The sequence below is a fragment of the Stenotrophomonas sp. YJH_SMC_16 genome (assembly GCF_059367875.1).
Window position 1 is genome coordinate 57,222 of record NZ_JCAFRH010000001.1, and the last position, 56,814, is coordinate 114,035.

Annotated in this window: 50 protein-coding genes (2 of these 50 running past the window's edge); 21 read left to right on the plus strand and 29 right to left on the minus strand. The window is 65.5% G+C overall.

Features of this window, described 5'->3' with window-relative positions:
* On the minus strand, positions 1-641 hold the 5' portion of the coding sequence (locus AC5P6E_RS00250; protein ID WP_237707052.1) for a hypothetical protein. It extends 388 nt beyond the left edge of the window; 641 of the gene's 1,029 nt are visible here — the first part of the coding sequence; its start codon is at positions 639-641; its stop codon lies off the left edge, out of view.
* Between the two features lie 44 nt (positions 642-685).
* Positions 686-1,201 carry a hypothetical protein gene (locus AC5P6E_RS00255; RefSeq protein WP_019338704.1) on the minus strand — a complete coding sequence of 172 codons (516 nt, stop codon included), beginning with the start codon at positions 1,199-1,201 and terminating at the stop codon, positions 686-688.
* A gap of 484 nt (positions 1,202-1,685) precedes the next feature.
* On the opposite strand from AC5P6E_RS00255, the gene ybaL reads away from it, so the two are divergent.
* On the plus strand, positions 1,686-3,383 hold the full coding sequence (ybaL, locus tag AC5P6E_RS00260) for a YbaL family putative K(+) efflux transporter (RefSeq protein ID WP_019338705.1): 1,698 nt from the start codon (positions 1,686-1,688) through the stop codon (positions 3,381-3,383).
* 449 nt (positions 3,384-3,832) lie between these two features.
* Here ybaL and AC5P6E_RS00265 read toward each other — a convergent pair whose 3' ends face one another.
* A complete protein-coding gene (locus tag AC5P6E_RS00265; RefSeq protein WP_019338707.1) occupies positions 3,833-5,119 on the minus strand; it encodes an aminotransferase class I/II-fold pyridoxal phosphate-dependent enzyme in 1,287 nt (428 codons plus the stop codon).
* Between the two features lie 182 nt (positions 5,120-5,301).
* Between AC5P6E_RS00265 and AC5P6E_RS00270 the strand changes: the two genes are divergently transcribed.
* The 3 genes from AC5P6E_RS00270 to AC5P6E_RS00280 all read left to right on the plus strand — a co-directional run bounded on the left by AC5P6E_RS00270 (position 5,302) and on the right by AC5P6E_RS00280 (position 8,266).
* The gene (locus AC5P6E_RS00270) at positions 5,302-6,039 is read left to right on the plus strand and encodes a winged helix-turn-helix domain-containing protein (protein ID WP_019338708.1); all 738 of its coding nucleotides are present in this window, start codon (positions 5,302-5,304) and stop codon (positions 6,037-6,039) included.
* The gene (locus AC5P6E_RS00275) at positions 6,036-7,325 is read left to right on the plus strand and encodes an ATP-binding protein (RefSeq protein ID WP_019338709.1); all 1,290 of its coding nucleotides are present in this window, start codon (positions 6,036-6,038) and stop codon (positions 7,323-7,325) included. The genes AC5P6E_RS00270 and AC5P6E_RS00275 overlap by 4 nt, the downstream gene beginning before the upstream one ends.
* A 140-nt stretch (positions 7,326-7,465) precedes the next feature.
* On the plus strand, positions 7,466-8,266 hold the full coding sequence (locus AC5P6E_RS00280) for a MipA/OmpV family protein (RefSeq protein ID WP_019338710.1): 801 nt from the start codon (positions 7,466-7,468) through the stop codon (positions 8,264-8,266).
* A gap of 72 nt (positions 8,267-8,338) precedes the next feature.
* Here the strand turns inward: AC5P6E_RS00280 and clpB are convergent, their stop codons facing one another.
* Both clpB and AC5P6E_RS00290 read right to left on the minus strand, forming a co-directional pair.
* Entirely contained in the window at positions 8,339-10,924 is a 2,586-nt protein-coding gene (gene clpB, locus AC5P6E_RS00285; protein ID WP_010481560.1) for an ATP-dependent chaperone ClpB, read from the minus strand.
* 181 nt (positions 10,925-11,105) lie between these two features.
* Positions 11,106-11,927, minus strand: a complete 822-nt coding sequence (locus tag AC5P6E_RS00290) for a DUF3014 domain-containing protein (RefSeq protein WP_019338711.1) — start codon at positions 11,925-11,927, stop codon at positions 11,106-11,108.
* A 170-nt stretch (positions 11,928-12,097) separates the two neighbouring features.
* Here AC5P6E_RS00290 and AC5P6E_RS00295 point away from each other — a divergent pair, with 170 nt between their 5' ends.
* Positions 12,098-12,808, plus strand: coding sequence for a glutathione S-transferase (locus AC5P6E_RS00295; RefSeq protein WP_019338712.1), 711 nt, complete (start codon positions 12,098-12,100; stop codon positions 12,806-12,808).
* A gap of 27 nt (positions 12,809-12,835) precedes the next feature.
* Here AC5P6E_RS00295 and AC5P6E_RS00300 read toward each other — a convergent pair whose 3' ends face one another.
* The 4 genes from AC5P6E_RS00300 to AC5P6E_RS00315 all read right to left on the minus strand — a co-directional run bounded on the left by AC5P6E_RS00300 (position 12,836) and on the right by AC5P6E_RS00315 (position 18,364).
* On the minus strand, positions 12,836-14,446 hold the full coding sequence (locus AC5P6E_RS00300; protein WP_010481556.1) for a SulP family inorganic anion transporter: 1,611 nt from the start codon (positions 14,444-14,446) through the stop codon (positions 12,836-12,838).
* A gap of 694 nt (positions 14,447-15,140) precedes the next feature.
* Positions 15,141-16,859, minus strand: a complete 1,719-nt coding sequence (locus AC5P6E_RS00305; protein ID WP_019338714.1) for a thiamine pyrophosphate-dependent enzyme — start codon at positions 16,857-16,859, stop codon at positions 15,141-15,143.
* Positions 16,860-16,987: 128 nt separating this feature from the next.
* On the minus strand, positions 16,988-17,845 hold the full coding sequence (locus tag AC5P6E_RS00310) for an XAC2610-related protein (RefSeq protein ID WP_029550880.1): 858 nt from the start codon (positions 17,843-17,845) through the stop codon (positions 16,988-16,990).
* A gap of 36 nt (positions 17,846-17,881) precedes the next feature.
* Entirely contained in the window at positions 17,882-18,364 is a 483-nt protein-coding gene (locus AC5P6E_RS00315; protein WP_010481551.1) for a DUF3574 domain-containing protein, read from the minus strand.
* Positions 18,365-18,579: 215 nt separating this feature from the next.
* On the opposite strand from AC5P6E_RS00315, the gene AC5P6E_RS00320 reads away from it, so the two are divergent.
* From AC5P6E_RS00320 to otsA, 4 genes are all read left to right on the plus strand, one after another.
* Positions 18,580-21,015, plus strand: a complete 2,436-nt coding sequence (locus tag AC5P6E_RS00320) for a TonB-dependent receptor domain-containing protein (protein WP_019338716.1) — start codon at positions 18,580-18,582, stop codon at positions 21,013-21,015.
* 166 nt (positions 21,016-21,181) lie between these two features.
* Positions 21,182-21,940 carry a trehalose-phosphatase gene (gene otsB / locus AC5P6E_RS00325; protein WP_010481547.1) on the plus strand — a complete coding sequence of 253 codons (759 nt, stop codon included), beginning with the start codon at positions 21,182-21,184 and terminating at the stop codon, positions 21,938-21,940.
* Positions 21,941-21,979: 39 nt separating this feature from the next.
* Positions 21,980-23,761, plus strand: a complete 1,782-nt coding sequence (locus AC5P6E_RS00330) for a glycoside hydrolase family 15 protein (RefSeq protein ID WP_029550881.1) — start codon at positions 21,980-21,982, stop codon at positions 23,759-23,761.
* Positions 23,758-25,122, plus strand: coding sequence for an alpha,alpha-trehalose-phosphate synthase (UDP-forming) (otsA, locus tag AC5P6E_RS00335; RefSeq protein ID WP_019338718.1), 1,365 nt, complete (start codon positions 23,758-23,760; stop codon positions 25,120-25,122). Before AC5P6E_RS00330 ends, otsA begins: the two co-directional genes overlap by 4 nt.
* Before the next feature lie 124 nt (positions 25,123-25,246).
* Here the strand turns inward: otsA and AC5P6E_RS00340 are convergent, their stop codons facing one another.
* Genes AC5P6E_RS00340 through rluD form a run of 4 tightly spaced genes read right to left on the minus strand, consistent with a single transcriptional unit; the run spans position 25,247 to position 27,945 of the window.
* Positions 25,247-25,684, minus strand: a complete 438-nt coding sequence (locus tag AC5P6E_RS00340; RefSeq protein WP_019338719.1) for a DCC1-like thiol-disulfide oxidoreductase family protein — start codon at positions 25,682-25,684, stop codon at positions 25,247-25,249.
* Entirely contained in the window at positions 25,659-26,165 is a 507-nt protein-coding gene (locus AC5P6E_RS00345; protein ID WP_019338720.1) for a DUF4166 domain-containing protein, read from the minus strand. The genes AC5P6E_RS00340 and AC5P6E_RS00345 overlap by 26 nt, the downstream gene beginning before the upstream one ends.
* A gap of 20 nt (positions 26,166-26,185) precedes the next feature.
* Positions 26,186-26,956, minus strand: a complete 771-nt coding sequence (gene pgeF / locus AC5P6E_RS00350) for a peptidoglycan editing factor PgeF (protein ID WP_329835924.1) — start codon at positions 26,954-26,956, stop codon at positions 26,186-26,188.
* Positions 26,956-27,945: a 23S rRNA pseudouridine(1911/1915/1917) synthase RluD gene (rluD, locus tag AC5P6E_RS00355; protein ID WP_010481528.1), complete on the minus strand. Its 990-nt coding sequence runs from the start codon at positions 27,943-27,945 to the stop codon at positions 26,956-26,958. The genes pgeF and rluD overlap by 1 nt, the downstream gene beginning before the upstream one ends.
* A gap of 114 nt (positions 27,946-28,059) precedes the next feature.
* On the opposite strand from rluD, the gene AC5P6E_RS00360 reads away from it, so the two are divergent.
* Entirely contained in the window at positions 28,060-28,947 is an 888-nt protein-coding gene (locus tag AC5P6E_RS00360; RefSeq protein ID WP_029379759.1) for an outer membrane protein assembly factor BamD, read from the plus strand.
* Between the two features lie 190 nt (positions 28,948-29,137).
* Complete coding sequence (locus tag AC5P6E_RS00365; protein WP_019336427.1) at positions 29,138-30,340, plus strand: lipase family protein; 1,203 nt, start codon at positions 29,138-29,140, stop codon at positions 30,338-30,340.
* 120 nt (positions 30,341-30,460) lie between these two features.
* On the opposite strand, the gene AC5P6E_RS00370 is transcribed toward AC5P6E_RS00365, so the two are convergent.
* From AC5P6E_RS00370 to sucC, 3 genes are all read right to left on the minus strand, one after another.
* The gene (locus AC5P6E_RS00370) at positions 30,461-32,095 is read right to left on the minus strand and encodes an NAD+ synthase (protein WP_019336428.1); all 1,635 of its coding nucleotides are present in this window, start codon (positions 32,093-32,095) and stop codon (positions 30,461-30,463) included.
* A 225-nt stretch (positions 32,096-32,320) separates the two neighbouring features.
* The gene (sucD, locus tag AC5P6E_RS00375) at positions 32,321-33,196 is read right to left on the minus strand and encodes a succinate--CoA ligase subunit alpha (protein WP_005410793.1); all 876 of its coding nucleotides are present in this window, start codon (positions 33,194-33,196) and stop codon (positions 32,321-32,323) included.
* 20 nt (positions 33,197-33,216) lie between these two features.
* Positions 33,217-34,386 (minus strand): ADP-forming succinate--CoA ligase subunit beta, encoded by a 1,170-nt coding sequence (gene sucC / locus AC5P6E_RS00380; protein WP_495230596.1) that lies wholly within the window; start codon positions 34,384-34,386, stop codon positions 33,217-33,219.
* A gap of 405 nt (positions 34,387-34,791) precedes the next feature.
* Here sucC and AC5P6E_RS00385 point away from each other — a divergent pair, with 405 nt between their 5' ends.
* Together AC5P6E_RS00385 and AC5P6E_RS00390 are read left to right on the plus strand one after the other, a co-directional pair.
* Positions 34,792-36,405: a sensor histidine kinase gene (locus tag AC5P6E_RS00385; RefSeq protein ID WP_019660167.1), complete on the plus strand. Its 1,614-nt coding sequence runs from the start codon at positions 34,792-34,794 to the stop codon at positions 36,403-36,405.
* Positions 36,406-36,465: 60 nt separating this feature from the next.
* Positions 36,466-37,839, plus strand: coding sequence for a sigma-54-dependent transcriptional regulator (locus AC5P6E_RS00390; protein ID WP_109814725.1), 1,374 nt, complete (start codon positions 36,466-36,468; stop codon positions 37,837-37,839).
* 228 nt (positions 37,840-38,067) lie between these two features.
* Here AC5P6E_RS00390 and pilB read toward each other — a convergent pair whose 3' ends face one another.
* Positions 38,068-39,795: a type IV-A pilus assembly ATPase PilB gene (gene pilB, locus AC5P6E_RS00395; protein WP_272774729.1), complete on the minus strand. Its 1,728-nt coding sequence runs from the start codon at positions 39,793-39,795 to the stop codon at positions 38,068-38,070.
* Between the two features lie 290 nt (positions 39,796-40,085).
* Positions 40,086-40,514: a pilin gene (locus tag AC5P6E_RS00400; protein ID WP_272774730.1), complete on the minus strand. Its 429-nt coding sequence runs from the start codon at positions 40,512-40,514 to the stop codon at positions 40,086-40,088.
* 359 nt (positions 40,515-40,873) lie between these two features.
* Here AC5P6E_RS00400 and AC5P6E_RS00405 point away from each other — a divergent pair, with 359 nt between their 5' ends.
* From AC5P6E_RS00405 to coaE, 3 genes are read left to right on the plus strand one after another with little or no spacing between them, the layout of a single operon-like run.
* Positions 40,874-42,133, plus strand: coding sequence for a type II secretion system F family protein (locus AC5P6E_RS00405; RefSeq protein WP_272774732.1), 1,260 nt, complete (start codon positions 40,874-40,876; stop codon positions 42,131-42,133).
* An 8-nt stretch (positions 42,134-42,141) separates the two neighbouring features.
* Entirely contained in the window at positions 42,142-43,005 is an 864-nt protein-coding gene (locus tag AC5P6E_RS00410) for a prepilin peptidase (protein ID WP_032128827.1), read from the plus strand.
* A gap of 11 nt (positions 43,006-43,016) precedes the next feature.
* Positions 43,017-43,628 (plus strand): dephospho-CoA kinase, encoded by a 612-nt coding sequence (gene coaE, locus AC5P6E_RS00415; RefSeq protein WP_043402827.1) that lies wholly within the window; start codon positions 43,017-43,019, stop codon positions 43,626-43,628.
* 58 nt (positions 43,629-43,686) lie between these two features.
* On the opposite strand, the gene AC5P6E_RS00420 is transcribed toward coaE, so the two are convergent.
* From AC5P6E_RS00420 to rimK, 6 genes are all read right to left on the minus strand, one after another.
* Positions 43,687-44,073: a hypothetical protein gene (locus AC5P6E_RS00420; protein ID WP_019336436.1), complete on the minus strand. Its 387-nt coding sequence runs from the start codon at positions 44,071-44,073 to the stop codon at positions 43,687-43,689.
* A 482-nt stretch (positions 44,074-44,555) separates the two neighbouring features.
* On the minus strand, positions 44,556-45,923 hold the full coding sequence (locus AC5P6E_RS00425) for a sensor histidine kinase (RefSeq protein WP_032952284.1): 1,368 nt from the start codon (positions 45,921-45,923) through the stop codon (positions 44,556-44,558).
* On the minus strand, positions 45,886-46,563 hold the full coding sequence (locus AC5P6E_RS00430) for a response regulator transcription factor (RefSeq protein WP_005410804.1): 678 nt from the start codon (positions 46,561-46,563) through the stop codon (positions 45,886-45,888). Before AC5P6E_RS00430 ends, AC5P6E_RS00425 begins: the two co-directional genes overlap by 38 nt.
* 8 nt (positions 46,564-46,571) lie before the next feature.
* Positions 46,572-47,045, minus strand: coding sequence for a hypothetical protein (locus AC5P6E_RS00435; RefSeq protein WP_010481496.1), 474 nt, complete (start codon positions 47,043-47,045; stop codon positions 46,572-46,574).
* 89 nt (positions 47,046-47,134) lie between these two features.
* A complete protein-coding gene (locus AC5P6E_RS00440) occupies positions 47,135-47,611 on the minus strand; it encodes a hypothetical protein (protein WP_010481495.1) in 477 nt (158 codons plus the stop codon).
* Positions 47,612-47,857: 246 nt separating this feature from the next.
* Positions 47,858-48,736 carry a 30S ribosomal protein S6--L-glutamate ligase gene (rimK, locus tag AC5P6E_RS00445; protein WP_005410807.1) on the minus strand — a complete coding sequence of 293 codons (879 nt, stop codon included), beginning with the start codon at positions 48,734-48,736 and terminating at the stop codon, positions 47,858-47,860.
* A gap of 167 nt (positions 48,737-48,903) precedes the next feature.
* Between rimK and AC5P6E_RS00450 the strand changes: the two genes are divergently transcribed.
* Positions 48,904-49,269, plus strand: coding sequence for a hypothetical protein (locus AC5P6E_RS00450; RefSeq protein WP_224328455.1), 366 nt, complete (start codon positions 48,904-48,906; stop codon positions 49,267-49,269).
* Between the two features lie 64 nt (positions 49,270-49,333).
* Here the strand turns inward: AC5P6E_RS00450 and AC5P6E_RS00455 are convergent, their stop codons facing one another.
* Positions 49,334-50,518: a hypothetical protein gene (locus AC5P6E_RS00455; protein ID WP_495230599.1), complete on the minus strand. Its 1,185-nt coding sequence runs from the start codon at positions 50,516-50,518 to the stop codon at positions 49,334-49,336.
* A gap of 106 nt (positions 50,519-50,624) precedes the next feature.
* Between AC5P6E_RS00455 and AC5P6E_RS00460 the strand changes: the two genes are divergently transcribed.
* Positions 50,625-51,491 carry a PoNe immunity protein domain-containing protein gene (locus tag AC5P6E_RS00460; RefSeq protein WP_483698139.1) on the plus strand — a complete coding sequence of 289 codons (867 nt, stop codon included), beginning with the start codon at positions 50,625-50,627 and terminating at the stop codon, positions 51,489-51,491.
* A gap of 1 nt (position 51,492) precedes the next feature.
* Here AC5P6E_RS00460 and AC5P6E_RS00465 read toward each other — a convergent pair whose 3' ends face one another.
* A complete protein-coding gene (locus AC5P6E_RS00465) occupies positions 51,493-51,897 on the minus strand; it encodes a DUF805 domain-containing protein (protein WP_019336442.1) in 405 nt (134 codons plus the stop codon).
* A gap of 294 nt (positions 51,898-52,191) precedes the next feature.
* Here AC5P6E_RS00465 and AC5P6E_RS00470 point away from each other — a divergent pair, with 294 nt between their 5' ends.
* Positions 52,192-52,929, plus strand: coding sequence for a hypothetical protein (locus AC5P6E_RS00470; RefSeq protein WP_483698141.1), 738 nt, complete (start codon positions 52,192-52,194; stop codon positions 52,927-52,929).
* Positions 52,930-53,234: 305 nt separating this feature from the next.
* Here AC5P6E_RS00470 and AC5P6E_RS00475 read toward each other — a convergent pair whose 3' ends face one another.
* Together AC5P6E_RS00475 and AC5P6E_RS00480 are read right to left on the minus strand one after the other, a co-directional pair.
* Positions 53,235-53,735 carry a hypothetical protein gene (locus AC5P6E_RS00475; RefSeq protein WP_049454776.1) on the minus strand — a complete coding sequence of 167 codons (501 nt, stop codon included), beginning with the start codon at positions 53,733-53,735 and terminating at the stop codon, positions 53,235-53,237.
* A 99-nt stretch (positions 53,736-53,834) separates the two neighbouring features.
* Complete coding sequence (locus tag AC5P6E_RS00480) at positions 53,835-54,308, minus strand: hypothetical protein (RefSeq protein ID WP_241885025.1); 474 nt, start codon at positions 54,306-54,308, stop codon at positions 53,835-53,837.
* Between the two features lie 211 nt (positions 54,309-54,519).
* On the opposite strand from AC5P6E_RS00480, the gene AC5P6E_RS00485 reads away from it, so the two are divergent.
* The gene (locus AC5P6E_RS00485) at positions 54,520-54,741 is read left to right on the plus strand and encodes a hypothetical protein (protein WP_049454774.1); all 222 of its coding nucleotides are present in this window, start codon (positions 54,520-54,522) and stop codon (positions 54,739-54,741) included.
* 989 nt (positions 54,742-55,730) lie between these two features.
* On the opposite strand, the gene AC5P6E_RS00490 is transcribed toward AC5P6E_RS00485, so the two are convergent.
* On the minus strand, positions 55,731-56,093 hold the full coding sequence (locus AC5P6E_RS00490; RefSeq protein ID WP_152906419.1) for a hypothetical protein: 363 nt from the start codon (positions 56,091-56,093) through the stop codon (positions 55,731-55,733).
* A 322-nt stretch (positions 56,094-56,415) separates the two neighbouring features.
* Here AC5P6E_RS00490 and AC5P6E_RS00495 point away from each other — a divergent pair, with 322 nt between their 5' ends.
* Positions 56,416-56,814: the start of a hypothetical protein gene (locus tag AC5P6E_RS00495; protein WP_495230603.1), read on the plus strand. Its footprint extends 414 nt past the window's final position; 399 of the gene's 813 nt are visible here — the first part of the coding sequence; the start codon lies at positions 56,416-56,418; its stop codon lies beyond the right edge, outside the window.

The following is a 56,814-nucleotide window of genomic DNA, read 5'->3' on the forward strand; positions in this document are numbered from 1 at the left end:
GCAAGACCAAACTCCCGGAACACTGCCCGGAAATCAGCATCCTCGGTCGATCTGCCGAGGACAGCGAGCACCTGCTCCGCTGAAGGGTACTCGCGCGTTGCCGGTGCGCAAGCCAATGGACGCATGGGAATTCCCAAGCTGATATCAAAGATCCCACACGCTCCTGCCTGCTTGATGCATCCAGCCTGATACGTCAGACGAATGCGGTAGTCAGGCAACCACCACGCGTCACGCCTGCCGGCGTGCAAGCTATCTCCGAAGCCCGCCGTGGCGAGCCTCTCGCGAGCTGTCGTCCTGTCGTCCTCCCATTGCAGGCCAAACGGCAGATCGCCTTCGTACCTGCGCATGACATCTGGAATGCCTGCCGTCACCGCAACGTTGGTGAAGATCAGCTCACCGCTCTTACCGTGCGAAGCAACGGATCGCCCGTTCCAGTAGTTGCGCTCGCTGAAGGAGAACAGCATGCCCTGCCCGCTCACACGCAGAATCGCCTCGTAAGGGCTTTTTGCAGGATGGGCCAGCTCTGGCCTTCGCCTGACGCCAAGCGATTGCAGCACCGTTGTGACGGCTGGGTCAGTGGCGTTTCTGCCAAACAGCGCTGTTACTGCCTGGATGTGCACCATATTTGTTGGAAGAATCATGGAAGCCCCACTGTCCATTCGAGCGGGTTGCGCATACGCCGCGATTACGCTTGGCTATGAGTACGGTCCACCGGAATGCCAACGGATACGCAGCGAATCGAATCTCCGGGACCGGAAAAATCCACCGTAAGCTCCAGACCGCTGACCCACCAGATATCCACTTCTCCAGAAAAGCCCATCTCGACAGCGTTCCCTGCACCCAGAACGGCAAGTCGCTCCCTGACATGTGGACGCAGCATGGAAAAGCTCACTCCGTGGGGTAAAGACCCAGCGTAGGCCCGCTTGTTTTTCCTGACTCCCCAGAAGATCGCGTCGGTCAGCACCCATGGGCCATCGTCCAGATCGTGATACGGAATGTCCTTCAGTAGTCCGATGTCCTTGAATTCCAACTGCAGCGAACCCTCGCTGTCGGTCCATATTCGCCTTCCGGCCAAGTTGAACGGATAGCGACGGAAGTCGACCTCGCCGATTTCCAGTTCAAGGAGCAACCGGGACATGGAAGCAGAACTCGTGTCCTGGCCTACCGCCTGAATCACTACGTCAATGTCGGGAAGCTTCATGCGGTCATCCACCCATGCAGTCTGAAGAGAGCAGGCCCCGCCTGGTTGGCAAGCAGAAGGGGCAATGAGCACATGGTGACGCGTGCGGGGCTCGGGAAAACTTCGGCCAGACCTCAGGCGTCCTGCCCAGAACGCGCGCCTCCAGAATGACTTCCCACCCTCGTATATCATTGGATGGACTGAAAAACCTTGGCGCACAGGGGCAAAGGGTCCTGCGATGGCACCGCCGCGTATCGAACCCATCCCCTTCCCGTGCCTTTCTCGGGTGGCGTCGGCCTGGCTGCGGTTCACGGTCCAGAGCCACTGGCCACCCCAAACAGGTCCGATTCCGACAGCGCCACCCTCGACCGCCCCGCACACGCCAGGTCGGACGCCGACCACTGATGGCTCCGCCCACGCAACGATCCGATACGCTGGCCCGGTTTGCCGTATCTGGCCGCATCGGTGAAAATCGGGGCATTCCCCCGATTTCCTGCGAGTGCCGATGCACCATGACACCGACCTGATCAACATCGTTGCCGTTGGCCTGGGGCTCGCCTTCATCTTCGGCGCGCTGGCCAACAAGCTCCGCTTGTCCCCTCTGGTCGGTTACCTGGTTGCTGGCATCTGCGTAGGCCCGTTCACCCCCGGCTTCGTCGCCGACCAGGCGCTGGCCAACCAGCTGGCCGAACTGGGCGTGATGCTGCTGATGTTCGGTGTCGGCCTGCACTTCTCGCTGAAGGACCTGATGGCGGTCAAGGCCATCGCCATTCCCGGTGCCGTCGGCCAGATCGCAGTGGCCACCCTGCTCGGCTGGGGCGTGGCCTCGCTGATGGGCTGGCCGGCCATCCATGGCGTCATCTTCGGTTTCTCGCTGGCCACCGCCAGTACCGTGGTGCTGCTGCGGGCGATGGAGGAGCGGCGCCTGCTGGAGACCATGCGCGGCAAGATCGCGGTCGGCTGGCTGATCGTCGAAGACCTGGCCTGTGTGCTGGCGCTGGTGATGATGCCGGTGATGGCCGGGGTGTTCGGCCCTGACGCGGCCAAGGAATCGCATTCGCTGGGCAGCGTGTTGGCCGACATCGGCTGGACCTTCGTGCAGCTGGGCCTGTTCGTGGCGGTGATGCTGGTGGTCGGGCGCCGGGTCATTCCGTGGATCCTGGAACGCATCGCCGGTACCGGTTCGCGCGAACTGTTCACCCTGTCAGTGCTGGCGATCGCGCTGGGCGTGGCGTTCGGCTCGGCCATGTTGTTCGGTGTCTCGTTCGCGCTGGGCGCGTTCTTCGCCGGCATGCTGCTCAACGAATCGGAGCTGAGCCACAAGGCCGCGACCGATTCGCTGCCGCTGCGCGATGCGTTCGCGGTGCTGTTCTTCGTCTCGGTCGGCATGCTGTTCGACCCCAACATCCTCGTCCAGCACCCGTGGCAGGTGCTGGCCACGGTGCTGATCATCATGTTCGGCAAGTCGGCCGCCGCATTCTTCATCGTGCGCGCGTTCGGTCACCCGACCAGCACCGCGCTGACCATCTCGGCCAGCCTGGCGCAGATCGGCGAGTTCGCCTTCATCATCGCCGGCCTGGGCGTGGCACTGCAGATCCTGCCGAAGGAAGGCCAGTCGCTGGTGCTGGCCGGTGCGTTGGTATCGATCATGCTCAACCCGCTGGTATTCGGGCTGCTGGACCGTTGGCAGGCCAAGCAGGAGCAGTCACCCCAGGCCGCCGAGCCCGAAGAGGCCACCGGTCCCTCACGTGACCTGCATGACCACGCCATCGTGATTGGTTATGGCCGCGTGGGCAGCGAACTGGCGCAGGTGCTGCGCGATCGCGGCGTGCCGGTGCTGGTGATCGATGACAACAAGGAACACGTCGAGGCGGCGCACGCCAAGGGCCTGGCGGCGATCCGCGGCAGTGCGGCGGCCGACCGGGTGCTGGCCGAGGCCCATCCTGAGCGGGCGAAGATTGCGGTGCTGGCGATTCCGCAGCCGCTGGAAGCCGGTGAGGCGCTGGCCAAGCTGCGGGCGATCAACCCGGACCTGACCCTGCTGGCGCGCGCACACAGCGATGCGGAAGTGAAGCATCTGCTGGAACACGGTGCCGATGGCACGGTGATGGCCGAACGTGAGCTGGCGTATTCGCTGGCGGAGATGATCATGTCCACGCCGCCGTACCGGAATCTGGGGCAGCACAGCATTCCGGTGGTGTGAGGGGTGTGGGTGCGGCAGGGCTTGCAGCCCTGCACCTGCCAAGGCAACAGCAAAGGCAAAGGCAAAAGCTGACTATCCGTAGGATGGCGGGGTGGGTCCGGTTGCAGGGGACGCCGTGAATCCGTCCATGGAGGCTCGGTCGCGCCATCCATGGCGCTCACGCCCCTGCAACCGGACCCACCCCGCCTTCGACAGATTCCTGCGATCTGTCGGAACGGCGTTCTGCTCTGGTAGGTGCCGCCCTGGGTCGACACGTCGGCGCATGGGTCAGATCCGTTTTCCACAGGAAAACGGATCTGACCCCGGAAACAAAGAAGATCCCCGGTCGACCCGCATCGACCGGGGATCTGGATCGCCACGTTGCCATGCCTTGGAGAGGCAGTTCCACCGTAGCGCATCGCGGTGCCGGTGGTGATCGCCTGTGGCGATGACGACCAAGCGCGTGGCTATCAGGCGCCGGCCAGGGCCTGTTCCAGGTCGGCGCGCAGGTCGCCGATGTGCTCGATGCCGATCGACAGCCGCACGGTGTCCTCGCTGACGCCAGCCTTGGCCAGTTCGGCGGCATCCAGCTGGCGATGGGTGGTCGAGGCCGGATGGGTGGCCAGCGACTTCGCATCGCCCAGGTTGACCAGGCGGGTGAACAGCTTCAGCGCATCGAGGAAACGTGCACCCGCCTCACGGCCGCCGGGCAGGCCGAAGGTCAGTACGCCCGAGCCGTGTCCCCCCAGGTAGCGCTGCGCGGCGGCGTGCTCCGGGTCGTCGGCCAACCCGGCGTAGCGTACCCAGGCCACCTTGTCGTGCGCCTTCAGGTACTGCGCGACGGCCAGTGCATTGGCATTGATGCGCTCCATGCGCAGGGCCAGGGTCTCGATGCCCTGCAGGATCAGGAACGCATTGAACGGCGACAACGCTGCGCCGGTATTCCGCAGCGGCACCACGCGCGCGCGGCCGATATAGGCCGCCGGCCCCAGCGCTTCGGTGTAGACCACGCCGTGGTAGCTGGGGTCGGGTTGGTTGAGGCGGGCGAAACGCTTCGGCTGCGCGACCCAGTCGAAGCGGCCGGAGTCGATGATCGCGCCGCCGAGGCTGTTGCCGTGGCCGCCCAGGTACTTGGTCAGCGAGTGCACGACGATGTCGGCACCGTGCTCGAACGGGCGCAGCAGGAACGGTGTGGCCACCGTGTTGTCCACGATCAGCGGCACGCCGGCGGCATGCGCGACCTCGGCGATGGCGGCAATGTCGGTGACGTTGCCACGCGGGTTGCCGATCGATTCGACGAACACCGCCTTGGTGCGCTCGTCGATCAGCGCGGCGAACGCGGTCGGATCGGCGGGGTCGGCGAAGCGCGCCTGGATGCCGTACTGCGGCAGCGTATGCGCCAGCAGGTTGAGGCTGCCGCCATACAGCGCGCTGGAGGCGACGATGTTGTCACCGGCCTCGGCGATGGTCTGGATGGCATAGGTGATCGCGGCCTGTCCCGAGGCCAGCGCCAGTGCGCCGATGCCACCTTCCAGGGCGGCCAGGCGCTGCTCCAGCACGTCGGTGGTGGGATTCATGATGCGCGTGTAGATGTTGCCCGGCACCTTCAGGTCGAACAGGTCGGCCCCGTGCTGGGTGTCATCGAAGGCGTACGCCACCGTCTGGTAGATCGGCACCGCCACCGCGCGGGTGGTCGGATCGGGCCGATAGCCGCCATGCACGGCCAGGGTTTCCAGTTGCCACTGCGGGTCGCTCATTGCACCAGGCTCCATCCGGGGAAACCGCCACCATAGGCCAGCCGGGGCGTGGCACTGAGAGCCGCTGGCGATGACGTCCGTACCGCCGGTTATCAGGTTGGCCGCGATTCAGGCAGCCGTCATGGGCCGTTGCTAGGCTTCGCCGCCGGGCGCTCCTGCCCGGGCACGGAGGCCCCACGCGCATGCAGCCATCCCCTTGGACACCCACCGCCAACGGCACGCCGACACCGGTCCTGCTGGTGGAGGATGATCGTCGCCTGGCCGAACTGATCAGCGACTACCTGCACGAGCATGGCTTTGCCGTGCAGCACATCGCACGCGGCGACCTCGCCGGCGCGGCCTGCCGCCAGCATGCGCCGGAACTGGTGGTGCTGGACCTGATGCTGCCCGGCCTCGGCGGCATCGACGTGTGCCGGCAGATCCGCAGCTTCTCCGACGTGCCGATCCTGATGCTGACCGCGTGCGAGGACGACATCGAGCAGGTACTGGGCCTGGAATCCGGCGCCGACGACTATGTGCACAAGCCGATCGAACCGCGCCTACTGCTGGCGCGCCTGCGCGCGCTGCTGCGCCGCCGCCACGGCAGCAGCAACACTGGCACGCCCTGCCGGCTGATGCATGGTGAACTGCTGATCGACCGCATGCAGCGCGAGGTGCATCTGCATGGCCAGCCGGTAGACATGGGCACCACCGAATTCGAGATCCTGTGGCTGCTGGCCAGCCAGCCGGGGCAGATCCTGTCGCGCGACCAGATCCTGCAGGCGGTGCGCGGCATCGGCTTCGACGGCCTGGACCGTAGTGTCGATGTCAGCATCGGCAAGCTGCGCCGCAAGCTGGGCGATGACGCGCGCGAACCGCGGCGGATCAAGACCGTGTGGGGCCGCGGCTACCAGTTCAACCCGTCGGCCTGGACCGCATGAAGCGGCTGTTCCTGTGGCTGTGGTTCGTCACTGGTGCCTGCTTCCTGGTGTCGGTGTTTTTCCTCAACCACATCCTGGACGGCATCTACACGCCTGTGCAGGATCGCGTGTTCGTCGAGCAGGTGCGCGGGCAGGTGTACGCCCTGCGCAGTGGCCTGGCCGGCCTGGACGCCGGTCAGCAGCGTGAGCGCCTGCAGCAGTGGCAGCCACACTACGGCATCGCGCTGACCCTGCTCGACAGTCCGCCCGCGCTCGCCCCCCAGGAACAGGCAGCCGTGAAGGCCGATGGCTTCATCGTGCGCGATCAATACCAGCAGGTCCTGCTGCCCATCGAAGGCATCGGAGGCCGCTGGCTGCACCTGCGCCTGCCTGGCGCGGTGCAGATGACGACGTACATGACAATCGCGGCATACCTCAGCATCCTGCTGCTGGTCGGCGCCAGCCTGTACGCCTGGGTGCGCCTGCTCTGGCGCGATCTTGAAGCGCTGCGCCTGCACGCCGACCGCATCGGTGCCGGTGATCTGCAAGCGCGCGCACAGGTCTCGCCGCGCTCGCAGATCCGGGTCATCGTCGAACATTCCAACCGCATGGCCGCGCGCGTAGCCGAACTGGTGCAGCGCCAACGCGACCTGACCCATGCGATCTCGCACGAACTGCGCACGCCGATCGCGCGCGTGGCCTTCGGCCTGGACCTGATGCAGGACAGCGATGACCGCGAGCGCCGCGAACGGCTGGCACAGGGCCTGCACGGCGACCTGGCCGAACTCAACCGGCTGGTCAGCGAACTACTGGCCTATGAGCGCCTGGAACATCCCAGCGAAGGCGAACCGCTACAGCGCATCGAAGCCAACGACTGGCTGCAGGCCTGCCTGGCCGATGTGCGTCGTGATGCCGAACGTGCCGGCGTGGTCCTGCGCGTGCAGCCCAGTGCATTGCCACGGGTGGATGCCGAGCCGCGCCTGCTGCAGCTGGCACTGAGCAATCTGGTGGGCAATGCGCTGCGCCACACGCATTCGCAGGTGGAAGTCTCGCTGGTCGGTGTCGGCGGCCGCGCCTGCCTGCGTGTGGATGACGACGGCCCCGGCATCGCCGAAGCCGATCGCGAGAAGGTGATGCGTCCATTCACCCGCCTGGACGACAGCCGCAGCCGCGACACCGGCGGCTTCGGACTAGGCCTGGCCATTGTCAGCCGCATCGCCGCCCGCCACGGTGGCGAGCTGCGCATCAGCCGCGCCACGCTGGGCGGCGCGCGCCTGGAAATGCACTGGCCGCTGGCTGCCAGCTGAACGCCCACGGGCGCCATTACAGTTGATTACAACTCCCGCACAACTGCGGACGGATCGGTCGCCGGCGTATCGCCACGCTGGCAACCCTGCAACACACGCCGGATGCGCGTGCTGCTTTCCTCCCATTGTCGAGAGTTTCCATGTCCCAGCTTCGCCGTTCCCCCGCCCTGCTCTGCCTGGCCCTGTCGCCGCTGTTCGCGGCCCCGATCGCCCACGCCAAGGATGACCACTGGACCTTCGAGCTCGCCGCTGGCGGTGGCGTGACGCCTCGCTACAGCGGCAGCGAGGAGTATCGTGCAACGCCTTCGCTGTCCTTCGATGTCACCTCGCCGGGGGGCTGGTTTCTGGGCACCAGTGGCATCGGCTGGGGCACGTCCATCGGCGAGCACACGCGCGTGCGTGCCTACGTCGGCGCCAGCGGCATCCGCAAGGAAAAGGACTCCCTGCTTGGCGGTTCGGACTTCCTGCGCGGCATGGGCGATATCGATACCCGTCCCCTGGTCGGCGTCTCGGCTGGTTATACGCTGGGCGAAGCCGTGCTGAGCGGTTCCTGGCAGTTCACCCGCAAGGATGAGGACAAGGCCGAGAACGGCCTGGCCACCCAGCAGGTGCACTTGAACCTGACCATGCCGCTGTTCGACCTGGCCGGTGGCGTGGTCAGCGGCAGTGTTTCCACCGACTACGGCAACCGGGGTTACATGCAGACCTGGTACGGCGTCAGTCCAGAACAGGCGGCGCGCACCGGCTTTGCCCAGCACAAGCCGAAGGCCGGCCTGGTCAGCGCCGGTCTCGGCCTGAAGTGGAGCCACCGCGTGGGCCGCAACGGCAACTGGTACATCTCGGCCGAAGGCACGCGCCTGCTTGGCGATGCCGCCGACAGCCCGATCGTGCAGAAGGCGAACCAGTTCGGCTTGATGAGCGGTTATACCCACCGCTTCTGAGTGAGCGCCGGGCATGGCCCGGCGTACTTCGCAGGAAACGGGGCGCTGCGATCAGGCAGCGCCCCGCATGATTCACGCCCTGGCGAACACCAGGTGACCGCCGTCGTTGCCGACTTCGATGGTGTCGCCGTTGACGAAGGCACCGGAGAGGATCTTCTGCGCCAGCGGATTTTCCAGCTGTGCCTGGATCGCACGCTTCAACGGACGCGCGCCATACACCGGATCGAAGCCAACGTTGCCGAGCAGGTCGAACGCTGCGTCGGACACCATCAGCTTCAAGCCACGCTCGGCCAGGCGCTTCTCCAGCCCACGCATCTGGATACGCGCGATCTGCTTGATCTGCTGCTTGTCCAGCGGGTGGAACACCACGATGTCGTCCAGGCGGTTGATGAATTCCGGGCGGAAGTGTGCCTGCACCACGCCCATCACCGCCGCCTTCATCTGCGTGTAGGCCTCCGGGCTGTCGTCGGTGCTCATGTCCTGGATCTGGTGCGAGCCCAGGTTCGAAGTCATCACGATGACGGTGTTGCGGAAGTCCACGGTGCGGCCCTGGCCATCGGTCAGGCGGCCATCGTCCAGCACCTGCAGCAGGATGTTGAACACATCCGGATGTGCCTTCTCCACTTCGTCGAGCAGGATCAGCGAATACGGGCGGCGACGCACGGCTTCGGTCAGATAGCCGCCTTCCTCGTAGCCGACGTAGCCCGGAGGTGCACCGATCAGGCGTGCGACGCTGTGCTTCTCCATGAACTCGCTCATGTCGATGCGGATCATCGCGTCGGCGCTGTCGAACAGGAACTCGGCCAGCGACTTGCACAGCTCGGTCTTGCCGACACCGGTTGGGCCAAGGAACAGGAACGAGCCGGCCGGACGATTCGGATCAGACAGGCCCGCACGCGAACGGCGCACGGCATCGGAGACGACCTTGATTGCTTCCTCCTGGCCGACCACGCGGTTGTGCAGCACCTCTTCCATGCGCAGCAGCTTGTCGCGCTCGCCTTCAAGCATCTTGTTGACCGGGATGCCGGTCCAGCGCGAAACGACCTCGGCGATCTCCTCATCGGTCACGCGGTCCTGTACCAGCTTGAAGTCCTTGTGCTCGGCTTCCTGCGCGGCGGCCAGCTGCTTTTCCAGTTGCGGCAACAGGCCGTACTGGATTTCGCTCATCTTGGCGAAATCCTGGCGGCGCTGCGCAGCTTCCAGCTCCAGCTTGGCCTGCTCGACCTGTTCCTTGATCTTGGTGGCGCCCTGCAGCGCAGCCTTCTCCGACTTCCAGATTTCATTGAGGTCGGAGAACTCGCGCTCCAGCCCGTCGATATCGTTCTCCAGGTCGGCCAGGCGCTGCCGCGAGGCTTCGTCCTTTTCCTTCTTCAGCATCTCGCGCTGGATCTTCAGCTGGATCACCCGGCGTTCCAGGCGGTCCAGTTCCTCCGGCTTGGAGTCGATCTCCATGCGCAGGCGCGAGGCCGCCTCGTCCATCAGGTCGATGGCCTTGTCCGGCAGCTGGCGGTCAGTGATGTAGCGGTTGGACAGCGTGGCGGCAGCCACGATGGCCGGGTCGGTGATTTCCACGCCGTGGTGCACGGCGTACTTTTCCTTCAGCCCGCGCAGGATCGCGATGGTGTCCTCCACCGTGGGTTCGCCGACGAACACCTTCTGGAAGCGGCGCTCCAGCGCAGCGTCCTTCTCGATGTACTTGCGGTATTCGTCCAGCGTGGTCGCACCGATGCAGTGCAGCTCGCCGCGTGCCAGCGCCGGCTTCAGCATGTTGCCGGCATCCATCGCGCCATCAGCCTTGCCGGCGCCGACCATGGTGTGCAGCTCGTCGATGAACAGGATGATCTGGCCTTCGTTCTTGGCCAGGTCGTTGAGCACGCCCTTCAGGCGCTCCTCGAATTCACCGCGGAACTTGGCGCCGGCGATCAGCGCGCCCATGTCCAGCGACAGCACACGCTTGCCGCGCAGGCCTTCGGGCACTTCGTCATTGATGATGCGCTGGGCCAGGCCTTCGACGATCGCGGTCTTGCCCACGCCGGGTTCGCCGATCAGCACAGGATTGTTCTTGGTCCGGCGCTGCAGCACCTGGATGGTGCGACGGATCTCCTCGTCACGGCCGATCACCGGGTCGAGCTTGCCGCTCTCGGCACGCGCGGTCAGGTCGATGGTGTACTTCTCCAGCGCCTGCCGCTGTTCCTCGGCATTTTCCGACTGCACGTTCTCGCCGCCGCGCAGCTTGTCGATGGCCGCCTGCAGGCGGGTCTTGTCGGCACCGGCGGCGCGCAGCGCCATGCCCAGCGTGCCGTTGTCTTCCAGCGCGGCCAGCACGAACCACTCGCTGGCAATGAAGGCATCCCCATTCTGCTGGGCCAGCTTGTCAGTGTGATTGAGCAGGCGGCCGAGGTCATTACCCATCGAAACGTTGCCGGCCTGGCCGGACACCTTGGGCAGCGCATCCAGCGCCTCGGTCAGGCGCTCGCGCAGCACCGGCACGTTCACCCCGGCCTGGGCCAGCAACGGGCGCGTGCTGCCGCCCTGCTGGTCCAGCAGCGCGCTGAACAGGTGAACCGGTTCAATGATGCTGTTGTCACGGCCCACGGCCAGCGACTGTGCGTCTGCCAGCGCCTGCTGGAAACGCGAGGTGAGCTTGTCCATCCGCATTGCGAATCCTCATCGGTCATCAGGGCCGGCCCGCGCCGGCGATGCTGGAAAGATGCGGTTGCCCCACCCCGTTTCAAGGGTGACTGCGACTGCACCCCGAGGCCAGTCAGCCTGTGGCCAGCATGCCGGAGTGGGTGTGGTCGGCGCGTTGATCCGGATCAGTTCCGCGCGGTGGACGGGTTCAGCGGGTGATCGCGGTGCGGATCGCCCGCAGCTGCTGCTTGACCGCCCGTGCCTGCGCTGGATCCATGCGCAGCAGCGCCTTCTGGCCGATCGATCGCGACTGCAGGGTGGGATCGACGAAGCGGTAACGGCCGCGCTCATCGCGCTGCACCAGCGGCGCCTGGGCCAGTTCCGGGGTCTCCAGCAGGTGATCGATCACCGCGACCAGGCGGTCGTTGAAATATCCGTCGGGTCGGCCCAGGTCCACATAGGCCTGCTGGATCAGCGGATAGAAGCGCTTGTAGGCGGCAGCCGTCGCCGCCGGGTCCAGCGCGGTGAATGCCTGCACATAGGGCGCATAGCGTGCCCCGTTGCTGGCAGCGATCCGCTCGCCGCCCTCAGCGGGCTCGACCTGCAGACTGCCCGGCAGCGGCCGTGCGGCCAGCGCAGTGGGCGGCACGCTGGGCTTGTCCAGGTTGTCGACCAGGGTGACCAGGCGCTGGATCAGGTGATCGCGCAGCAACAGGGTCAGCGGGCCCTCGCCCTGGAACAGCTGGCTCAGTGCGCCCCAGGCAGCGGCATCGCTGTCAGCCAGCTTCGGCAGCGCCGGATCGGCTGCGACCTCGGTATCCAGCGGATGCTTGATCGGCGGTGGCGCTGGCGCGGGTTCTGCGGCCGCCTGTGGTTGTGGCGGTGCACTGGTACTGGAGGGGGTTGATTGCACCGGCACCGAGACACCGTCTGCCAGGCTCTTCAGCTGATCGAGGAACAACCAACCGCCCGCGCCACCGATCACCACCACACCCAACACCCAGGGCCATACCGCCTTTCCACTCTGCATGATGCAGCACCTCGTTTCACACGCATGGAGAGGGTGTGACCCCACCGATTCCAGCGGGTTCCCCACCTGTTCCGCTGCCGTTCGGGTTCGGGCCTGCAGCAGAGCCGCGCTCACGCCTGCTTTGCACGCCACGCGCGACGCTGCGGGTCTTGTCCTGTGGAGGCACTGCCATGCAGTACGCGCTGTATTACTGGACCGGCATCCAGGGCCGTGGCGAGTTCGTGCGCCTGGCGCTGGAAGATGCCGGCGCCGATTACATCGACATGGCGCGGGTGCACGGCGATGCAGTGATGCAGCCGTTCCTCGACGGTGGCAGCGAAGGTGCGCAGCCCTTCGCACCGCCGTTCCTGAAGGCCGGGCGACAGGTCATCGCGCAGGTCGCGGCCATCCTGGATTTTCTCGGCCCGACGTTGGACCTGGTGCCGCAAGCGGCCTCGCGGCGGATGCAGGCACTGCAGTTGCAGCTGACCATCGCCGACCTGGTGGCAGAGGTACATGACACCCACCATCCGATCGCCGCATCGAAGTACTACGAAGAGCAGAAGATCGAAGCTAAGGCCCGGGCCACGTCGCTGCGCGGCGAACGGTTGCCGAAGTTCCTTGGTTACTTCGAACAGGTGCTGGCCGCCAACGGAGGCCGACATGCATTGCGCGAGCATTCCTATGTGGATCTGTCGCTGTTCCAGCTGCTGAGCGGGCTGGACTACATGTTCCCGCGCCGCATGCAGGCACTGGCGCCGACCCTGCCCCTGCTGCGTGCGCTGCAGGAGCGGGTGGCGAAGCGGCCGAACATCGCCGCCTACCTGGGCTCGGAACGGCGGCTGGCGTTCAACACGAATGGCATTTTCCGCCATTACCCGGAGCTGGACGCCGAACGGTAGCGCCGGGCCATGCCCGGCGTCCCCCGGTCAATGATCGGTGCCTTCACCCAGCGGCTTCACCGGCTGCTTCTGCAACGACAGCAACCCCAGCAGTACCGCCAGTGCCACATACGCGCCTGCGAACTGCCAGCTGATGATGCGCGCCAGGCCTTCCAGATCCCACGGCAGGTAGATGCCACCGCGCGGGTCCACCGAGTGGATCAGGCCGAACAGGGTCAGCACCGCCGCCACCAGCAGGAAACCGCAGGCGCGGCGCAGGCGGCCATCGACCATCGCCGCCACCGCCGAGATCCACAGCATCGAGGTGATGATGAAGCCATTGCCAAGGGTGAAGATCACCGCCAGCTCGGGCAGGCCGTGGCCGTCGAGCTTAGTCAGCAGCTGTGGCAGCTGGTCCGGGGCGATCCAGCCGGGTGCCTTGATCGCCAGCAGGTAGGCCACCGACGGCAGGAAACCGAACACCATCGCACCGGTGTGGTGACGTGGCGTCGCCTGGAAGGCCTGCGTGGTGATGTCGATGGCCACGTACACGATGATCGGTGCCAGCACCGCCAGTGGCAGCCACTGCACCAGCCCGGAAATGATGCCGAGCATGCCGCCTATGCCGACGAACAGGCCGGTCAGCAGCGTATAGCCGCTGCGTGCGCCCATGTGCTTGTAGGCCGGCTGGCCGATGTACGGCGTGGTCTGCGCAACGCCGCCGCAGACACCGGCCACCAGCGTCGCCACCGCTTCCACCAGCAGGATGTCACGGGTGCGATAGTCATCGCCGGCCGCACGTGCGCTCTCGGAGACGTTGATGCCACCGACCACCATCAGCAGGCCGAACGGCAGCAGCAACGGCAGGTAGGTCATCGCCGTGGGCAGGCCTTCAAGGAAGCCCAGCGTCGGCAGCGGCAGCACCACCTGCGGTGGCACCCATTCCGGCACATGGAAGCCCGGTGCACCCAGTCCGGCCACGCCCAGGCCGTAATACAGCACGGTGCCGAACACGAAGGCCAGCAGCACGCCGGGGCCACGCACCGGCAGCTTGCCCTTGGCGATCAGCACATACAGCAGCAGGCCCAGCGTGGTGAAGCCGACCAGCGGCGAGCGCAGCGTTTCCAGCAGTGGCAGCAGGCCCATCAGCACCAGCGCGATGCCGGCAATGGAACCCAGCAGCGCCGCACGTGGCAGCGCGCGGGTGACCGCTTCGCCAAAGAACGACAGCACGAACTTGAGCACGCCCATGATGACCAGCGCGGCCATGCCCAGCTGCCAGGTGGCGATGCCCGCCGCGTGCGGGTCCATGCCCTGCTGCTTGAAGGCGAGGAAGGCCGGGCCGAGCACCAGCAGCGCCATGCCGATGCTGGTCGGCGCATCCAGGCCCAGCGGCATGGCGGTGACATCGTCGCGGCCGGTACGTGCGGCCAGCCGGCGCGCCATCAGGGTGTACAGCAGGTTGCCGACCAGCACGCCGAAGGCGGTGCCGGGGAACATGCGGCCGAACACCACGTCGGCGGGGAACTGGAAGATCCCGACCAGGGCCATGGCGATGAAGCCGAGGATGGAGAGGTTGTCGACGACCAGGCCGAAGAAGCCGTTGAAGTCGCCGGAGACGAACCAGCGACGCGGTGCGGCGGAAGCGGGAGCGGACATGGAAAGGGCGGTGGGGGTGGGGACCGCCGATGGTAGGCCCAGCGGGGCCCGGGCGCCAATTCCGCGGTGGAATGATGGGTTCCAGCCAACGGCGGGGCCCCTCGTGGCTGGGCGCGGGTAGAGTCGACTGTTAGTCGAATGGCATTGCGAGTTGGGCCGGTCGGGATGGGCTGCGCAGGACACGCCGTAAACCCGTCCCTGGGGGCTCGATGGCGCCATCCATGGCGCCAACGGTCCTGCGCAGCCCATCCCGACCGGCCTCCCACAGTTTCCTGCGCGTGCCAGCCACGGAAGAGAATCAAAAGATCAAAGGCAAAGGCAGGCTCTCGTTGTAGCGCCGAGCCCATGCCCGGCTGCTGTACGCGAAACCTCCGAGCCGAGCATGGCTCGGCTCTACAGAAGACATTCCGATCATTCTTTCGTTCATCCACGCATGGCGTGGATCTACCGTGTCGACCAAGGTCGACACCCACCAGTGCAATATCCCGTTCCGGCAGATTGCAGGAAGCTGTCGAAGGCGGGGTGGGTCCGGTTGCGGGGGTGTCCGCGGCATGGATGCCGCGGCCAAGCCCCCAGGGACGGGTTTACGGCGTCCCCCGCAACCGGACCCACCCCGCCATCACTCAGGAAACCCGCTTCTGCTCTGGCTCTGGCTCGTAGCGGGTGCAGGGCGCAGCCCTGCATCGACCACCCCCTACTTCTTCAGGAAGTTGTCCACCAGCAGATGCTTCACGTCGTCGAAGCGGCCGTTCAACACCGCCTTGGCCGCATACAGCGCCGTTCCGGCCACCTGCTTGGCCTCGATCTGCGGCGGCATCACCAGCTCGGCGCGGCTGGTATGCACGTCCAGCAACGCCGGGCCACGCTGCGACAGGAAGTCCTGCACCGCTTCCTCCAGATCCTCGCTGCGGGTCACGGTGCGTCCGTGGAAACCAATCACTTCGGCAAGGCGGCCGAAATCCGGGTTCTTCAGATCGGTGTAGTTGTCCAGAAGCCCTTCCACCTTCTGCTCCAGCTCGACGAAGTTCAGCGAGCTGTTGTTGTACACCACCACCTTGATCGGCAGGTTTTCCTGCACTGCCGTCAGCAGGTCGCCCAGCAGCATTGCCAGGCCTCCGTCGCCGGACAGCGATATCACCTGGCGGCCTGGGAACGCCTTCTGCAGGCCCAGCGCCTGCGGCATCGCGTTGGCCATCGTGCCGTGCAGCAGGCTGGTCAGCGTGCGGCGGCGGCCATTCACCCGGATATGCCGCAGCACCCAGACCATCGGCGAGCCGCCGTCGGCGGTGAACAGCGCGTCATCCGTTGCATACTTCGACAGCAATGCGGTCAGATGCTGCGGGTGGATCAGCTCGCCTTCACCCGGCTGTTCTTCCTGTTCGCGCTTCTTCAGCGCCTTGTCGCGACGCTCGATGCATTCGTCCAGGAAACTGCTGTCCTCGCGCGGCGGCAGCATCGGCAGCAGCGCATCCAGCGTCGGCGCGATATCGCCCACCACACCCAGGTTCACCGGGTGGCGGCGGCCGAGGTGGCTGCCATCGCGGTCGACCTGGATGATCGTGGCCTTGTCGGGGTAGAACTGGCCCCAGGCGAAATCGGCGCCGAGCAGCAGCAGCGTGTCGCATTCCATCAGCGTGTGGAAGCCGGACTCGATGCCGAAGATACCGGTCATGCCCATGTTGTACGGGTTATCCGGCTCAACGAAATCCTTGGCGCGCGAGGTGTGCGCGACCGGCGCCTGCAGGCGCCGGGCCAGCTCCAGCAGCTGCGCGTGTGCGCCCTGGCAACCGGCACCCGCGTAGACACCAATGCGCTTGCCCTGCCCCAGCAGCTCGGCGATGCGCTGCAGTTCGGCGTCGGAAGGGCGCAGCACCGGCTGCGTGTAGTGCACCGAGAACGGCACATCGTGCTTCACCTCGGCCTGGCTGATGTCGGCCGGGAGGATCACCACCGCCACGCCACGGCGGCTGATCGCGGCCTGGCAGGCCAGGGTGACCACGCGTCGCGCTTGTTCGGCGCTGTGCACCTGCTCGCAGAACACCGAACAACTGGCGTAGACCGCCTTGAAGTCCACTTCCTGCGGGAATTCCATGCCCAGCTCGCTGGTCACCACCTGGCTGGCGATCAGCACCATCGGCGCGCGGTTGCGGTTGCTCTCGAACACGCCGTTGATGAAATGCAGGCTGCCGGGGCCGCAGGAGCCGGCGCAGGCGGTAAGTTCGCCGCTGACCAGCGAATCGGCGCCGGCGGCAAAGGCTGCTACTTCCTCATGCCGCACGTGCACCCAGGCAATGTCACTACCATGCATCGCATCGGTCACATGGTTGAGCGTATCGCCCACGATGCCGTAGCAACGGCGGACACCGGCCTGCTGCAGGGCGTCCACCACGATTTCGGCCACGCGCTTGCTCATCGGATACATCCTCGAACGGGGGAACGTCCGAGGCTAGACCCGTAGAAGTGATGCCTCCGCAAAAAAAGGGGACGGAGGGAATTAAGTCGTGTGTGCCACAAACGACTTAATTCCCTCCGTCCCCTTTTTCAGTCGTTGACGTTGATCCAGCCTTCCACCGCGACGTGCTTCGGGTTGCGGTAGCGCAGCTTCACCCAGCCGTCCTGTTCATCCAGAAGTTCCACGCGATCGCCCTGCACGAGGTAACGCTTGGTGCTGGACGCACCGGGCCGGTCGAACAGGAACAGGCGCGCAGGTACCACGGTGGCCTGCTGACCACGCAACGGCCCATCCGGTGGTGCACCCAGGCCATCGGCAATGGCGCTCTCCAGCACACCGCCGGCGGGGTCATAGGTGCGCCAGACCGCCAGAGGGCCCTGTTCTTCGGTTTGTTCCCACTGCAGCGCGGCGTTCAACGTATCGCCCAGCATCAACACGCTCTCGGCGCGGTACAGGTAGAGCTTCGCACCCGCGAACCGGTACTGGTCGGCGTACCACATCGGCCCGCTGCGGCAACTGCTGGTGAGGGTGCGGGTGGCAACGTCCACGCTCAGCCCCATCAGGTCACCACAACTGTCCTTGCCGTGGGTGTCGGCCTGCAGCACGCGATACGAAGCACTGGCCGGATCGAAGCGGTACACCGTCACCGCTTCATTGACCATGCCCACCGAGGCGCGTGCGACCAGTTCCGGGTAGCCATCGAAATCGACGTCCTCCAGACCCCAGCGCGAATTGCCGTCGGCATCGGCCGCGCCCGCCAGCGTCTGGCGCTTTCCCGACGGCGACAGCTGCACGGCGATGCTGCCATCCTGCTGGGGATCGGCGTGCGCCTGCACGTGCGCGGCCACCTGGAACCGCAGCGTTTCGCCGTCGTCGCCACTGGCCTGCGCCGACGGTGCCAGCAATCCCGCCAGCACCAGGCCCAGCACGCATTCCCTGTGTTTCATCATCGGCCCCTGCGGCACCGCGGTGGCGCCTTCAACTCAGAACGATACCTCGACCGGCTGCCGCGACCACAGCACCGACTGATGCTTGGTCTGCTGCTTCCACGCCAGGCGGATCGCTTCGATATCGGCACGGCGCTGCGGAGTGTCTTCGTGCAGCACCACCAGCACCTTGGTGCGCAGGCGGTTGGGCGCGGCATCGCCGCGGAACAGCCACTGGCCGTAGGCATCGAACACGGTCAGGCCATCCGGGAAGCGCGGGGTCACTTCCTTGTCCAGGAACGTGCGCCATTGCGCCTCGCTGATGGTGTCGGCCTGCGGGCGGTTGCCGGCACCCTGCTCCTCGCCCACGCCGAAGTACAGCTCACTGCGCACCCAGCCATGGCCGGCGGACGGCCGTGCGGCATCGCCCTTCAGTTCGGCGGTGGTGGCCGTGGCATAGGCGCTGGGCGCCTGCGAAGAAAGGCTGGCGCAGCCGCTGGTGGCCAGCAGCACGGCGAAGACGAGGCCAAGGTGTTTCATCGGTACAGCTCCGGGGAAGGGGGACAAGGCGAGCCGGCAGCGTACAGCGCCACCGGCCCGGCGTGCTGATGCCAGCAGGGCATCAACTCATGCCGGGCCGGCAGGGGCTTGCATCGGCACCGGCCATCACGCGAAGATAATATATCGCTTCATCCGGATGGATGTAAGTGAAACTATCTCTCCCCTTCCCCGCCGTCGTTGTTGCTGGAGCCCCCATGTCCATCCGCCTGCCCGCGTCGCCGCTCGGCCTCGCCATCGCCCTCGCGCTTTCCTCCGCCGCCGTCCCGGCCCTGGCCCAGGACGCCACCAACCTGGACACCGTGATCGTCACCGGCACCCGTGCCGCCGACCGCACCGTGCTCGAATCCACCTCGCCGGTGGACGTGCTCACCGCCGAGGACATCCGCAAGGCCGGCGTGGTCAACGGTGAACTGGGCAGCGCGCTGCAGGCGCTGCTGCCATCGTTCAACTTCCCGCGCCAGTCCAACTCCGGCGGCGCCGACCACGTGCGCGCGGCACAGCTGCGTGGCCTGTCGCCGGACCAGGTGCTGGTGCTGGTCAACGGCAAGCGCCGCCACCACACTGCATTGGTCAACACCGACAGCAAGATCGGCAAGGGCACCACCCCGGTCGACTTCAACTCGATTCCGGTCAGTGCAATCAAGCGCATCGAAGTGCTGCGCGATGGTGCCGGCGCGCTGTACGGCTCGGATGCGGTGGCCGGTGTGATCAACGTGATCCTCGACAACGGCGGCGACGGCGGCGAGATCGAGGCCAGCTACGGTGCCAACCACACCGACCTCAAGCCGATCGGCCGCACTCTCACCGATGGCCAGACCGGCAACATCAGCGCCAAGGTCGGCACCTCGCTGGGCGAAGACGGAGGCTTCCTGCGCGTCGGCCTTGAATACAAGCACCGCAACGGCACCAACCGCGCCGGCTTCGACCAGATTCCGCCGTGGGACCAGACCCCGGGCAACCTGGCGCTGCAGGGCAAGCGCAACTACGTGCTGGGCGATGGCAAGAGCAAGGACATCAACCTGTGGCTGAACACCGAGATCCCGGTGGGCCAGACCTCGACGTTCTACGCATTCGGTACCTTCAACCAGCGGGATACCGAAGGCGCGAACTACTTCCGCTACCCCGATGGCGATGCCAACTGGAAGCAGGTCTATCCGAATGGCTACCGGCCGATCTCCGAAGGCGAGAACCGCGACGTGCAGGCCGTGGCCGGCGTGCGTGGGCAGTGGGGCGAATGGAGCTACGACGGCAGCCTGGATTACGGCCAGAACGATTTCACCTACCGCCTGCGTGATTCGCTCAACGCCTCGCTGGGCCCGACCAGTCCAACCCGCTTCAAGACCGCTGACTACGAGTACGCGCAGACCGTGGGCAACCTCGACCTGAGCCGCGTGTTCACCCAGAGCGACAGCATCAGCCACACCCTCGGCCTGGGTGTGGAAGCGCGCCATGAGCGTTACCAGACCCGTCCCGGCGACCCGGCCAGCTATGCCGCCGGCCCGTACACCGACCGCCCGACCGGCTCGCAGGCCGGCGGCGGCCTGACCCCGCAGGATGCGGCCCGCCTGTCGCGTGATGTGGCCAGCGCCTATGCCAGCCTGTCCAGCCAGTTCGGCGAGAAGTTCTCCACCGATCTGGCCGCGCGCTACGAGCACAACGACGACTTCGGCGGCGAACTGACCGGCAAGCTCGGCCTGCGCTATGAGTTCACCCCGGCGTTCGCGTTGCGCGGTGCCATCTCCAACAACTTCCGCGCACCGTCGCTGGCCCAGATCGGCTACGAATCCACCTCCACCGGCTACAACGCTGGCGGTCAGCTGGTGCAGGGCCGCTTGTTGTCGGTCAACAATCCGATCGCGCGCGGCCTGGGTGCGCAGAACCTGAAGCCGGAAAAATCGATCAACACCTCGCTGGGCTTCACCAGCCGCATCGGCGAGCATTTCGACCTGTCGCTGGACTTCTTCCAGATCGACATCGACGACCGCATCGCGCTGTCGGAGAGCATCACTGGCGACGCACTGACCGACTATGTGGCGGCCAACTACGGCGTCAGTGGCCTGCAGAGCGCCAGCTTCTTCGTCAACGCCGCCGACACCCGCACCCGCGGCGCCGAACTGGTGAGCAACTGGCGCCAGTCGCTGGGCGATGGCCAGCTGCTGCTGACCGGCACCTATGCGTATACCAAGACCACGCTGAAGAACGTGCTGGCCACGCCGGCACAGCTGCGTGCGCTGAACCCGGACTACGTGCTGTTCGGCATCGAAGAAACCAACACGCTCACCGACGCCACGCCGCGCACGCGCGGTAGTTTCTCGGCAGCCTGGAGCAACGACCACTGGTCGCTGAGCAGCCGCGTGAACCGCTACGGCAGCGCCACCCGCGTGTTCAACTTCGGTGACGGCTACATCCCGCGCCAGACCTACCAGGCCGAGTGGCAGCTGGATGCCGAAGTCGAGTACCGCATCACCCCGCAGTGGAGCGTGGCCATCGGCGGCCAGAACCTGACCGACAACTACCCGGATCGATCCAACAGCGATATCCACTACTTCGGCAACCTGCCGTACGACGTGCTGTCGCCGATCGGCAGCAACGGTGCGTACTACTACGGCCGCGTCCGCTATACCTTCTGATTGCTCTGGGTGTAATTGCCTTGGGTGGGTGCGGACCGTTGGTCCGCACTGTCTGGGTTCAATGCAGGCTGACCCTTTGTGCCGACCCACGGTCGGCACCCACCGAAGCAAGGCCGTAGCCTGCCCTCGACCCCACGTACACGCCCACGCTGGCAAGCTGGGCGTCATGGCTGAACCGCTCCCCCTGCGTCCGCCACCGCCATTGCTGGATGACGCCTGCGCGTTGTTCCTCGATGTCGACGGCACCCTGATCGAATTCGCTGCGCGCCCGGATGCCGTGCAGCTGCTGCCGGATGTGCGTGAAGCCATCGGCCGCATCAGCGACCGACTGGAAGGTGCCGTGGCACTGGTCAGTGGTCGCCCGCTTGAACAGCTGGATCAACTGTTCGCTCCCCTGCAACTGCCTGCCGCTGGCCTGCACGGCCATGAACTGCGTGGCCAGGATGGTCGTGTGCTGCGTGACGAACACGATGACGACACCGCCGAGTGGCTGCACGCACTGCACCAGCAGGCGATGCGCTTCGCCCACGGCCATCCCGGCGTGCTGGTGGAAGACAAGGGCGTCGGCCTGGCCCTGCACTGGCGCGGCGCGCCGCATGCCGCCAGCGATGTCCGCGCCTTCGCCGACCGCCACGTGCGTGGCCGTGCCAGCTACCGCCTGCAACCTGGCGACCATGTGGTCGAGTTCGTGCCTGTCGGCACCGACAAGGGCCGTGCCGTGCGCCGGATGATGCAGTACCTGCCCTTCCGCGGCCGCCTGCCGGTGTTCCTCGGTGACGACCTCACCGATGAATTCGGCTTCGACGCCGCCAACGTCCAGCATGGCTGGAGCGTGCTGGTGGGCGAGCGGGAACCGAGCAAGGCGGTGTTCGCGCTGCCCGACATACGCAGCGTGCACGCCTGGCTGCGTGAGAATGCCTATTGACCCGGCCACCCCACGGCCGCAACCGAGATGTACCGCGTGATGACCCAACCCGATCTTGATCTGGGCGTGGTCGGCAACGGCAGCTTCGGCGCCCTGGTCGACAAACGTGCCCGCGTTGTCTGGAGCTGCCTGCCCACCTTCGACGGCGACCCCACCTTCTGTGCCCTGCTCGGTCCCAACCAGCAGACCGGTGGCGACTTCGCCATCGAGCTGGAGGACTTCGCGAGCAGCGAGCAGGAATACCTGACCAACACCGCGATCCTGCGCACCGTCCTGCGCGACGCGCACGGTGGCGAACTGGAAATCCTCGATTTCGCCCCGCGCTGGCGCCAGAACGACCGTTTCTATCGCCCGGTCAGCCTGATCCGCCAGGTGCGTCCGCTGGCCGGCAGTCCGCGCATCACCGTGCGTGCGCGACCACTGGCGGACTGGGGCGCGCGCGTGCCGGAGTCCACCTGGGGCAGCAACCATGTGCGCTGGATCCTGCCCGAGCATGTGCTGCGGCTGACCACCGATGTACCGGTGCGCTTCGTGCGCGACGGTCTGCCGTTCGTACTCAACCATCCCATCCACCTGATCCTGGGCGTGGATGAATCGCTCAACCGCTCGATCAGTGGCTATGTGCAGGAAGCCTTCCAACGCACCCGCGACTACTGGCGCGAATGGGTGCGTTACCTGTCCATTCCGCTGGAATGGCAGGACGCGGTGATCCGCAGTGCGATCACCCTGAAGCTGTGCCAGTACGAGGACAGCGGCGCGATCATCGCGGCAATGACCACCTCCATTCCGGAAGCCCCGGGCAGCGTGCGCAACTGGGACTACCGTTACTGCTGGCTGCGTGATGCCGCTTTCGTGGTGCGCGCACTGAACCGCCTCGGCGCAACACGCACGATGGAGCAGTTCCTCGGCTACATCTTCAACCTGGCCACCACCGACGGCACGCTGCAGCCGCTGTATGGCATCGGCTTCGAAGCCAAGCTGGACGAGGACGAAGTACCCAGCCTGTCCGGCTACCGTGGCATGGGCCCGGTGCGACGCGGCAACCTGGCCTGGGTGCAGCGCCAGCACGATGTGTACGGCAGCGTGGTGCTGGCGTCCACGCAGCTGTTCTTCGACCGGCGCCTGCAGGACCCGGGTGATGCGCACACCTTCGCCCGCCTGGAGCCCCTGGGCGAACAGGCGTTCGCCCTGCATGACGTACCCGATGCCGGCCTGTGGGAATTCCGCGGCCGCACCGAAGTGCATACCTATACCAGCGCGATGTGCTGGGCCGCGTGCGACCGCCTGTGCAAGATCGCCGTGCGCCTGAAGCGTGATGACCGCGCCCGCTACTGGCGCGAGCGCGCCGACACCATCCACGCGCGCATCATGGCCGAATCCTGGAGCGAGGAGCTGGGCCACTTCACCGATACCTTCGGTGGCCATCGGCTGGATGCCTCGCTGCTGCTGCTGGCCGATATCGGCTTCATCGACGCGCTGGATGCGCGCTTCATTGCCACCGTCGATGCCATCGGCCGAGACCTCAAGCATGGCAATTCGCTGTACCGCTATGTCGCGCCGGATGACTTCGGCGAGCCGGAAACCAGCTTCACCATCTGCACCTTCTGGTACATCGATGCGCTGGCGGCAATCGGGCGCATGGACGAAGCACGCGAGATGTTCGAGCTGCTGCTGAAGCAGCGCAACCATCTGGGCCTGCTGTCGGAGGATCTGGCCTTCGACAGTGGCGAGGCCTGGGGCAATTTCCCGCAGACCTATTCGCACGTCGGCCTGATCACCGCCGCGATGCGCCTGTCGCGGTCCTGGCAGGAGGCATCGTGACTCGTCTGGTCGTGGTATCAAATCGTGTGGCCGTGCCCGGCGAGAACCGCGCAGGCGGCTTGGCGGTCGGCCTGCTGGCCGCCCTGAAGGAGCGCGGCGGCCTGTGGTTCGGCTGGAGCGGCAAGACCGTAAAGGAAGGCAGCGGCACGCTGCACCGGCAGAAGGACGGTGACATCGACTACGTCACCATGGACCTGAGCAAGCGCGAAGTCGATGGCTACTACAATGGTTTCGCCAACCGCACGCTGTGGCCACTGCTGCACTTCCGGCTGGACCTGGTCGACTACGACCGCGGCACCCGCGAGACCTACCACAAGGTCAATGCGCTGTTCGCCGACAAGCTCGCGCCATTGCTGCGAGAGGATGACATCGTCTGGATCCACGACTACCACCTGATCCCGCTCGGCGCACTGCTGCGCGAGCGCGGCATCGGCTGCCGCATCGGCTTTTTCCTGCACATCCCGATGCCGTCGGCCGACCTGCTGCAGGCGATGCCCGACCACCTGCGACTGTTCTCCGCGCTGTACGCCTACGATCTGGTCGGCTTCCAGACCCAGCGCGACGCCGATCGTTTCCAGACCTACCTGCGCCTGTTCGGTGGTGGCCGCGTACTCGACAACGGCGAGCTGGAAGCACCGGGCGGGCGCCGCTTCCGTGCGGCGGCTTTCCCGATCGGCATCGACACCGAGCTGATCGCACGCCAGGCCGGCACCGCCGCCACCAAGGCCGCGGTGAAGAATCTGCGCAACAGCCTGCGTGACCGCCAGCTGGCGATCGGCGTAGATCGCCTGGACTACTCCAAGGGCCTGCCCGAGCGCTTCCTCGGCTTCGAGCGCTATCTTGAGCGCCACCCCGACCAGCGCGGCTCGCTGACCTACCTGCAGATCGCGCCGGTCTCGCGCGGCGACGTCACCGAGTACCGGCAGCTACGCAGCCAGCTGGAACAGATCGCCGGCCACATCAACGGTGGCCACGCCGAGCCCGACTGGACGCCGCTGCGCTACGTCAACCAGAACTTCACCCATGCCACGCTCACCGGCTTCTACCGGGCGGCGGCGGTCGGCCTGGTCACGCCGCTGCGCGATGGCATGAACCTGGTGGCCAAGGAGTACGTGGCCTCGCAGGACCCGGAGGATCCCGGCGTGCTGGTGCTGTCTCTGCTGGCTGGCGCTGCCGACGAACTGAAGCAGGCACTGCTGGTGAACCCACATGATCTGGACGGCGTGGCCGACGCCATCGCCACGGCAGCGACGATGTCGCTGAGCAGGCGCAAGGAGCGCTGGCACGCGATGATGGAACATCTGCGTACCTACGACATCAACCACTGGCGCCGCAGCTATCTGGACGCGCTGGAAGGCTGAAGCACGCGTTCCTGTAGAGCCGAGCCATGCTCGGCTGCGTTTTGTAGAGTCGAGCCATGCTCGACTGCTACTGGCAGGAGAAAAAGCAAGTCGAGCATGGCTCGACTCTACAGAAGACAGGCGATCAATCCAGGAACCGCGCGGCCTGCTCCGGTGCGGGCAGGTAACAGGCGTCATGCCGCCCGAACCAGCGGTAACGGTTGCGTGCCAGCGCGCGATACGCGGCATCACGCCAGCCGCGCGGCACTGCCCGCAGCACGCCGCTCAAACGCCAGGCGCCGCCCAGCCCCGCCAGCACGCGCAGGATCGCATCGGTATCGGTCCAGGCGCCCTGCGCGTCCAGCAGCAGGAACGACATCGGGTCCTGCGGGTCCAGCCCGTGCGCGCGCAGCATCGCGCTGCCCTGTGCGCCCTGCATCGCCGCAAAGCGATAGCGCCCCCTGCGGTCGAAGCGCAGCAGCAAGCGCACCCAGCGGTTGCACAGCGCGCATACGCCATCGAATACGATCACCGCGCTGCCAGCCTCGGCGGCGGCCTCACTGCGGTTCGAGCCAGCCTTCATAGCGGATCAGAGCTCCCACCCAGGGCAGCGTCACATCGACCAGGAAAGTGTAACGCTCACCCTGCCAGGCTTCGCGGCAACGCACGCCACCAAACCAGCGCCTCGGCAGCGGCAGCAGCCCGAAGGCCCAGACCCGCCGCACCGACCAGTCGATGCCACCTTCGCGGGCCTGCAGATCAAATTCGAAGCGCACCGCGCCCAACTGCTCGCGCAGGTATCCCTCATGCGCCCACAGCCGCGACACCATCGGCCAGCGCCCAAAACGCCGCGCCCACTGCTCGCCCTGCCCGTGTGCCCTGAACGCCACTTCGGTCGGCAGCGCGTCTCCGTCCTTTGGCAACCGTGCCAACGCAGCCAGCAGCGGCACCAGCCAGTGCCACCCCCTCACGATGCGCGCCTGCCCCACGTAGCGGCACGGCAACGGCGCTGCATGCAGCGCCTGCACTGGCGCGGCCAAGGTGGCGAAGGCCGGCCCCAGCACGCGCGCGAACAGCGGAGTGGTCAGGGCGCGATCCAGGCCAGTGTTGCCATGCGCCCGGTGCGACGATCGCGCCGGTGCGAATACAGGTCCGGATCGGCCATGGTCGACACCGTGCCGCCATGCACCTGCGCCGGGTCCATGCCCGCCGCCTGCAGGCGCTGTCGGGCCAGCGCGAACAGGTCCACCTTCCAGTGACCGGGGCGCGTCGCCACGAACGCTGCTTCGGCCGCCGGATCGTGGCCGACGAAGGCGTGGTAGACCTCCTCGCCGATCTCGTAGTCGGCCGGTCCTGCGGCCGGGCCCAGCCAGGCCCGCAGCTGCGCCGGCGGCGTCTGCATGGCGGCCACCGTGGCCTCCAGCATGCCGTCGGCCAGGCCACGCCAGCCTGCGTGGGCCGCGCCCACCTCACTGCCATCGGCGGCGGCGAACACCACCGGCAGGCAGTCGGCGGTCAGGATCGCCAGCACCACGCCCGGCACCGAGGTCACCGCGGCATCGGCCACCGGTTCGCTGGCGCCGGGCACCGGCGGCGCGCTGAAGCGCAGCACGGTGCTGCTGTGCACCTGGCGCAGCCAGTGCGGGGCCGACGGCAGCGCCAACCCCTGCTGCAGCAGCTGGCGGTTGTGCTCCACATTGGCGGGGGTATCACCATCGGCCGCGTGCCGGTTGCCCAGGTTGAACTGCGCGAACGGCGCCGGCGAAATGCCCGCACCGTGCCGGCGCGTGGTCAGCGCATGGACGCCCGGAGGCGCCGGCCAGTCCGCCTGCAACAAGGGCAGCGCGGCAGCCATCACCAGCGGTCCCGCTCGCGCGCGGCGAAGGCTTCGCTGTCTTCGCGCAGCACCTTCATCAGGTGCAGCATGTCGTCCGGCACCGGCGCGGTGTTGCGCACCGGCTCACCGGTGATCGGGTGCGTGAACTCCAGCGTCTCGGCGTGCAGGGCCTGGCGCTTGAAGCCGCGCAGCGCGGCCACCAGCTCGTCGCTGGCGCCCTTGGGCAGCTTCAATGCACCGCCGTACAGCGGGTCGCCGATGATCGGATGGCGCACGTGCGCCATATGCACGCGGATCTGGTGGGTACGGCCGGTTTCCAGGCGGCACTCCAGCGCGGTGTGCGCACGGAAGCGCTCGCGCAGGCGGTAATGGGTGATCGCCTCCTTGCCGTCCTCGCGCACGGCCATCTTCAGGCGGTCGCGCGGGTGGCGGTCGATCGGGGCATCAGCGGTACCGCCGGCCACCAGCGCGCCCATCACGATGGCCAGGTACTGGCGGTGCACGTCGCGTGCGGCCAACTGCTCGACCAGCGCGGTCTGCGCTTCCAGGGTCTTGGCCACCACCATCACGCCGCTGGTGTCCTTGTCCAGGCGGTGCACGATGCCCGCGCGCGGCAGTACCGCCACCGACGGGTCGCGGAACAGCAGGGCATTGACCAGGGTGCCGCTGTGGTTGCCGGCGCCCGGGTGAACCACCAGGCCCACCGGCTTGTTGATCACCAGCAGGTGCTCGTCCTCGAACAGCACGTCCAGCGGGATGTCCTCCGGCTGGGCGTCGGTCTGCGTTTCCAGCACCACGTTGAGGGTCACCACCTCGCCGCCGCGCAGCGGATCGCGCGGACGCACCTGGGCGCCGTCCAGCAGGACCTCACCGGCTTTGATCCACTCGGTCAGGCGCGACCGCGAGTATTCGGGGAACAGTTCGGCCACGACGGCGTCGAAACGGCGGCCGGCAGCGGTGTCGGGGACGATGGCCTGGCGGGCCGATTCAGAGGGTTGTTCAGACATGGCAGGGGGGCATTCTTTGAAATTTTGGGGTCCCGGCGGCCGGTTTCAGTCGCTGGACAGGACACTAGGCTATCATCGACCCTTCGTATTCCAGCCGCGTCCCGCCTCGACCCCATGATCCGACGCTCCGCCATGCTCTCCGCGCCCGTCCGCCTCACCGCCCTGCTGCTGGTGCTGGTCATCGCCGCCACCGGCTGCCACCGTGGTGCCAAGAAGGGCGATCGCCCCGATGAAGGGACGCCGGTCGAACAGTTGTACGAGAAGAGCCACAAGCTGATGCAGGGTGGCAACTGGAGCGGCGCCGAAGCCAGCTTCCGCCGCCTGGTGGCCCAGTATCCGTACGGTCCGTATACCGAGCAGGCGATGATCGAGACCGCCTACGCCCAGTACAAGGCCGGCAAGCACGATGACGCGGTGTCCAGCATCGACCGCTTCATCCGTACCTACCCGACCCATCGCAACATCGCGTACCTGTACTACCTGCGCGGCCTGGCCAACTCCAATCGCAGTACGGTTTTCCTTCGTCGCGTATGGTCGCTGGATGCCAGCCGGCGCGATCTGTCCACGCCGCACCAGGCGTATTCGGACTTCAACATCGTGGTGGACCGCTACCCGAACAGCCGGTACGCCGCAGATGCGCGCCAGCGCATGCTGGAGCTGCGTGACGTGTTCGCCCAGCACGAGCTCGACAACGCCCTGTACTACATGCGCCGCGGCGCCTGGGTCTCGGCCGCCGGCCGCGCCAACTACCTGCTGGAAACCTACCCGCAGAGCGCGTTCCAGTACGACGCCGTCGCCGTCCTGGCCGATTCCTACACCCACCTGGGCAACAAGACCCTGGCCGACGACGCCCGCCGCGTCCTGCAGCTGAACCAGCCGGACCACCCGTGGCTGGAAGGCAAGTGGCCGAAGTACCCGTGGATGATCCGCAAGCTGAACCCGTTCGCTGGCGAGAAGTCCGCCAGCACCGGCCAGCGCAACGCGCGACTGGAAAAGAAATAAGAAAAAGGCCCCGCAAGGGGCCTTTTCTTTGTCGGTTATCCACGCCATGCGTGGAGGGTTCGTGCGCCCATGGACCACGACACTAGGAATTCTACGAATCCCCGGCGGATGCGACGCCGGTCCCACTCGGCGCGGGCGAGCCCCTCCACACTGCGGCGCAACGGCCATCCCGGCCGTGAAGGAGCGCCTCATGACCCCACTACCCCGCCGTTTCCGCCCTCTCGCCGGCCTCCTCGCCACTGCCCTGCTGGCGCTGTCCCCGGGCCCCCTGGCCGCCGCGCCGGTTGCACCGGGCGACCTGCTGTCTGCTGCCCCCTATCGCGCGTCATGGGTGCCGTCCAAGGCCGCGCAGGCCTACAAGCTGCACTACCGCACCCCGGATCATCGCGGCCAGCTGGCCGAAGGCACCGGCCTGCTGTATCTGCCCGCCGGCGCGGCGCCTGCAGGCGGCTGGCCGGTGGTGTCCTGGGCACATGGCACCCAGGGCATCGCAGATCGCTGTGCGCCCTCGGTGTCCGGCCCCTACCAACCCCAACGCGACGGGCGCTTCCTCGATCAGTTCCTGGCACAGGGCTATGCGGTGGTCGCCGCGGACTACCAGGGCCTCGGCAGTCCAGGTGACCATGCCTATCTGCATGTGCGCACTGCCGCGCGCAACGCCATCGACCTCGTCAAAGCCAGCCGCCAGTACCTGGGCAACGCAGCGCTGTCGCCGCGCTGGGTCTCGGTCGGCCATTCGCAGGGTGGCGCCGCCGCGCTCACCGCAGGCCACATCGCCCCCACCTATGGAGGGCCGGCGTTGCACTACCGCGGCAGCTTCACCACCGGTACGCCCACGGCAGTGGAGTTGACCGCGCTGGTGATGAAACCGGACAACCGCACCGCCAATCCAGGTGCAGTCAACGCGTATCACGCGTATCTGCTCGATGGCCTGCTGCAGGTCGCGCCGCAGATCGACCGCGTCCTCAGCGACACCGGCCGCGCCCGCGTGGCAGTGGCACGTGAGCAGTGCCTGGGCGAACTGGCCGCCACCCTGGACGGTGCGGATACCGGCAGCATGTTCACTGCACCGCTGACCAGCGTGCCGGGCATCTGGGCGGTGCTGTACGACTATCTCGGCGTACCGCGCCGCGGCTTCAGCCAACCACTGATGCTGGGCCATGGCAGCGCGGACCGCGATGTGCCCTATCTGACCACGCTGCTGTACGCCGCAGGCCTGGCCCTGCGAGGCGAGCCGGTCGCGTTCCGACGCTACCCGGTCGACCACCGCGGCACGCTGGATGCGGCGGCGGCGGATGGCCTGGCATTTGTGCGTGCACGGCTTGAGGGCGGCCACTTCAGCGACGCTGCGGAAACCGCCGGCCTCGAACAGCTGCTCGGCGAAGCCCGGTAGATCCACGCCATGCGTGGATGATCTTCGACCATCGTGCGGACCAAGGTCCGCACCCATCGGAGAGGGCCAACGGGTTGCCGGCCATCGGCCGGCACTCCCTGTCGTCTGCTGGACCGGGCCTCAGCCCTTGTAGCCGTTGCTGATCGGGTAACGACGCTCACGGCCGAACGCCCGGCGCGAGACCTTCGGCCCGGGCGCGGCCTGATGCCGCTTCCACTCGCTGATGCGCACCAGGCGCAGCACGCGGTCGACCACGGTCGCGTCGTAACCGGCCGCCACGATCTCCGTGCGCGACTGCTCCTGATCGATGTAGCGGTACAGGATGCCATCCAGCACGTCATAGGCCGGCAGCGAATCCTGGTCCAGCTGGTTCTCGCGCAGCTCGGCCGACGGCGGGCGGCTGATCACCGCCGGCGGGATCACCGGTGCGCCGCCCACGGTGTTGCGCCACTTGGACAGCCCGAACACCTCGGTCTTGTAGAGGTCCTTCAACGGCGCATAGCCACCGCACATGTCGCCGTAGATGGTGGCGTAACCGACCGCGTACTCGCTCTTGTTGCCGGTGGTCAGCAGCAGGCCGCCGAACTTGTTGGCCAGCGCCATCAGGATCACGCCACGGCTGCGCGACTGCAGATTCTCTTCGGTCACGTCCGGCGTGGTGCCCTCGAACATCGGCGCCAGCGATTCCATCAGGCCCTTGAACGCCGGCTCGATCGACACCGCCTCCAGCTTCACGCCCAGTGCCTGGCACTGCTCGGCCGCCAGGTCATTGGACAGGCCTGCGGTATAGCGCGACGGCAACCGCACGGCGGTGACGTTCTCGGCGCCCATCGCGTCCACGGCCATGGCCAGCACCAGTGCCGAATCGATGCCACCGGACAGGCCCAGCCACACCTTCCTGAAGCCGTTCTTGCGGCAGTAGTCCTGGATGCCACGGGTCACGGCACGCCAGGCCAGCGCGTCCATGCTCTCGTCGCCATCGTCCATCCACACGTGCGGCATGAAGCGGCGGGTTTCACCGTCGTACTCCACCACCAGCCACTGGTCGACGAAGGCGGCGGCGGCCGGGTGCACGGTACCGTCGCCATCGGCCACCACCGAGGCGCCATCGAACACCAGCGCGTCCTGGCCACCGACCACATTGAGGTAGGCGATCGCCGCCCCGCTCTCACGGGTGCGCGCGGCCAGCACCGCATCGCGCTGGGCATGCTTGCCCCGCTCGTACGGCGACGCATTCGGCACCATCACCAGCTGCGCGCCGGCGCGCACGGTGTCGGCCAACGGCTCGGCGAACCACAGGTCCTCGCAGATCAGCAGGCCGACCGGCACACCGTTGACCTCGAACACGCAGCTGCCGCCATCCGGATCGACATCGAAGTAGCGGCGCTCGTCGAACACCGCGTAGTTGGGCAGCTCGCGCTTGCGGTAGGTCTGTTCGACCAGCCCGTCGCGCAGCACGCTGGCGGCGTTGTAGACCACCGCGCCGGCCGCCTGTGGCCAGCCAACCACGGCGGTGATGCCACGGCAGGCGGCAGCGATGCGGGTCATCGCCTGCTCGCACTCGTACAGGAAGCCCGGGCGCAGCAGCAGGTCTTCCGGCGGGTAACCGCTCACCGCCAGCTCGGGGAACATCACCAGCTCGGCGCCGTACTCGTCGCGCGCCTGGCCGATCATCTCGATGATGCGCTCGGTGTTGCCGGCGACATCGCCGACCGGGAAGTCGAACTGCGCCATCGCGATGCGGATCGAAGCCATTGGGAATCCAGCCTGTGGTTGCAATGCCGCCATTGTAGCGCTGCGCCATGCGCGCGCCGGGCGCGCTCACTGCGTGGACAGCCCTGGCTCAGTAGATCCACGCCATGCGTGGATGGGCCGACCAGGCGGCCGCCAGACGCAGAAAAGCCGCCCGAGGGCGGCTTTTCCAAAGCAAGCCGAGCGTGGGCTCGGCTCTACAGAATCGGCTGCCAGAGGCAGTCGTTCTTATTTCACCAGCTTGGCGATGGCAGCGCCCAGGTCGCCCGGCGAACGGACGGTGACAACACCGGCAGCTTCCATGGCGGCGAACTTGCCTTCGGCCGTGCCCTTGCCGCCCGAGGCGATCGCACCGGCGTGGCCCATGCGCTTGCCGGCCGGAGCCGACGCACCGGCGATGAAACCGACGACCGGCTTCTTCACGTGGTTCTTGATGTACTCGGCGCCGGCTTCTTCGGCGTCACCGCCGATTTCGCCAACCATGATGATGCCTTCGGTCTGCGGGTCTTCGTTGAACAGCTTCAGGCAGTCGACGAAGTTCAGGCCGTTGATCGGGTCACCACCGATGCCGATGCAGGTGGACTGGCCCAGGCCGACTTCGGTGGTCTGCTTGACCGCTTCATAGGTCAGGGTGCCCGAACGCGACACGATGCCGATCTTGCCCGGCTGATGGATGTGGCCCGGCATGATGCCGATCTTGCACTCACCCGGGGTGATGACGCCCGGGCAGTTCGGCCCGATCAGCACGGTGTCCGGATGCGAACGGGTCAGCACGTTCTTGACGCGCAGCATGTCCAGCACCGGGATGCCTTCGGTGATGCAGACGATGACCTTGATGCCGGCAGCAGCGGCTTCCAGGATCGCGTCGGCCGCGTACGGCGGCGGCACGTAGATGACCGAAGCGTTGGCGCCGGTGCTCTGCACGGCGTCGGCAACGGTGTTGAAGACCGGCAGGTCGATGTGGGTGGTGCCACCCTTGCCCGGGGTCACGCCGCCAACAACCTGGGTGCCGTACTCGATCATCTGAGTGGCGTGGAAGGTGCCCTGCTGGCCGGTGAAGCCCTGCACGATCACCTTGGTGTTCTTGTTAATCAAAACAGACATGGGAATTCCTTGGTGTCGAATCAGGCAGCGTTCTTGACAGCTTCAACGATCTTCTTGGCGCCATCGTTGATGTTGTCAGCCGGGATGATGGCCATGCCGCTGTCGCGCAGCAGCTGCTTGCCTTCTTCCACGTTGGTGCCTTCCAGGCGCACCACGACCGGAACCTTGACGCCCACTTCCTTCACGGCGGCGATGATGCCTTCGGCAATCATGTCGCAGCGGACGATGCCGCCGAAGATGTTGACGAAGATGCCTTCAACCTTGTCCGAGGACAGGATCAGCTTGAACGCTTCGATGACGCGCTGCTTGTTGGCACCGCCGCCCACGTCCAGGAAGTTCGCCGGCTCGCCGCCGTTGAGCTTGATGACGTCCATGGTGGCCATGGCCAGGCCGGCGCCGTTCACCATGCAGCCGATGTTGCCGTCCATGGTGACGTAGTTGATGTCCAGCTCCGAAGCGATCACTTCGGTCGGATCTTCCTGGGTCTTGTCGCGCATGGCGACCAGGGCCTTCTGGCGGAACGCGGCGTTGTCGTCGCTGTCGAACTTGCCGTCCAGCGCGTACAGGTTGCCGTCGTCCAGGATGGCCAGCGGGTTGATTTCAACCAGGGCCAGGTCCTTTTCGTTGAACAGGCGGTACAGGTTCTCCATGATGCTGGCGAACTGGCCGGCCTGCTTGGCGGTCAGGCCCAGCTTGAAGCCGAAATCACGGCCGTGGTAACCCTGCACGCCTTCGACGAAGTCGACGTTCAGCGAGTGGATCAGCTCCGGGGTTTCAGCAGCGACCTGCTCGATTTCCACGCCGCCTTCCGAAGAGGCGATGTAGGTGATGGTCTTGGTGCCACGGTCGACCAGCACCGACAGGTACAGTTCCTTGACGATCTCGCCGGCGGTGGTCACCAGCACCAGGTTGACCGGCAGTTCAACGCCTGCGGTCTGGTAGGTGGCCATCTTGGTGCCGAGCATCTTGGCCGCAGCGGCCTTCACGTCGTCGGTGGTCTTGCAGAACTTGACGCCGCCAGCCTTGCCGCGGCCGCCAGCGTGGATCTGCGCCTTGACCATCCAGGGGCCCTGGCCCAGGGAGTTGGCAGCGGCAACCGCTTCGTCCGGGGTCGCAGCGACCTTGCCGGCCGGGACCGGGATGCCGTACTCGGCAAGCAGTTGTTTTGACTGGTATTCGTGGAAATTCATGCGTCACCGTGGGAATAGGAACGACCGCACGCAATTCCTCAGGGCCCCGGCGGGGCGCCGGCATGGACCGCGGCGGGCCCACTATTGTGGCCGAGCCAGCGCCGGGGCGCAAAGAAGTCTGTACAAAACGCCAGACCCGGCCAGATTTCCACCGTCATTCAGGCAGTTGCGCCCGGGCCGCCGTTGGCCACCGGTATCCACGGCGGGCCAAATGCGCGATCCGGGCGGCTCCGGCGGCGTCCTGCCGGGAGCCCTATACTGGTCAACCAAAGTGTGTAGTGCCGGGCCTGCCCGGCTGCTTCCACCGCAGGCCACAGAGAAGCGACGTACCCGCCCGGCTTCAGGGGATGCCAGGCAGGGCCGCCGCAGATTCCAGACCCAGGCAGCCAGAAGGGGAGTTCCGGCGTGTCACCCAGTGCTTCATTGATCGACCGCATCGAATCGATTCCGCGGCGTGAGCTGTACTTCTTCGCGCTGTACCGGGTGCTGATCGCCGCGGTCATCGCCGGCCTGCTCTACAGCCCCCTGTCCGGCATGGTCGGCGAGGCCCATCACCCGCGCCTGGCCGATACCGTTGCGGCCATCTATCTGGTGCTGTCGCTGCTGGCCCTGGCGATCGGCCGCAACGAACGCTGGCTCCGCCCCATCGTGGTCACCAGCGTGCTGGTGGATATCATCGCCGCCACCCTGCTGGCGCACGCCCTGCCCGGCGCCAGCGCCGGCATCTCGATGTCGCTGCTGTTCAACATCGCCGCGGCCGCCACCCTGCTGCCGCTGAGCTGGGGGCTGGGCCTGGCAGTCGCGGCCAGCCTGGCCACCGGTACCGAATACCTGTGGAAAGTGCTGGAAGGCGGCGATCCCACCCGCACGCTGGCCGAGCTGGCCATGTTCGCCACCAGCTACCTGGCGCTGGCCTTCATCAGCTACCAAGTGGGCAGCCGCGCACGCCGCAACCAGCAGCTGGCCAACCAGCGCGGCGACGAAGTAGCCAACCTGTTCCAGATCAACGAACTGATCATCCGCCGCATGCGCACTGGCGTGCTGGTGGTAGACGCCGACAACCGCATCACCCTGGCCAATGAAGCGGCCTCGATGCTGCTCGGTGACAATGACGGCATCGGTGAGACAGGACGCCTGGATCTGGCCAGTGCCGCGCCGGAGCTGGCGCGCCGCCTGCAGCGCTGGCGCAACGGCTGGGCGCAGGACGAACTGCCGCTGCAGCTCAACCCCGACCAGCCCGAAGTGCAACCGCGCTTCGCCCGCCTGCTGGCGGGCAGCGAGCTGGCCCTGGTGTTCCTGGACGATTCCAGCGTGGTCTCGCGGCGCGCCGAATCGCTCACTCTGTCGGCCATGGGCCGCTTCTCCGCCAGCCTCGCCCATGAAATCCGCAACCCGCTGGCGGCGATCAACTATGCCGTGCAGCTGCTGGAAGAAGGCACCGGCTTCAACGAAAGCGACCGCCGCCTGCTGCAGATCATCCGCCAGCAATGCCAGCGCACCAATGGCATCGTCGAAAGCGTGCTGGGGCTGGCACGGCGCGAACGCGCCACGCCCGAGAACGTCGACCTGGTCGCCTTCGTGCGCCGCTTCGTGCTGGAGTACAAGCAGGGCCAGACGCTGGAAACCGACAGCATCGAACCGATCATCAGCGATACGGCGGTGATGGCGCAGGTCGATACCAAGCACCTGTACCAGGTGCTCACCGTACTGGTGCACAACGCATTGAAGTACGGCCGTATCGGCCAGCAGCCGGCACGGGTGCGCCTGCGCGTGGCCCAGCACGAGCGCAGCGCGGTGATCGACGTGATGGACCGTGGCCCGGGCATTCCCGAGAGCGTGGCCGCACAGCTGTTCCGTCCGTTCTTCACCACCTCCGAGCACGGCACCGGGCTGGGCCTGTATATCGCCCGCGAGTTGTGCCGGGCCAACCAGGCACGGCTCGACTACATCCCGGTGCCGGCAGGCGGCTCCTGCTTCCGCCTGGTGCTGCCCGGCCCGCACACGCTGTTGCCCACCTGATCCCAAATCTGTGCGTCAAACATTTGTCGCTTCCAGCCCCCTCGTTTATCTTTCACGCCCATGAACGAAACCCGCAGCGCCCTCGTCGTCGACGATGAACGCGACATCCGCGAACTGCTGGTACTGACCCTCGGCCGCATGGGGCTGCGCATCAGTACCGCCGCCAACCTGGCCGAAGCACGCGAGCTGCTGGCCAGCAATCCGTACGACCTGTGCATCACCGACATGCGCCTACCGGATGGCAACGGCATTGAGCTGGTCAGCGAGATCGCCCAGCACTACCCGCGCACGCCGGTGGCGATGATCACTGCGTTCGGCAGCATGGACCTGGCCGTGGAAGCGCTGAAAGCCGGCGCCTTCGACTTCGTCAGCAAGCCGGTGGACATCTCGGTGCTGCGTGGCCTGGTCAAGCACGCGCTGGAACTCAACAACACCGAACGCCCTGCGCCCGGCCCCGCCACCGAACAGGCTGCACGCCTGCTGGGCGCTTCGCCGGCCATGGACGTGTTGCGCACCACCATCGGCAAGGTCGCGCGCAGCCAGGCGCCGGTCTACATCCTCGGTGAATCCGGGGTTGGCAAGGAACTGGTCGCCCGCACCATCCACGCCCAGGGCGCGCGTGCGGCCGGCCCGTTCGTTCCGGTCAACTGCGGCGCCATTCCCGGCGAGCTGATGGAGAGCGAATTCTTCGGCCACCGCAAAGGCAGCTTCAGCGGCGCCCATGCCGACAAGCCCGGCCTGTTCCAGGCGGCGCACGGCGGCACCCTGTTCCTGGACGAAGTGGCCGAGCTGCCGCTGCAGATGCAGGTGAAGCTGCTGCGCGCGATCCAGGAGAAGTCGGTGCGCGCGGTCGGTGCGGCCAACGAAGAGCCGGTGGACGTACGCATCCTCTCTGCCACCCACAAGGACCTGGCCGAGCTGGTCGAAGATGGGCGCTTCCGCCACGACCTGTACTACCGCATCAACGTGATCGAGCTGAAGGTGCCGCCGCTGCGCGAGCGCCGCCAGGACCTGCCGGAGCTGGCGGCCGCCGTGCTGGCGCGGCTGGCCCGCAGCCACGGCCGTGCCACCCCGCTGCTGGCGCCGTCGGCGCTGGAAGCGCTGGCCCACTATGCATTCCCGGGCAATGTGCGCGAGCTGGAGAACATCCTGGAACGCGCACTGGCACTGGCCGAAGAAGACCGCATCGGCGCCGACGACCTGCGCCTGCCGCAGCACGCCCCACGTGCGCCCGGTGGCGCAGCTCCCGCCGAAGCCGTGGCCGACCTGCAACCCGGCAGCGCCGCCCTGCCCTCGTACATCGAGCAGCTGGAACGCAGCGCCATCCAGCGCGCGCTGGAAGAGAACCGCTGGAACAAGACCCGGACCGCCGCGCAGCTGGGCATCACCTTCCGCGCGCTGCGCTACAAGCTGAAGAAGCTGGGGATGGAGTAAGGGCCGAACGGCCCTGGCAGGCGCCAACCTTGGTTGGCGTTGCGCCGCCGCGCCATCCGCGCATGGCGTGGATCTATCATGGGATCCGTGGCCGATCATCCACGCATGGCGTGGATCTATTATGGGATCCGTGGCCGATCATCCACGCATGGCGTGGATCTACTGTAGAGCCGAGCCCACGCTCGGCTGCTCTTCGGGCCATCAGCCGAGCATAGGCTCGGCTCTACCTCAATCCTTGGTCACGCGATTGATCTCGGCCAGGCTGGTCACGCCCGCGGCCGCCTTCTTCAACGCCGACTGCCGCAGGTCATTCACTCCGATCTGCTGCGCCGCCTCGGCAATCTGCAGCGCATTACCACCGGCCAGCACGATCGTGGCGATCTCGTCGGTCATCGGCATCACCTGGTAGATGCCGGTTCGGCCCTTGTAGCCCTCGGTGCACTCATCGCAGCCCACCGCCTCGTACAGCTGGATGCCCGCATCCAGCTGCGCCTGGGTGAAGCCCTCGGCCAGCAGCGCATGCTCCGGCAGGTTGGCCGGGCGCTTGCAGTTGCCGCACAACCGGCGTGCCAGGCGCTGCGCGATCACCAGCGTCACCGAGCTGGTGATGTTGTACGGGGCGATACCCATGTTCATCAGGCGCGCGATGGTCTGCGGCGCATCGTTGGTATGCAGCGTGGACAGCACCATGTGGCCGGTCTGCGCCGCCTTGATCGCAATCTCGGCCGTCTCCAGGTCGCGGATTTCGCCGACCATGATGATGTCCGGATCCTGTCGCAGGAACGAGCGCAGTGCCGCGGCGAAGGTCATGCCGCGCTTGTTGTTCTGCTGCACCTGGTTGACGCCGGGCAAGCGGATTTCCACCGGATCTTCGGCGGTGGAAATGTTGCGCGTCTCGTCGTTGAGGATGCCCAGCGCGGTATACAGCGACACGGTCTTGCCCGAACCAGTCGGGCCGGTCACCAGCACCATGCCGTACGGCTTGTGGATGGCGTCGTGGAACAGCTTCTGCTGGTCCGGTTCGTAGCCAAGCTTGTCGATACCCAGCTTGGCCGCACTGCCATCCAGGATACGCAGCACCACCTTTTCACCGAACAGGGTCGGCAGCGTGCTCACGCGGAAGTCGATCTGCTTGGTCTTGGACAGGTTCAGCTTGATGCGCCCGTCCTGCGGCACGCGCTTCTCGGCGATATCCAGCTGCGCCATCACCTTCAGGCGCGCAGCGATGCGCTGGTTCAACTTCACCGGCGCACGCGCCACCATCTTCAGCAGGCCGTCGATGCGCAGGCGCACGCGGTAATCGTCTTCGTAGGGCTCGAAGTGGATGTCCGATGCGCCCTTGCGGATCGCGTCGACCAGCACCTTGTTGACGAACTTCACCACCGGAGTGTCGTCGCCCTTGGCGTCGATGCCGGAGTCGCCACCCGCGTTGTCTTCGTCGCCCAGGCCAACGTCGAGGTTGGCCATGCCCTCGTCGTCGCCGCTCAGCGCGTCGCCGATGGTGTCATGGCTGGCGTGCCATTGCTCCAACGTGCGGCGGATCTGGTCTTCATCGACCAGGATCGGCTCCACCACCAGATTGGTGTGGAACTTGATCTCATCCAGCGCATGGGTCGGGTTGCTAGTGCCCACGAACAGCTTGCCGCCGCGTTTGAACAGCGGCAGCACGTTGTGTTTGCGCAGCAGCTCTTCGCTGACCAGGCTCATCGCGTTCTGGCTGGCATCGAAGGTGGACACGTCGAACAGGGGCATGCCGAACTCGACCGCATTGGCGGCAGCGAGCTGCGAGGCGCTGACCAGCTTGTTCTGCGCGAACCACGTGGGCAGCGGCTGACGGGCCGCCGTGGCCTTGGCCATGGCGTCGCGGGCAGAGGCCTCATCCAGGGCACCGTCCTGGACCAAGCGGCGGGCCAGGCCTGTGATGCCGACGAGATTGGCGGTGGTTACGGTATTCATTTGAGGTAAAACTCCTACTCCCCTGCTGAAGAGTACCTCACGCGCCGGCGCTAGAACACAAGTGATTACAGGCCTTCCATATGGCCCCAAATGGCAGAGACTCATTCAGCTGGCGCCATAGCCAGCTGGCAATATGGAATACCTTGGAAGTGTGGACAGCTGTCCGCAGATGAATTTGCTAGATGGCACCATGGAGTAGCGCCCCAGCTAACCTCCACAACCCGCAAAATAACTAAATCAGGCAGCTCAATGAGCTGCCTGATTCATTCAATCACGGTGACGAATTGTACTTAGCGGAAGTTAGCCGGCACGTACTTGGCATCGCACTTGGCGTGGGTGCCAGCCCAAGCGGTAATTTCGCCGCCGCTCACGGTCGGAGTCAGAGTCAAGTCGCATTCCGCAGTCTTCGCGCCAGTGCCCTTCGTGGTTACAGTAATTGCCCCAGTGGTGGCTGACAGGGCCAGCTTATCGACATACTGACTGATGCCAGTGGTCGCCTCGTTGCAGCCCGCCTCGGCCAAAGTAGTCGGCAGCTTGTTCTGGGACGAGAAGAACTCCGTCGCAGAAGTCTTGCATGCGCTCAGCGCCATGACAGATTCACTGACCTTCGCACGGACGGTGTAGTCACGGTAGGCCGGCAGCGCGATCGCGGCGAGGATGGCGATGATCGCAACAACGATCATCAGTTCGATAAGGGTGAAGCCCTTCTGGTTCTTCATAACGGTACGTCCCCAAGATAGGTGGTTGGTGATTTCAGTGCACAAGACCAGACCGACCTTCAGGCCGACTGAGCGGGCCCTGCGCCCTGCGGGTGGTTCAACGCAGGTTGCATGCCAACACAGACATGCCTCCCCCTGGATTTCCCCGAGCCAATGATGGCAGCAATTTCGCGGATGGGAACCCCCCAGAAGCGAATCTGCGATGGACGCGGCAATGTGACGCGGTGCGTCACCTTTCGTCTCGCCAGGTCGAAAACCCTGCGCGGCGTCACGCCAGCAGGCTCCCCGGACGGCCCTGAACCGGCTACCATCGCCGGTCAGGATGCCCGCCTGGGGATGGCGGGCCTTGGGGAGCCAACATGTCTGTCAGTCGCAGTGCGATCAAGAAAGAGCCCGTGGCGCGTAGCACCATGGAGCTGCAGCCGTTTGTCTGGGAGGGGACCGATAAGCGGGGTATCAAGATGAAGGGCGAGCAGTTGGCCAAAAACGCCAACATGCTACGCGCCGAGCTACGTAGGCAGGGAATCAACCCAGGCCAGGTCAAGCCGAAACCGAAGCCGCTCTTCGGTGCGGCCGGTAAGGCCGTGAATTCAAAGGATATCGCCTTCTTCAGCCGTCAGATGGCGACGATGATGAAATCCGGTGTGCCGATCGTCTCGGCGCTGGAGATCATCGGCAGCGGACACAAAAACCCGCGCATGAAGAAGATGGTGAATGGCGTTCGCACCGATATCGAGGGCGGGTCTTCATTGCATGAAGCCATCAGCAAGCATCCTGTGCAGTTCGACGAGCTGTACCGCAACCTGGTGCGTGCTGGTGAAGGGGCGGGCGTGCTGGAGACCGTACTCGATACCATCGCGTCCTATAAAGAGAACATTGAAACTCTTAAGGGCAAAATCAAGAAGGCAATGTTCTACCCAGCCATGGTGCTGGTGGTGGCGCTCTTGGTCAGCTCAATCCTTCTCATCTGGGTGGTGCCTCAGTTCGAGGAAGTCTTCAAGAGCTTTGGCGCAGATCTGCCGGCGTTCACCCAAATGGTGGTGAACCTGTCCAGGTTCATGGTGAGCTGGTGGTGGCTGATGCTCATTGCCCTCATTGGCGCGATCGTTGGCACCATCATGTTCTACAAGCGCTCGCCCAAGATGCAGCATACGGTCGACCGGCTAATCCTGAAGGTGCCAGTGCTTGGCCAGATCATGCACAACAGCTCGATCGCCCGTTTCGCCCGCACCACGGCAGTGACATTCAAGGCTGGCGTGCCGCTGGTGGAGGCCCTGGGCATCGTGGCCGGCGCCACCGGTAACAAGGTGTATGAGGAAGCCGTACTGCGAATGAGGGACGACGTCTCGGTCGGCTATCCGGTCAACATGGCCATGAAACAGCTGAACCTGTTCCCGCACATGGTCATCCAGATGACCGGCATTGGCGAAGAGGCAGGCGCCCTGGACGCCATGCTATTCAAGGTGGCCGAGTACTATGAGCAGGAGGTCAACAACTCGGTGGATGCCCTGAGCAGCCTGCTGGAGCCGATGATCATGGTGTTCATTGGTACCATTGTGGGCGGCATGGTGATTGCGATGTACCTGCCCATCTTCAAACTCGGCGCCGTCGTCGGCTAAAGGTATCAATGGCATTTCTCGACCAGCACCCCGGCCTCGGCTACCCCGCCGCGGCCGCCCTGGGACTGCTGCTGGGCAGTTTCCTGAACGTTGTCATCCTGCGGCTGCCCAAGCGGCTGGAGTGGCAGTGGAAGCGCGATGCGCGCGAAGTCCTGGAGGAACCGGACTTCTATGAGCCCCCGCCACCGGGGATCGTGGTGGAGCCGTCGCACTGCCCGCACTGCAAGCACAAGCTGAGCTGGTACGAGAACATCCCGCTGTTCAGCTGGATCATCCAGGGTGGCAAATGCCGCCACTGCAAGGCGCCGATCTCGCTGCAGTACCCGCTGGTGGAGGCGTTGACCTCGGTGCTGGTGCTCGCCTGCGTCTGGCAGTTCGGCTTCGGCTGGCAGGGCTTCGGTGCCATCGTGCTGACCTGCTTCCTGATCGCTTTGTCCGGTATCGACCTGCGCACGCAGCTGCTGCCCGACCAGCTCACCCTGCCGCTGATGTGGCTGGGGCTGATAGGCAGCATCGACAACCTGTACATGCCGGCCAAGCCCGCCCTGGTGGGTGCGGCGGTGGGTTACCTGTCGCTGTGGACGGTCTGGTGGCTGTTCAAGCAGCTGACCGGCAAGGAAGGCATGGGCCACGGCGACTTCAAGCTGCTAGCGGCGCTGGGCGCCTGGTGCGGGCTGAAGGGCATCCTGCCGATCATCCTGTTGTCGTCGGTGCTGGGCGCCATCATCGGCTCGATCTGGCTGTACAGCCGCGGTCGTGACCGGGCCACGCCCATCCCGTTCGGGCCGTACCTGGCCATCGCCGGCTGGCTCTACTTCATGTGGGGTGCGCCACTGGTGGAGCAGTACCTGGTGATGAGCGGGCTGCGCTGAGGGGAGTCCCCATGAGCCGCTATGTGGTTGGCCTGACCGGGGGCATCGCCTCGGGCAAGAGTGAGGTGACCCGGCGCTTCGAGGCGCTGGGGATCGTGGTGGCCGACGCCGATCTGGCCGCACGCGCCGTAGTAGCCGCCGGCAGCCCCGCCCTGGCCCGCATTGCCGAGCGCTTCGGCGCCGACATGCTGCTGGCCGACGGCAGCCTGGACCGGGGGCGCCTGCGCGCCCACGTGTTCGCCGACCCGGCCGAGCGGACGGCGCTGGAAGCGATCACCCACCCGGCCATCCGTCTGCTGATGCAACAGCAGTGCGAGCAAGCCACCAGCGCCTATGCGATTGCGGCCATTCCGCTGCTGACCGAGGTGGGCGGGCGGAAGGCCTACCCATGGCTGGACCGGGTGTTGCTGGTGGATGCGCCCGAAGCCGTGCAGCACGCCCGGCTGATGCAGCGCGATGGTATCGACGCGGCGCTGGCCGACCGGATGATTGCTGCCCAGGCCAGCCGCGCGCAGCGGTTGGCGTTGGCCGATGACGTGGTGGTCAATGATGGGCAGCCGGAGGACCTGCAGGTGCAGGTGGAACAGCTGCATGCGCGGTATCTGGGGTTGGCCGGGGGTTGAGGCCGGGTTGCCGGCCAGCGGCCGGCACTACCAAAGCGCATCCACGCGTGGCGTGGATCTACTCCAGCTGCAGGCGGGCGTAGCGGGCGAGTTCGCGCGCGCCGAGCAGCAGACCGTCGACCACATCGGGATTGAGCTGCTGGCGGGCACCGCCCTGCTCTCGCGCGAGTTCGGCGGCGTGCAGCAGCTGGATCAGGGTATTCAGACCGGCAAGCGTGCGGCTGAGGCCGGCCATCGTGGCTGCCTGCGCCGGGCTGGCCCCCTGCACGTCCAGCGGCTGGCCGTCGGCGGCGTCGCGGCCATCCATGCGCGCCAGCAGCGCGGGCAGCAGGTCCTTGGGGTCATCCAGCAGAACTTCGACACGCTCGGCGACGTCGGCAGGCAGCAGGTTCGCCGCATCGCCGATCAGGGCGTGCAGCTGGGGGAACAGCGGGCGGGTGGACATGGTGGAGCTCCTCGCAGTCGGCAGGCCACCTGCAGATGCAAGGTGGCGGACGGTGCGGGTTGGCGTACCGGACAACTCCCAGATGGATGGAAACTCCGGCGGATTCCCGGGAATCCCCACGCACCGCCCGCCATGAAGCGAGCACAGTGCATTGTCCGCGATGCCGCGCGAGGCATCGGAAGCTTTCCATCTAACAGTTGATTTCAGGACGCCAATCCCGGCCAAGGCACCTGCCCCGGCCAGGTCATCAGGCCATCGCCGCACGCGGCGATCTGTAAGGAAATTCCCAAGTGCGGCGCGGGCTTGCCAATGCGTGCGCTGGAACACGCGCAGGGCGCGGCAGCGATCACGGCGGTGTCGTGTTGGGCCTGAGGCCCGATCATCGCGCGAGGATGATTCGGTGGCACAAGCGACACAGAGCGCGATGCAAGGTCGGCAGGGTTCGTGCCGACCAAGGTCGGCACCCACCAGAGCAGGGGCCCTTACAACGGCTTCGGCGAGAACGTCAGGGTGGCGATCACGCCACGCTGGCCGCCGGGGCGCACGCTCACCTGCCAGCCGTACAGATCGCACAGGCGGCTGACGATCGACAGGCCGATGCCGCCGCCCTGCGAATGGCCGGCGTGGGTGCCACGGTAGCCACGCTGGAACAGCTTGGCTGCGTCTTCCTCGCTCAGGCCCGGGCCGCTGTCGGTCACCGACACCGAATTGGTGCCGACGAACACGCGTACCTCGCCGTCCTGCGAGTACTTCACGGCATTGCCGATCAGGTTGCCCAGTGCCACCGACAGCGCCGCCTCGGGCGCATCGATCACCAGGTTGCGCTCACCTTCCAGCAGCAGTTCCAGCGGCTTGCCACCCAGCTGCGCACGATGCGCGTCCAGCAGTTGCTCGGCCACGCGGGCGACGTTGCTGGTGCCCTGCCCGCGCTCGTTGCGCGACAGCAGCAGCAGTGCGCCGATCAGGTCGCTGCACTGCTGTTCGGCACGCTGGATGCGCTGCAGGCGCTGCAGCACCTTCTCGTCCAGGCCGGGCCGGGTCAGCAGCAGCTCGGTGGCGCCACGGATCACCGCCAGCGGCGTGCGCAGCTCATGGCTGACGTCTGCATTGAATTCACGGTCGCGCTGCACCACTTCGGTCAGTCGCGAGGAATAGTCGTCCAGCGCCTGTGCCAACTGCCCCACTTCGTCGTCGGGGAAGCGTGGCGCCAGCGGTTCGGGATCGCTGGTGCCGCCGCGATAGGCACGCAGCCGCGCAGCCAGATCCGACACCGGCTTCATCACCTTCGACGCCGACCACCAGCCCAGCACCAGCGACAGCACGCTGAACACCAGCACCGACAGCACCAGCGCGCGGTTGAGCTGCTTGCCGCCGCGCACGCTGTCGGTCATGTCATAGGCAAGGAAGAACCAGGCGTCGGGCGTCTTGCGCACGGCCAGCTTGTAGGAGTACGGCTCGCCGTGCTCGTCACCGCTGACGCTGTGGATGCCATCGGAGAAGCCCGCCCACTGCGCGCGTTCTTCGCGCACCCGGTCGAACTTGTCCTTCGAATAGGCATAGGCCCTGATCTGCAGCACCGGCGCGTCCGGGTTATGCCCGGGGTGCTCGTAATAGCGGCGCGCATACTCGTCGATGTTGCGGTTCATCAGCTCTTCCACCAGCTGGTTTTCCACGCGCAGGCGGGCCCAGTTGGTGGCGAACGCGAACAGTGTCGTCAGGCAGAAGCCCAACAACACGAACGAAACGATGATGCGGCTGCGCAGGCGCCGCCGATAAGGCGTGCGCCGGCGCTCCCCCTTGGTTGCCACCGAATCAGGCTTCCGGGGTGGCGATGCGGTATCCGATGCCATGGCGGGTCTGGATCAGCGGCACTTCAAACGGCTTGTCGACCACCGCGCGCAGGCCATGGATGTGCACGCGCAGGGAATCGGAATCGGGCAGTTCTTCGCCCCACACACGGGTTTCCAGTTCCTGCCGGGTCACCACGGCCGGGGCCGCTTCCATCAGCGCCTGCAGGATCTTCAGTGCGGTCGGGTTGAGCTGCAGCAGCTTGCCCTGGCGGCGCACTTCCAGCGTATCCAGGTTGTATTCCAGATCGCCGGTTTCCAGCACGCGGGTCTGCACGCCCTTGCCGCGACGCGACAGGGCGTTCAGACGCACTTCCACTTCCTGCAGCGCGAACGGCTTGATCAGGTAGTCGTCCGCGCCGGAATCGAAGCCCGCCAGCTTGTTGTCCAGCGAGTCGCGGGCGGTGAGCATCAGTACCGGGGTCTGCTTGCGCGCTTCATTGCGCAACTTGCGGCAGACCTCGATGCCGTCCATGCCTGGCAGATTGAGATCCAGCACGATCGCGTCGAACTCGTGCACCACGGCCAGGTGCAGACCGGTAACCCCGTCAGCCGCGAAGTCCACGGTGTGGCCCCGGTCCTCCAGGTAGTCGCCCAGGTTGGCCGCAATGTCGCTGTTGTCTTCGATTACCAGGATTCTCACTGTCACCTCTAATTGACGAATTTGCCGACGCGCTGGGCCTGGCCCATATCACGCTGTGCCTTGTCCTTCCGCCGGGCGCGCTCGGCAACGGTAGTGCACTGCGTCGTGGCCCGGTTCGAACCCGTGGCCTTTTCACGTTGGCATATTAGACGACTATCTTCACGTGCCTGTGTCAAAACCGTGTTCACGATCTGCTGGTCGTTGAAGACATCGGTTCGTACCTGTTCAGGCATGGAATCGCGGTCAGGGTGCTGCTCGACGGCCGTACGCATGCGCACCAGCGCCTCGCGCACGCGGCTGCGGTCGGTCTGCTTCAGTTCGCTGTAGGTCTCGCCATCGTTGAGTTCGATTTCGATGCGCTCGATCTGCTGTTGCAGCGGCTTACCGGGGATAAAGACCTCACCGGCCTGGTTCGATGCAGAGGCGGCGGTGGCCAGGGTCAGGCCCGAGATCAGGACCGCCGACATCAGGAGGGACTTCATGACAAACGAATCCTTGTTTGAGTTGAGTGCTGACTGTATTCGCACCACCTTCACGCCAGCAAGTGCCATGCGCAGGGGCATCGGACGGCCTAGTGGTTGGTGGCGGGGTTGAAGTTGTTGAAGGTGCGCTGGTCGTTGAGCAGGGCCTTGCCCTTCTCCTCGATCCGGCGGCGCTCAGCCACGGTCAGGCAGCGGCTTTTAGGCATGTTGCTGCCGGTGGTGCGGGTGTGCTGGCAGATCTGGCGGCTGTCTTCATGGGCGCGGACAAGAACCGTGTTGATCCGCTCCTGGTCGTTGAAGACCTCCGCCTGGACCTGCGGCGGGAGCTCCTGAAGCGTGCGGTGGTCACCCATGCGCTGGGTGATGCGCGCCAGTGCCTGCTGCACCTGGGCACGGTCGTCAGCGGAAATCTCGCTGTATTCGCCGTCATCGAGGGCCTTTTCAACCCGCCGGACCTGCTCGGCCACCGGTGCCTGCCCGTCCATCTGTATGGCGGTCTTCTCCGGCTTGGCGGAGACAGCACCAGACAGCCCCAGCAACAACGCGATCATCGTGATGCGGTACATCGCCAGCCTCCGGATCCATCCAGGAACGATGGGCGCCACTCTACGGCCGTCACGTTGCCTCCACAAGGGACCTGCGGCTGGCATAAAAAAGACCCAGGCGGTGCCCCGCCTGGGTCTGAAGTCGTATCCCGATACCGATCCTGCTGAGAGGCAGAGCTGCGGTTCGCTGAAGGCTACGCCGGCGCCGATTAAAGGCATGTTAAAGCCGGCCTCATTTGCCCATGAGAATTTCAAGCCATTGATTGATCATGGCTTTTTGAGCTTCTCGACGTGCTCGATGATGCGCGTGGCCACATCTACCCCGCAGGCGGCTTCGATGCCCTCCAGCCCTGGCGTGGAGTTGACCTCCAGCACCAGCGGGCCGCGCGCGGAGCGGATCAGGTCCACGCCACAGACCGACAGGCCCAGCGCCTTGGCCGAGCGCACCGCCACCTGCTGTTCGGCGCGGCTGGCCTTGGCCGCCACCGCGGTGCCGCCGGCATGCAGGTTGGAGCGGAAGTCCCCTTCCGGCGCCTGCCGCTGCATCGACGCCACCACCTGGTCACCGACCACGAAGCAGCGCAGGTCGGCGCCCTTGGCTTCGCCGATAAACTCCTGCATCAGGAAGTTGGCGTACAGGCCCCGCAGGGCCTCGACGATGCCACGCGAAGCACTGGCCTTCTCGGTGAGGATCACCCCCCGTCCCTGGGTACCTTCGTTGAGCTTCACCACGTGTGGCGGCGGGCCGAGCATGGACAGCAGGTCGACGGTGTCATCCGGGTTGTCGCCGAACACGGTGACTGGCATGTCGATGCCCTTGGCGGCCAGCAGTTGGTGCGCGCGCAGCTTGTCGCGCGAACGCAGGATCGCGTCGGAGGGGTTGGGCGTACGCGCCCCCATCAGCTCGAACTGGCGCAGCACGGCGGTGCCATAGCGGGTGATCGAGGCACCGATGCGCGGGATGACCATGTCCACGCCGGTCATCGGCCGGCCCTTGTAGTGCATCGAGAAACCATCGGCGGCAATGCGCATGTAGCAGCGCAGCGGGTCGAGGATGCGTACGGTGTGGCCGCGCGCGCGGGCCGCCTCGACCAGCCGGCGGGTGGAGTACAGGGAGCTGTTGCGGGACAGGATGGCGAGCTTCATCGCGGCAGGATCGGACGGCAGGCGCGCAGCATAGCGCGGGCGTGTGGCGGGTGGATGATGCCCAGCAGGCCGCCGCATCTGCGTGCCTGACGGGGCTGTGCGAAGATGCCTTTCGCCGGCTGATGGACAGGACACGACCGGCTTACACACCCCAAGGAGAACCACAGATGCGAATGGGAATTCCGCTGTTGTTGCTGTTTGGCCTGGTGGGAGGCGCCGCAGACGTACAGGCTGCGCCGACCCATGCAGTCTCCCGGCTCTACTTCGATGCCAACAACACGCTGATCGGCCAGGGCCTGCGCTACTGCACAGGCAAGACACAGCACCAGGGCGTTGCCTCACACGCCAATACCCGCTGGATCGATGTTTCCTACGCCTGCCAGGGCGACTCGACCGACGTTTCCTACGGCAGCTGGGTGCCTGCGCAACTTCGGCAGGACTTCTGCACGCTGTATGACGCCTGCACGTCACTGATGCCATGGCCGGAACCCGGTCTGCCCGGCACCCTCGGCAACGGCTTCTACTCTGACTGACGGCCGGTAGCCGCCGCACCGTCTCCGGCGATGGCCGCACCGTCGCCGGGGACATCCTCATGGCTCATCCAAGGGATGCGTGGCGCCGCCGAACCGCGCGGGGCAGGCGCAGCGAGAAGCGTCCTTCGCGGACACGCACGGCCAGTGCGGTTTCCCGCCATTCCACAGGCAAGGCGAGTGCCGTGTGTGGCGTGGGGATGCGTGTGATCGCGTCGAACGTCCAGTGTTCCTCATAGGCGTCGCAGCGAAGCGTACCGTCATCGCCAGCCTCGATCACATCGATCCAGGCCCCACTGCGGGTCTTGCCGCTGCCGCCCGTCGCACGGCGGCCGATGGCCTGCCAACGCCCCTGCCAGTGGACGAGCCATACGCCCTCGATGGGACGCAGATCCCCATCAAGCACGCTGCCCGCCACCACCACGCATCGTCCGGACGGGCTGGTGATCACCGTCTCCAGATCGCAGGCGTGACGGTCACTGGGCTCGCCATCGAGACAGAGCGCGTACGGGCAGATGCGCGCGAACAGGGTCGGATGCGCGGTCAGGCGCAGATCGTCGGGCAGCAGCGGGATGGCCTGCAACACCCGGGCATCCGGCAGGACATGCCGCAATGCCTGCGGCAACCTGGCGGCCAGCGCCGGGTGCTCCGGTTCCAGCCATAGACCCCGGCAGGGGCGCAGCGTGGTCGATCGGCAGGGAAGATCCCGCAACCACATCGCGGCTTCGGCATCCCCGCCAAGCTGCCGGCGCTCGTGCAGTTCCTGCCAGAACAGGCTGGGAACAATCGCCAGCAGGTGCATCACCCTCTTGTCCGCTTCGTCGTAGACGATCACCGCTTCGCTGCGATCAATGTAGCCACTGGCCACGCGCAGCGCGCTTCCCGCCAGCGTCTGCCACTCGCCACTGGCATCGCGGCTGCCTCCGGTGGATACGCCCTCGACAATGGCGCCATCGCGCAGCATCTGGGTGCTGTAGGCCGGCCCTCCCATGCCCAGCTCGCCCCAATCCAACAGAACATCATGCGTGGGCGGCCGTGTGGCAAAGGGCAGCGTCGCCCGCGAGCGCAGCAGTGCGCCGCCTACGGCATCGCCGACCAGATCGAAGCGCTGCAGCACGCCACCCACTGCAAGGCACGCGGCCAGGGCGACGACCACGCCCAGCGGCGACCACCAGGCCACGCAGATGGCGACCAGGACCAGGAACGGCAGCCACTGGGTGAAACGGCGGAGGGCGATTCGATCAACGGTCATGCGGGCATGGTGACTGCGATTGCGCACCATTCAAACCTTCAACGCGGTGCCAGGCAATGGGGGCCGAACCGGCATTGCCGCTAGACTTTCCCTGATGATGGAACCGATGACTGCCGTGAACCGCCGGAATCTGCTGCTGGACGTACTACCGCGATGGAGAGCACTGTCCAAGAATCCGGGAGTACCGCGCCGCATGCTTCGCCTGCCGGACTGGCAGGCAGACTGGAACGCGGGCATGGCCCTGCTTGCGCGTCATGCGCGCAATGGCGGTGAACCTGCGGAGGAGCCGCTGCAGGGGTATGCGGCGCTGGAACATGCCTACGGCTGGGAAGCGGTTGCCCAGACCGGCAGCAACCTGCTGCTGAAAGGCATCGACCGCGGCTTCGCCCCCACGGCGTTGCAGCAGATGCAGGCCGACGTGACAGAGCTGTGGCTGGAACACGCACGTTTGCTGGCGTTAGCCCGGGACAGCCTGCAACAGCAAGGCCACGACATCGCGCTGGCCGCGTCGTTGCAATCGCGCACAACGCAGCACTACGAATACGCACTACAGTTGTTGTCACTGGGCGTGCTGCTGGATGCGCAGGATCGTCTTCCGGCGCTGGTGGAGCAGGTGCTCTGCTTCGAAACCGACCGCGTGCTGGACTACCTCAGCGCGCCGGCACTCGGCCTTGCCGAAGCCAGCGATGCGATATTCCATCCGCGCCCGTTCGCCGAGCTGTTCGCGCCATTGCGCGACGGTGAAGCGTTCGACCCTTCACTGCTGGCCGGCTACCTGCAGGTGCAGTACCGCGACTTCTTCCTGCTGTCGCCCAAAGCCCAGAAGCGGACCCGACGCCTGACCGGACCGAATGCCTGGGGCTACTGGGCGCTTGAAGTAGCAGCGCTGGTGGTGCTGTATGGCGGCGACGATGCCGCGCTGCGCACCTGCCCGCACTACCCTTCCGACCTGGTGGACTTCGCCCGGCGCTGAGTCAGGCGCCCGGCAGACCGGATATGCCGCCGAATCGATTCTCCTCCTCGTTGCCCGGCAGCAGCATGACCGGGAAGAGGACGAATACGCCCAACGGGATGAAGGCGATCACGACGTACCAGCCAGACTCGTCGATGTCATGCAGTCGTCGAACGGCCAGGGCCAGCATCGGCGGAAGGAGGACGATGACCGCGCAGACCGTCATGCCCCACCCCAGCATCCGGAACGGCTCGAAGGCCTCCCCATCGAGCAGCACGGTGCCCGTCAGCCAGTATCCGCCGTCCATCAAGGTGTAGCTCGCTGCCACCACAAGCGCAGCAGACAGGGAGTACGACCAGAACTCTTTCCGGTTGGATCGCCCTGAAAAATCAAAGCAACGCCTGAGGGGCAAAAGTGCGGGGATCATTCGCGCTCCGGGCAGCGGACGATAGGTCGACGGTTAACGATCTTTTAGCATCCCCAAGCCCAGCACCAACTGAACCCTGCGGCCCGACGGGCCCGGCAGACAGCGGAGGTTACAGGAGCCCGCGGCAGCAACCGCGCAGCCGGAGACGCAGCGCGAACTACCGCACATTTTCACAGACGTAGGCATCCTGAATCGAATCACTGGCTTGCAGCAGTGGCGGATGGGTCGAATTCCAGTTTTCCAGAATGGCGCCTCTGCTAGCGTCACTGCTCACTCATGGATTCGAGGTTTTGAATGGCTGCGATTTCTTTTCCGCTGATGCTTGCACTGCTTTCCACCCAGGCCCCGATGGCCGCAAACGCAGAACGTGATTACACCGGACCGGCAGGGGCATCCTCGATCGGGCCGGGCATCTGCGACCCCGGTATGGACATGCTGCCGAACGGCGGAGGCGTGGTGATCCGGCGCTGCGGCAAGAATGGAACGGTCGCGGGCGTTGGCAGCAATATCGATGCTGCGACGGCCAACACCAATGGCTTCCTTGCCGTCGCCGAGGAAGGCCCGGTATGCAGTGTTTTCGCACGCGATCCCTATGTCAGCATCCCGGCACCGGGTGTGGGCATCAAAGGAGAGTGCAGTTCCACTCCGATTTCCGCCTATGGCATGACGACCACCACTGCGGGACAGAACCTGCTTGAGCTGGCCATCACCCTGGCGGCGACGCAGGCGCGGTGCAATGTCGACTACTACTATGGGTCGGCACATGGCTATAAGTATCCCTACACCTGCACTCGCCCGGGCCAGTACTGGAGCGTTGCCGGCCTTGGCTCCAGCGTCGACGATTCAAACGCGATGGCAATGCGGCTTGTGAAGAAATCTTCCAAGACCGGTACGCACTGCTATTTTGACAACGCCGAGTTGAATGGCGTCGTCTTCCGCGCATACCTGCACTGCAACGGATCGACCTATACCGGTTTCGGGAGTTCCGTCACTGCCGCGGCCAAGGACGCGGCTGCGCAAGCGGGCGCATAAGCCGCTTCGGGCTGTGGTTCGGAAGAGCCACAGCCCAACACTGAGGAAAGAGATTCCGGCGCTGCTGCCACACGCTGGACCTGGGTGTGGTTCAACGAGTGCGCCGCGCCTGCCTGGGGTGAATACCCTGGAGACATGGAGCGGGCGATGGGAATCGAACCCACGTCAGTAGCTTGGGAAGCTCACAAAGAAATCCTTTCAAATCAACAGCATTATACGGATTTCCGCTCCGCAATCGGCGAACCATCCGCATCGATTTTCGCAGGATTTTTCGCCTTGTTTCAGCAATTGCGGAGCGCTTTTGGCTACAGAATGCGTGGGAGGTAACCGAGCAATACCATCCAGAATAGGACCGTCAGGATCGCCGCAGCGCTCGCGCAAAACCCACTTACCACCATGAGCCACATAACCTGCCGCCCCCTATTATTGACGCCGAGCCGGCATCCCAACCATTGCCAGGCCCGCACTGGCCATGGGGTGGCCCTAGCTAGTGCCGCATCGAAGGCCAGTGGATCTGGCAATTGATCCAGCTTCACCAGCCGATCCAAGGTAGTCATTGACGACTCAATCGCGCCCGCATAGGTGCAGATCAACCCTCCGAGGAACTTCGAGGCGAGCACGAATCCCAACACCGCTAGGAGCAATGGAAGCGCCGCCTTGATGCCAGGCAATGTGACCAATCCCTGCAATCGGTCTAGGTTGGCAGCAGCCAAGCCCAGGGCAGCCGCTGTACCAGTCACGAACCATGTAACAAAGACATCCAGCGACCTAAAGCCGCGGTCCGCGCCGCTGGCGAGCAGGGCCATGACGACTACATCGGCATATCTCGCTTTCGCATCATCCGCCACGGTATCCCCCTCCCTTCGCGCTGCCCAACATCCTCGCAGAATGCTACCCCTGAGCCATCAAACGCGCCGTAGCTGCTGCAGCCCTGCCCTCACCCACGCCTTGCGGGTGTCCTTCAGGCGGGGCTTGGTCTCCTTCGGCGGTCGGCGCGGTTCCAGCGCTTCCTTGATTCGCGCCAATTCCACAGCCCCGGCCTCGGCCAGACGCCGGACCTGTTGCTGCTGCTCTCGGGTAGGCGGTAGGCCGGGCAGCGGTTCGAGCGGTTCGCTCGGCTTGGCGTCCCAAAGCCAGGCCTCAGCCGCGCACCAGCGTTCGGCGTAGCGCTTGCCTTGGGCGATGCTGGCGGCGCGCTCGTCCTTGGTCTGCCACATCTTCCGGGCATCGAGGTGAACACGCACGTCACGGTCCTTGGCCGGCATGACCTGGGCAATCTGTCGTCCACTCCACCACAGTACCCAGCTCTCCCCCATCTGGACCCAGCCAGAGGGTGGCGGTGCTGCGCGGAAGCCTTGGTAGCCGTGCGAGGGAAGCATGGCGGAGAGCATACGGCTGGACGCCCCAATCGCTGCGATTCGCTCAATGGTCGGTCTTAACCGCTCAGATTCCCCCTGCCACTCCCCTATACGCCGCTCCATAGGTAAATCCCTACATGCCAGCGAGCGGTTTTCCTATTGCGAGCATCCAAGTCCGTTGAGACTTTCCTGCTGCCCACCGGGCATTTATCAACTTGACAATGGAGTGATCATGAAGATCCAAAGTGTCTTGCTTGGTTTGATCGTTGCGGCTGCCGGAGCAGCCAGTGCTGTAGGTGTCATTCCCACTGCCAATGCCGCATCGTTCCACACGTCTTGTGTCCCGATCGGCGGCGGCGTCGCCCAGTGCACTCAGACCTTCTGCCATGAAGGGCAATGCTGGGTCACCGACACCTGGACGCAGCCCGTACGCGAAGCATTGGTCCTGCAGTAAGGCCCTTGGCGCAGCGGCGTCTGCCGCTGCGACCTTTGGCATGGCATGGACCCCATAAGTCCCGTGTCAGAGAACCCCGAGATCCTTCACGACCGCTTGCCCCTGCTGGAGGAGCCCAATCAGCAGACGGCCGCCGGCGACCTGCCGCCCATCTGCTCGTTGAGGTAGTTCGCCTGAAGCCTTGCCGCAGCCAAGACGTCCTCCCACGCAAAACTGTCTGGACGGCCTCTTAGAAGTTCACCTGGCGAAGCGAGGCCCCCATCGAGCTGCTGCACGACCGCGACAATCGCGCTGTCGTTCTTGGCCTAGGCCGTCGCCAGCATCCGTCCACTCTTCGGCGACCAATCGCCAAGCACAAGCTCCGTACCCAAGCTCTGCTTCGGGAGGCCCGCATCTATGGCAGCGCGCTCATAACTCGGCCACAGCTTGTCGATCACAAGCCCTAGCTCTTTCGTCAGCTGCTCCATTGTGAAATCTGCCCGGAAGCTCGCTTGGATGGCGAGTTCGTAGATGCGAAGAAAGAACTGAGTGGACCCGCGTGCCGCCAACACCAAGTTGTGCTGCGGGATCAAGAGCACCTTTGCGCCGGACGAATGGGCCCCGGTTAGCGCGTCTTCTGCGAGGGTATCAACCGCAACAAGGAGCTGGTCAGGGCGCAGCAGAACGTTGAGGATGCTTATAGCGGGCTCGTCTAGGCGTCCGCGAACTATCGCCGCCCCCGCCCCACCTGTCGAGACCACAATGAGCGCCGAGATCAATGAAATCCTGGACCGCCTACAAGCATGCGAGGCCGGCCTCGAAATGCACCGCGGTTACCTCAAGGCAATGGAGCATGCACTTCGATGATGCGAAAAGTCACAGCAACCTATTGTTCTTAAAGGAGGTCTAATGGGATTAGTGCCTTCCGTACCAACACCAATACCAACTATTTCAGGCGCCGCGTACCAACACATTGCGTCGGCAAGCCTACTTCCGGCCGTGCCCCAATGCTACCGACGGGAGGGCAGCTGGGCCACGAAGTAATCAGGCCTCCCCGCCGCCGCCCATTGACGGACCGCCTTGCAAACGAACTCTTTTGCGTCCATGGCATCCACCGGGGAGGTGTCGCTGTGAACGTAGTAGTCCACCCATCCGTATTCGTCCACGGGTTCCACATCACAGGACAGGTGTAGCAGGAACTTTGCATCCTCCTGCTCATCATCAACAGGCTCGATCCCGAGCTCTTCCCGCAACTCCTGGGCTAGCCGCTTGGCATGCGACCTGACAGTGTCAACGACGACAATCCCATGAGCCATTACGTCCTCAGCAATCAAGGACGTTGAACGCGAGGTGCTAATAACAGGGATTCTCATGCGACCGCCAGTGCTGGAGATGAGGATGGATCGTGCCGCGATCCTATCGCACCCACTGAGACACAGCAGGCAGGCGTCATCAGGGCCGTCCCGACAGGCTTAATCGCCCCGAGTCGAGTCATAGTCGACCCTGAGCCGGCGCGGCGCTACTCGGCTCTTAGCCAGCTGCTGATTTCGCCTAGGTATCCCGTGATAGCATCTTTGGAATCAGGCACAGCTGGGGAAGGCGATGTCTCAAGGAAGAATCGTAGCGTGGCTTTCTATAGCCGCAATCGCCGGAATAACGGCTTGGTATGGGATCACCTCTGTCCGAAATGACACAGTGTCCAACAGCTCAAATGCAGAGCCCCTTGGCCCACAGCACCTACCGATCTCGCCAGTAGCGAGAGAAAGTACACCCGGCGCACTTGACTCGCAGCTTTGGAGCAATGCCGACTCTCAATCGGTGGCGGCACATTTCAACACCCTGCGCTCACGTGCAGAAGTCGGCGATATGGTGGCGCAACGAGAACTGGCAAAGCTGTACCAACAGTGCTCGGTATTCAGTCTGTCTCCAGCGAATATGTATTCGACCTTGGATGCATATGCGGCTGTTCGTGGCGTCCCTCAAAGCACCTACGACGGAATCAAGAAGCGCTTCTCGACCATTTGTTCCGCAGTAGATCGTGGCCAAGTAATACCGCAAGATACATACACCAACTGGTTCGAGCGAGCTGCGAAC

Excerpts from the sequence above, each read along its gene's own strand:
- AC5P6E_RS00405 (WP_272774732.1), top strand. The coding sequence starts at position 40,874 with ATGTCTGTCAGTCGCAGTGCGATCAAGAAAGAGCCCGTGGCGCGTAGC.
- AC5P6E_RS00470 (WP_483698141.1), top strand. The coding sequence starts at position 52,192 with ATGGCTGCGATTTCTTTTCCGCTGATGCTTGCACTGCTTTCCACCCAG.
- AC5P6E_RS00360 (WP_029379759.1), top strand. The coding sequence starts at position 28,060 with ATGATCCGACGCTCCGCCATGCTCTCCGCGCCCGTCCGCCTCACCGCC.
- AC5P6E_RS00305 (WP_019338714.1), bottom strand. The coding sequence starts at position 16,859 with ATGAGCAAGCGCGTGGCCGAAATCGTGGTGGACGCCCTGCAGCAGGCC.
- sucD (WP_005410793.1), bottom strand. The coding sequence starts at position 33,196 with ATGTCTGTTTTGATTAACAAGAACACCAAGGTGATCGTGCAGGGCTTC.
- AC5P6E_RS00310 (WP_029550880.1), bottom strand. The coding sequence starts at position 17,845 with ATGAAACACAGGGAATGCGTGCTGGGCCTGGTGCTGGCGGGATTGCTG.
- clpB (WP_010481560.1), bottom strand. The coding sequence starts at position 10,924 with ATGCGGATGGACAAGCTCACCTCGCGTTTCCAGCAGGCGCTGGCAGAC.
- AC5P6E_RS00290 (WP_019338711.1), bottom strand. The coding sequence starts at position 11,927 with ATGCAGAGTGGAAAGGCGGTATGGCCCTGGGTGTTGGGTGTGGTGGTG.
- AC5P6E_RS00255 (WP_019338704.1), bottom strand. The coding sequence starts at position 1,201 with ATGAAGCTTCCCGACATTGACGTAGTGATTCAGGCGGTAGGCCAGGAC.
- AC5P6E_RS00420 (WP_019336436.1), bottom strand. The coding sequence starts at position 44,073 with ATGTCCACCCGCCCGCTGTTCCCCCAGCTGCACGCCCTGATCGGCGAT.
- AC5P6E_RS00460 (WP_483698139.1), top strand. The coding sequence starts at position 50,625 with ATGACTGCCGTGAACCGCCGGAATCTGCTGCTGGACGTACTACCGCGA.
- sucC (WP_495230596.1), bottom strand. The coding sequence starts at position 34,386 with ATGAATTTCCACGAATACCAGTCAAAACAACTGCTTGCCGAGTACGGC.
- AC5P6E_RS00435 (WP_010481496.1), bottom strand. The coding sequence starts at position 47,045 with ATGAAGTCCCTCCTGATGTCGGCGGTCCTGATCTCGGGCCTGACCCTG.
- AC5P6E_RS00450 (WP_224328455.1), top strand. The coding sequence starts at position 48,904 with ATGCGAATGGGAATTCCGCTGTTGTTGCTGTTTGGCCTGGTGGGAGGC.
- AC5P6E_RS00280 (WP_019338710.1), top strand. The coding sequence starts at position 7,466 with ATGTCCCAGCTTCGCCGTTCCCCCGCCCTGCTCTGCCTGGCCCTGTCG.
- AC5P6E_RS00315 (WP_010481551.1), bottom strand. The coding sequence starts at position 18,364 with ATGAAACACCTTGGCCTCGTCTTCGCCGTGCTGCTGGCCACCAGCGGC.
- AC5P6E_RS00490 (WP_152906419.1), bottom strand. The coding sequence starts at position 56,093 with ATGAGAATCCCTGTTATTAGCACCTCGCGTTCAACGTCCTTGATTGCT.
- pilB (WP_272774729.1), bottom strand. The coding sequence starts at position 39,795 with ATGAATACCGTAACCACCGCCAATCTCGTCGGCATCACAGGCCTGGCC.
- AC5P6E_RS00485 (WP_049454774.1), top strand. The coding sequence starts at position 54,520 with ATGAAGATCCAAAGTGTCTTGCTTGGTTTGATCGTTGCGGCTGCCGGA.
- AC5P6E_RS00455 (WP_495230599.1), bottom strand. The coding sequence starts at position 50,518 with ATGACCGTTGATCGAATCGCCCTCCGCCGTTTCACCCAGTGGCTGCCG.
- AC5P6E_RS00480 (WP_241885025.1), bottom strand. The coding sequence starts at position 54,308 with ATGCTTCCCTCGCACGGCTACCAAGGCTTCCGCGCAGCACCGCCACCC.
- AC5P6E_RS00340 (WP_019338719.1), bottom strand. The coding sequence starts at position 25,684 with ATGAAGGCTGGCTCGAACCGCAGTGAGGCCGCCGCCGAGGCTGGCAGC.
- pgeF (WP_329835924.1), bottom strand. The coding sequence starts at position 26,956 with ATGGCTGCCGCGCTGCCCTTGTTGCAGGCGGACTGGCCGGCGCCTCCG.
- AC5P6E_RS00370 (WP_019336428.1), bottom strand. The coding sequence starts at position 32,095 with ATGGCTTCGATCCGCATCGCGATGGCGCAGTTCGACTTCCCGGTCGGC.
- rluD (WP_010481528.1), bottom strand. The coding sequence starts at position 27,945 with ATGTCTGAACAACCCTCTGAATCGGCCCGCCAGGCCATCGTCCCCGAC.
- AC5P6E_RS00475 (WP_049454776.1), bottom strand. The coding sequence starts at position 53,735 with ATGGCCCTGCTCGCCAGCGGCGCGGACCGCGGCTTTAGGTCGCTGGAT.
- AC5P6E_RS00275 (WP_019338709.1), top strand. The coding sequence starts at position 6,036 with ATGAAGCGGCTGTTCCTGTGGCTGTGGTTCGTCACTGGTGCCTGCTTC.
- AC5P6E_RS00300 (WP_010481556.1), bottom strand. The coding sequence starts at position 14,446 with ATGTCCGCTCCCGCTTCCGCCGCACCGCGTCGCTGGTTCGTCTCCGGC.
- AC5P6E_RS00295 (WP_019338712.1), top strand. The coding sequence starts at position 12,098 with ATGCAGTACGCGCTGTATTACTGGACCGGCATCCAGGGCCGTGGCGAG.
- rimK (WP_005410807.1), bottom strand. The coding sequence starts at position 48,736 with ATGAAGCTCGCCATCCTGTCCCGCAACAGCTCCCTGTACTCCACCCGC.
- AC5P6E_RS00270 (WP_019338708.1), top strand. The coding sequence starts at position 5,302 with ATGCAGCCATCCCCTTGGACACCCACCGCCAACGGCACGCCGACACCG.
- AC5P6E_RS00330 (WP_029550881.1), top strand. The coding sequence starts at position 21,980 with ATGACCCAACCCGATCTTGATCTGGGCGTGGTCGGCAACGGCAGCTTC.
- AC5P6E_RS00400 (WP_272774730.1), bottom strand. The coding sequence starts at position 40,514 with ATGAAGAACCAGAAGGGCTTCACCCTTATCGAACTGATGATCGTTGTT.
- AC5P6E_RS00365 (WP_019336427.1), top strand. The coding sequence starts at position 29,138 with ATGACCCCACTACCCCGCCGTTTCCGCCCTCTCGCCGGCCTCCTCGCC.
- AC5P6E_RS00265 (WP_019338707.1), bottom strand. The coding sequence starts at position 5,119 with ATGAGCGACCCGCAGTGGCAACTGGAAACCCTGGCCGTGCATGGCGGC.
- AC5P6E_RS00390 (WP_109814725.1), top strand. The coding sequence starts at position 36,466 with ATGAACGAAACCCGCAGCGCCCTCGTCGTCGACGATGAACGCGACATC.
- AC5P6E_RS00440 (WP_010481495.1), bottom strand. The coding sequence starts at position 47,611 with ATGTACCGCATCACGATGATCGCGTTGTTGCTGGGGCTGTCTGGTGCT.
- AC5P6E_RS00465 (WP_019336442.1), bottom strand. The coding sequence starts at position 51,897 with ATGATCCCCGCACTTTTGCCCCTCAGGCGTTGCTTTGATTTTTCAGGG.
- AC5P6E_RS00410 (WP_032128827.1), top strand. The coding sequence starts at position 42,142 with ATGGCATTTCTCGACCAGCACCCCGGCCTCGGCTACCCCGCCGCGGCC.
- ybaL (WP_019338705.1), top strand. The coding sequence starts at position 1,686 with ATGCACCATGACACCGACCTGATCAACATCGTTGCCGTTGGCCTGGGG.
- AC5P6E_RS00425 (WP_032952284.1), bottom strand. The coding sequence starts at position 45,923 with ATGGCATCGGATACCGCATCGCCACCCCGGAAGCCTGATTCGGTGGCA.
- otsB (WP_010481547.1), top strand. The coding sequence starts at position 21,182 with ATGGCTGAACCGCTCCCCCTGCGTCCGCCACCGCCATTGCTGGATGAC.
- AC5P6E_RS00320 (WP_019338716.1), top strand. The coding sequence starts at position 18,580 with ATGTCCATCCGCCTGCCCGCGTCGCCGCTCGGCCTCGCCATCGCCCTC.
- coaE (WP_043402827.1), top strand. The coding sequence starts at position 43,017 with ATGAGCCGCTATGTGGTTGGCCTGACCGGGGGCATCGCCTCGGGCAAG.